The sequence below is a fragment of the Curtobacterium sp. MCBA15_004 genome (genome assembly GCF_001865055.2).
Taxonomy (GTDB): Bacteria; Actinomycetota; Actinomycetes; order Actinomycetales; family Microbacteriaceae; genus Curtobacterium.
The window spans coordinates 682,748-739,674 of record NZ_CP126266.1 but is presented as its reverse complement, the minus strand read 5'-3'; the positions used below and the strand labels follow the sequence as shown (position 1 = coordinate 739,674).

Sequence of the window (56,927 nt, the reverse complement as noted above, 5' to 3'; positions counted from 1 at the left end):
CTTGCCCGAGCCGGTCGGGCCCTCGAGCAGGAACACCCCGGACGCCGCGAGCGCGGCGAAGTCGATCGAGACCAGGTCGGGGTAGGGCCCGACGGCTCGCAGGTCGAGTCGGTGCAGGTACATCAGCGGGCCCCGTCGGCGTGCATCGCGAGCAGTGCGGCCTCGTACGCCTCGGTCAGGACGGCGCGGTCGTCCTCGCTCGGTGCCGCGCCGGTGGCGAAGGCGACGAAGTCGGCGGCGACCTCGACGGGGTCGGACGTCGCCGAGACCGCCGTGGCGACCGCACGCTCGGGCCGTTCCGCGGGCTCGTGGGTGATCGCCAGGGCGTGCGGGAAGTGGTCCTTCACGCGGGCGTACATCCGTTCGGGGTGGACGGTGTCGGTCACCGCGACGCGGACCCAGGCGTCGGCGTCGGACGCGTGCGCGCCGGATTCGACGTCGGAGATCGTGGCGCGGACGTCGACGAGCCGGCGCGGCACCGGGGTCGGGAGGAGCTCGACCGTCACCGAGCCGTCGGCGGCGAGGTCGACCACGGTCACGCTCTTGCGCTGGTGCCGCTCGCCGAACGAGAACGCGAGCGGGGAGCCCGCGTACCGGATCCGGTCGTCCGGCCCGACGCGCTGGGGGCCGTGCAGGTGGCCGAGTGCGACGTAGTCGACGCCGTCGAAGACCGAGGCGGACACCACGTCGACCCCGCCGACCCGGATGTCCTGCTCGCTGTCGCTCGGCGCGGCGCCGCCCACGAAGGCGTGTGCGACGACGACGCTCCTGGTGCCCGGCCGGGACGCGAGGTCGGCCCGGACGCGTTCGGTCGCCGCACCGAGGACGGCCTGGTGCGAGCGGGCGAGGGGCTCGTCGGCGACCGCGGCGAGGGCGTGGCGGGTGAGGTCGGGGTGGAGGTAGGGGATGCCGTACACCGCGACCGGTCCGGCGTCGTCGGACAGGAGCACGGGCGTCGCGATGCCCGCCGGCTCGGCGAGGATCCGGACGCGGTCGTGCATCACCCCGGCACCGAAGCCGAGCCGCGCCGCGGAGTCGTGGTTGCCCGGCGTCAGGACCACCGTGGCGGTCTCGGCGAGCCGCTCGAGCGCGCGCGACAGGATCCGGACGGCGTCGACCGGCGGGATCGCGCGGTCGTAGACGTCACCGGCGATGACGACGAGGTCGACCGCCCGCGCACGGACCGTCTCGACGAGGAAGTCGGTGAAGGCGGCCTGGTGCTCGAGCAGGTCCGCACCGAGCAGCGTGCGGCCGAGGTGCCAGTCGCCGGTGTGCAGGATGCGCATGCCGTCACGCTAGCGGGGGCGGACGACATCGACCGTCACCCGGTCGCGCCCTGTGGAACCGTCGTGGCCGACCCACAGGACGGGATGCCCAACGTCGTCGAGATCGTCCAGGCGTTGGTGCTCCCGCTCGTCCAAGCAGTGGTCGTGTCGGTGCTCGCCCGGACCGTCAGGGTCGACGACTTGCGGAGCGTCAGGAGGTCAGTCGGGACCGGTGCTGATCGCGTCACGCCGGTGGTGGGCCGTTGGACCTCCGCCACTACCCGACCATTCTGGTCGACGACCTCGAAGCGGTCGGGCTCCGGCGCCGATGACCCGTCGTACGTCCACCTGAGCTGGAGCGTGCCGAGGAGGGGCGAGGAGCACGCGGTCAGCGTCGGACGCGCGTAGGCGAGGGCGCTCAGGTTCGAGCGGGTCGCGGTGGACCGGGACCAGGGTGCTGCCTCGGCCCCTCCGTGCGGCACCGCGACGAGTCCGGCCGCCAGTACCACCGCCAGCGACATCCCTGCCGCCGCGGACCGACGGCCGTGCCGCCCGCGCGCCGCCCGCCGCCCGTGCACGCGCCCCGCGCCGGACCGGGCCGCGCCGGACCGGACCGACGGGGCGGACGCACCACGCGCCTCCCGGCCGGCCCGACGCAACCCGCCGTCCACCGCGCACAGCGCGAGCAGACCGGCGAGGACGGCCGCGGCACCGGCCACGGCTCCCCACCGCCCCTCGTGCGCCCACGCGACCGGGACGCCGACCCACGGCACCCGGAGGTAGCCGACCCCGTGCACGGCCGACCGGTCGAGCGGGGTGGAGTCGGCCGCCGGGTTCGCGTCGCCCTTCGTGACGAGGGTCCCGTCCTCACGCGCCTCGACGTAGCGGTGCAGGCGGAGGTGACCGGGCTGGTCGGGGTCGTCGGCGAGCAGGACACGCCCCGGGACGACGTCCGGCTCGGGCACGGGGCGCGAGACCACGACGTCGCCCGGCGTGAGCCTCGGGGCCATCGAGCCGGTGACGACCGTCGTGGGCTGCCACCCCAGGACCGCCGGTGCGGCGGCCCACAGCGCGAGCCCGACGACCGTCGCGACGATCGCGCGCGCGGCCGTCCCGACGACGACGCGCGTCCAGTCGAGGGCCTCGAGCACGGCGTCCGGACGGGCGTGGCGGTGCTGCCCGCCCACGCCGGTGCTGTCCATCACGGTGCCCGTCGCGGATCAGCTGTTCTGGGCCTCCCAGGTGAAGCCGATCGACGCGGTCTTCCCCTGCGCGGTGGTCGGGGTGTCCGAGGCGACCGTGTAGGTGAACTTGTACACACGGGTCTGGGACGTGGCACCGCCGGTCGTCGCCCAGGAACCGAGCCCGTTGCCGTAGTTCGTCGCGGTCGACCCGAACTGGGAGAGCAGCCCGGTGAACACGGGCTGGCCGGCGTCGGCGGTGAACCCCGTGCACGAGGACGTGCTGCCGCCGGAGCCCGCCTCGACGAGCAGGTTCGTGTGGGTCGCGAGTTCGCTCGTCGTCTGCGCGCCGGTGCCGTAGAGCTTCACGACGGCGGGCAGGGACCCGGTGGAGGTGACGGCGATGCACTTGGAGCCGGTGGACGAGGGCTTCAGGTTGGTCGCGGTGAAGAGCGCGGTGTCGTTGTCGTCGTCCGTCAGGGCGACGCTGCCCGCGGTCCAGTTGCTGGTCGGGTTCGTGGTGGTGGCCGAGAACGCCGAGTACGAGGCGGTCGAGACGACGACGCCGGACGCGACGATGGCGGCGGGGACGGCGATCCAGGCTGCGATGCGGGCAGCACGAGGCGAGACACGGGACATGGTGGTCCTCCGAGAAGGTGATCTGATCGGTTGCGGTCCCGGACCCGCGGTGGTTGGTCGCGCTGCAGAACCTGGTGGTTGCGCACCACCGTACGACGAACCTGAGGACTCCACAAGGTTTTTCCTGGTACCGGAGATGGGGGTTGCTTGATCGTTCACATTCTTGTTGAATGAGACAGTTCGTCCATCCGGGACGGCACCACCCGAGACGAGACCCGTGACGATCGCCGCCCCCGTCGTGCCCACCCCGACCGACGGCCTGTCGTCCGCCCTCCGAGCCTTCCGGACGCTGCAGACCCAGCACGCCCGCGTCCTCACGCAGGAGAGCGCGGCCCGCGGGCTGCACGCCACGGACCTCCGGTTCGTCCTGGTCGTCGCGGGCACCGAGGGGGCCGGCCTCACGCCCAAGCAGGCGGCCGACCACCTCGAGCTGACGACCGGCGCGATGACCTCGCTGATCGACCGGCTCGAGCGTCGGGGCCACCTCGAACGCCGCCCGAACCCCGGCGACCGGCGGAGCATCCTCGTGCAGCTGACCCCGACCGGGGCGCAGCTCGCCGACGAGGTCGTCGCCGTGTACCGCGAGGCCTTCCGCGACGGCGTCCCGGCGTCGGAGCTCGCCGCGCTCGCGGCGGCGTTCACGGGCGTCGGTGCCGCGCTCCGTCGCCACCGTCCCTGACGGTCGGGCCCCGGCCCGGCCGCGTACGGTCGGGCGCATGACCCCGTCCGAACTCCTCACCGAAGCGTTCTCCCGCATCCCCGAGACCGTCGACCGGTCCCTCGACGGCCTGTCCGCGGACCAGCTCGCGACCCGACCCGCCGCCGGTGCCAACACGCTCGCATGGCTCGCCTGGCACACCGCACGCGGCCAGGACGCGCAGGTCGCGGCCCTCGCCGGCAGCGAGCAGGTCTGGACCGCGGACGGCTGGGTGGAGCGCTTCGGGCTGCCCTTCCCCGCCCAGGCGCTCGGCTACGGCATGTCCCGCGACGACGTCGGTCGGGTGCGTGCGTCCGCCGAGCTGCTCAGCGGGTACCTGCACGCGGTGCACGAGCGCACCGTCGCCTACCTCGGCACGCTCGCGCCCGAGGACCTCGACGAGGTCGTCGACGAGGCGTGGGACCCGCCCGTCACGCGTGGGGCGCGTCTGGTGAGCATCCTCGACGACTGCACGCAGCACGCCGGTCAGGCGGGCTACGTGCGCGGCCTGCTCTTCTTCTCGCGCTGACCCGCGCACGTCGCGGTCCGCGCGGGGTGCGGCACGACGGAACGGGAGGCGCGGTGCCAGCCGGCACCGCGCCTCCCGTTCCGTCGTCCGGTCGCGACTAGCGCGCGGCGAGCTCCGCCACGATGCCGTCGCCGGGGCCCGCCTCGACGAGCTCCGCCTCGATCTCGGCGTTGTCGAGGATGCCCTCGATCTTGCGGCGGCGACCACGGGGGACGATCGTGACGACCGTGCCCTCCTTGCCGGCACGGCCGGTGCGGCCGGAGCGGTGCAGGTACGCCTTGTAGTCGTCCGGGGCGTCCGCCTGCACGACGAGCGAGACGTCGTCGACGTGGATGCCGCGGGCGGCGACGTCGGTCGCGACGAGCACGTTCACCCGGCCGCTCGTGAGCAGCTGCAGGTTGCGGGTCCGGCGGGACTGGTTGAGGTCGCCGTGCAGCGAGGTCGCGCGGATCCCGGCGTCCTCGAACTGGTCGGCGAGGCGCTCGGCGTAGGCACGGGTGCGGGCGAAGACGATGGTCTTGCCCTGGCCGGCCACGAGCTCCTCGAGCACCTGGTCCTTCTGGCGCTGCTCGACCACGAGCACGCGGTGGTCGATCGTCGAGGACGCCTGGTCCTCGCCGGCGACCTCGTGGACGCTCGGCTCGTGCAGGAACTCCGACACGAGCGACGCGACCTGCGCGTCCAGCGTGGCGCTGAACAGGAGCTTCTGGGCGCGGTTGCCCTGCGGGGTGACCTCGGCGGTCGCGGAGAGGATCTCGCGCACGGGCTCGAGGAACCCGAGGTCGCACATGTGGTCGGCCTCGTCGAGCACGGAGACGACGACCTCGCTGAGGTCGAGCTTCCCCTTGTTCATGAGGTCCTGCACGCGACCGGGGGTGCCGACGATGATGTCGACGCCGCGCTCGAGGGCGCCCTCCTGGCGGCCGTACGGGACGCCGCCGTAGATCTGCGTCGTGAACAGGCCGACGGAGCGGGCGATCGGCTGCACGGTGCGGTCGATCTGCAGCGCGAGCTCGCGGGTCGGGGCGAGGATGAGCGCACGCGGGGCGCGGCCCATCTTGCGCTTCGTCCCGCCGCCGTGCTCCATGAGCTTCTCGACGAGCGGGGCGCCGAACGCGATGGTCTTGCCCGAACCGGTGCGACCGCGGCCGAGGACGTCCTTGCCGGCGATCACGTCGGGGATCGTGGCGGCCTGGATCGGGAACGGGCTCGCGGCGCCCATCTCGGCGAGGGTGCGCACGATGTTGCCGCCGATGCCGAGGTCGCCGAAGGTCACGCCCTCGACGTCCGCGGCGACGGTGGACGCCGCCTGGAGCTTCTCGAGCTTGACGTCGTCGGCCGGCACGTACCCGCGGCCGGCGTCGTCGCGGCCGGTCGAGCGCGGGGCACGGTCGTCGCGGTCGGAGCGACGCGGGGCACGGTCGTCACGGTCGAACCGGCGGGGTGCACGGTCGTCCCGGTCGTCACGACGCAGCGCACGGTCGTCACGGTCGAACCGGCGGGGTGCACGGTCGTCCCGGTCGTCACGACGCGGAGCGCGATCGTCGCGGTCGAACCGGCGCGGAGCGCGGTCGTCACGGTCGAACCGGCGGGGTGCACGGTCGTCCCGATCGTCACGACGCGGCGCACGGTCGTCACGGTCGAAGCGGCGCGGCGCACGGTCGTCACGACGCGGGGCACGGTCGTCACGGTCGAACCGACGCGGGGCGTCCCGGTCGTCACGACGCGGGGCACGGTCGTCACGGTCGAACCGGCGCGGCGCACGGTCGTCGCGGTCGAACCGTCGGCCACCGCGCTCGTCGTCACGACGCGGCGCACGGTCGTCACGGTCGGACCCACGCGTCGGGCGTCCCGCGCCGCGGGGCTCCCACTTCGTGCGGGCGGGGTCGCGCGGCTCCCAGTTCGGACGCGCGGGGCGGTCGCCCTGGGCGGCGCGTCCACGACGCTCCTCGGCGTCCCAGCGCTGCTTCTGCCGCGGCGCGGCGGGATCGGCGGCACGGAAGCCGCGGTGCTTGGCCGAACGGGCGGCGGGGGTGCCGTTCGCGTGGCGGACTCGGTCGGAGGCGCGGGAGTTCGCGCCCTTGTCGTACGGGGCCATGACTGCTTTCCGGGGTGCGGACGTGCCACGCAGCCCGGCAGCGACATCGGCGGGGGCGGTACGTGGAGAGGGGGGTTCATCCCGTCGTCGGATCGACGTGATTCCAGCCCTCGAACTACACAACACCCAAAAACGTCCGCGGCGCGCAGCCGCGGTGTCGAAGGCCGACCGAGGGAGTCTACGCGACCCGGCGCCCGAAGGCCAGCCCCGTGGTCACCGGACCGGCGGGACGGAGGCGGGGCGCGCCTCCCGGCCGTCCCGCCGACTCAGGACGCAGCGAGCCGGCGACGCTGCTCGGCCACGTCGAAGTCGGCGGCCGGCCACGTGAGCTGCATGTCCTCGAGGGCGCGGAGCAACAGCTGCTGCACCGCCAGTCGTGCGTACCACTTGCGGTTCGCCGGGACCACGTACCAGGGGGCGCGCGCGGTCGACGTGCGGTCGAACACGACCTGGTACGCCTGCTGGTACTCGTCCCACCGCAGCCGCTCGTCGATGTCGGCCGGGTTGAACTTCCAGTGCTTGTCCGGACGGTCGAGCCGGTCACCGAGCCGTTCGCGCTGCTCGTCCGCCGAGATGTGCAGCATCACCTTGACGATCGTCGTGCCCTGCTCGGCCAGACGGTCCTCGAAGTCGACGATCGCGCCGTAGCGGCGTTCGATCTCCTCCGGGGGCGCCATCGCCCGGACGCGCTGGATGAGGACGTCCTCGTAGTGCGAGCGGTCGAAGACGCCGAGCTGCCCGGCGGACGGCAGCTCGCGCTCGATGCGCCAGAGGAAGTCGTGCGCGCGCTCCTCGGCGGTGGGTGCGCCGAAGCCCGCGTAGTGGACGCCGTTCGGGTCCACCGCACCGACGACGTGCGAGACGATGCCGCCCTTGCCCGCGGTGTCCATCGCCTGCAGGACGAGGAGCACGCGGCGTTCGTCTCCGGCGGTGCTCGCGGCGTGCAGGCGTTCCTGCAGGGCGGCCAGCCGACCGGCCCCGGCGGCGAGCGCCTCGAGCCCGTCGATCTTGCGCCCCGCGAAGCCGGGGGTGCCGTCGGGGTCGACGCGGTCGAGGCGGAACCCCTCCTCGACGCGCAGCAGGGGCTCGGGGTCGGCGTTCCAGGCCTTGCGACGGCTCACGGGGTCCTCCTGACGGGTCGGCCCCCATCCTGGCACCCGGACGGCGGGTGGGTGCTCGGGTGCGTGGCGTCTCCGCCGGACGGTGGGGTGGGGTCGTCCCGTGGGCGGACGTGCCGCGTCGTCGGCCGGGTTACCGTGGACGCGATGAGGTCCGGTCGCCGCACACCGCTCGCGCTCCTCGCCGCGGTCGTGGCGCTGGTGTCGCTCGTGTCGTGCTCTCCCGACCCGGCCGCCGACGGGGACACCACGGTCACCGCGGACCCGGTGATCTACCCGCTGTCGTTGCGCTACCCCGGCATCGACGTCGTCGAGGACGTGCCCTACGGGTCCGACGCCCTGCAACGGCTCGACGTGTGCCTGCCCGCGGACAGTGCGCCGGACACGACCGCGACCCCCACCCCGTCGGGCTCCCCGACGCCGGAGGGCCGCGGCGGACCGCGTGGCGGGTCATCCGGTCGGCCGGCGGTGGTGATGGTCCACGGCGGCAGCTGGTCGCACGGCGACAAGGCCACCGCGGCGTACCGGGCGGTGTGCCAGTACCTGGCGTCCGAGGGCTTCGTGACCGTGAACGTCGACTACCGGCTCGCCCCGACCGACCCGTTCCCGGCGGGCCTGGACGACGTGCGCCGCGCGCTCGACTGGGTGTTCCGACCGACGACCCTGTCGACGTACGACGTCGACCCCGACCGGGTCGGGCTGTTCGGCGGCAGCGCCGGGGGCAACCTCGTCGCGATGACCGCCGTCACGGACCACGAGTCCGCCGCGTACGCCGCGGGCGACCGGGTCCGGGCGGTCGTCGACCTCAGCGGGCCGACCGACCTCACCGAGCGGTCGACCCGCGCCGACGGGGTGTCCGCGTCGTTCCAGCGGAAGCAGCTGCTGTACCTGGGGTGCCGGACGTACACCGACTGCCCGGCGGCGGAGCGGGCATCGCCGGGGTTCCACGTGACGGAGGACACCCCGCCGTTCTTCGTCGGGCACTCGACCGACGAGTTCATCCCGCTGTGGGAGTCCCAGGAGTTCGTGGCGACGCTCCGGTCGCACGACGTGCCGGTGACCTTCGTGGCGGTCCAGGGGTCGGCGCACTCGATCGCGCAGCTCGACCGGGCGATGAGCGAGCGGGTCGTCGGGTTCCTGCGGCGGCAGCTGGACTGAGGGCGGCCGGGCGGTGTTGGCCGGGCTGCGCCTGCGCCGGCCGCCGGTCCCGGGCTGCGCCGGCCGTAGGTCCCGGGCCGCGTCGGCCGCCGGCCCCGGGCCGCGTCGGCCGCCGGTCCCGGGCCGGTTCGGCCGCGCGGTGTCCGTGTCCCCCGGACTCGGGCGTGGCGCTCCGGTCCCGACACGCCCAGACTGCCGGGGTGACCGACACGACGACCCGCCCCGCCCGCACCACCGCCGAGTGGCAGCACCGGGGACCGCTGCGCGTCGCGGTGGAGCTCCTGCTCGGCCTGTCGTTCGTCGCCGCGGTCGCCTTCGGCGGGTACGCGGCGTCGACCGGGCACCTGGCCGTGCTGGCCCAGCTCGCCGCGATGGTGTTCCTCGTGACGCTGACGTGCGTGCTCGTGTCCTGGTTCCGGACGGCCGAGCCCGGGACCGGCGACCGGGGCTGAGCCCGGGCGTCGCGGCCCCGGTCACGACCGGACCCGGCGCGCCCCGGTCACGACCGGATCCCGCGCCCCCGTCACGACCGGATCCCACGCGCCCTGGTCACGATCGGACCCGGCGCGCGCCCCGGTCAGACCGTCGGCGCCTCGGCCTCGCCGTGCGCCGCAGCCCCGGCTCCTGACCCAGACCCAGACCCAGCGCCGGGCTCCGCCCGACGCTCCGCCTCGGCCCGACGGTCGGCCCGCCGCTCGAAGAACCCCTCGACCAGGGCGTAGAGCGCCGGCAGCACCACGAGGGTGAGCAGCGTCGACGACACCAGGCCGCCGATCACCACGAGTGCGAGCGGCTGCGAGATGAACCCGGACTTCCCGGTGAGCCCGATCGCCATCGGCAGCAGCGCGAAGATCGTCGCGAGCGCGGTCATCAGGATCGGTCGGAGGCGTCGGGTGGCGCCCTCGACCAGGGCCTCGTGCACGCGCAGCCCGCGGCGTCGGTACTGGTTCACGAGGTCGATGAGCACGATCGCGTTCGTCACGACGATGCCGACGAGCATGAGCAGGCCGATGAGCGACGCGACGCCGAGCGGGATGCCGGTGACGATCTGCAGCAGGAGCGCCCCGGTGGCGGCGAACGGCACCGACGCCAGGAGCATCACGGGCTGCCGCAGGCTGCGGAAGGTCGCGACCATGATCACGTAGACGATGAGCACCGCGACGAGCACGGCCAGGAGCAGCTGGCTGAACGCGGACGACTGGCTCGACGCGACACCGCCGATCGACGCCGAGGCACCCTTCGGCAGGTCGATCCCGTCGACGGCGGCGGTGACGTTCTGCACCGCTGCCCCGAGGTTCGACGCGTCGGGTGTCACGGTGATCGTCGCCGTGCGCACGGCGTTCGACGTCGTGATCGAGGTCGGCCCCTCGGACTGCTCGACCGTGGCGAGGTCGGACAGCGGCACGGCGCCGGTCGCCGTCGGGATCGAGAGCGACCGCAGCGCGTCGATCGTCGTCGGCGGCGCGGGGTCGGCGATGTAGACGTCGAGCGTCGCGTCGTCGATCTCGACGGAGCCGGTGTCCCGGGGCGAGACGGCCACGGCGACGAGCCCGCCGACCTGCGTCTCGGTGAGACCCCGCTCGGCGGCGGCACGGCGGTCGACCTTCACCGCGAGGTACGGCTCGGCGGCGGCGAGGTTGCTCGTCGCGCTCGTGGTGCCGTCGACGCCGCGCATCTTCGCGAGCACCGTATTCGCGGCGGTCTGCAGCTCGGACTGGGTCGGCGCGGTGACGTCGACCTCGATGTCGCTCGACCCGCCGAACCCGCCGCCGGCCGACGACAGGCTGACCTCGCCGACGCCGTCGATGCGGTCGATCCGCTGCCGGGCGGTCGACTGGATGGTGGTCTGGTCGCGGGCCGAGTCGGTCGTGACGTTGTACTGCACCGAGGCCGACGCCCCGCCGCCGAACGCCGCCTGGATCGACTGCCCGCTCGTGCCGATGGTGGTCTGGACGGTCTCGACGCCGGGGACGTCCTGCAGCACCCGTTCGACCTTGCGCGCGGCGTCCGCCTGCACGTCGAGGCTCGTGCCGGCCGCGAGGTCCTGCGTCACCGTGAAGGTGTTCTGCCCGGAGTCGCCGAGGTAGTTCGTCTTGACGAACGGGACGGCGGCCGCGGTGCCGCCGAGGACGAGCAGCGCGAGCACGAGCACGAGTGCCGGTCGGCCGATCGCCCACCGGAGCACGGGCTGGTACCCGCGGCGCAGGCGGTCGGGGGCGCCGGCGTCGTGCAGGTCCGCGCCCGACGCGAGCGAGCCGGTCGAGCCGGTCGTGGCCGCCCGGCCCGCGGCGTGCGCGTGGCCCTTCGGCGCACGGAGGAACCAGTACGCGAGCACCGGCACGATGGTGAGCGACACGAGCAGGGACGCGATCAGGGCCATCGTGACCGTGAGCGCGAACGGCCGGAACAGCTCGCCGACGAGCTCGGCGACGAACGCCACCGGCAGGAACACCGCGACGGTGGTCAGGGTGGACGCGGTGACGGCGCCGGCGACCTCGCGGACGGCGTCGAGCACGGCCCGGCCGCGGTCGACGCCCGGTTGCAGGTGCCGCTTGATGTTCTCGATGACGACGATCGAGTCGTCGACCACGCGTCCGATCGCGATCGTGAGCGCGGCGAGCGTGATGATGTTCAGCGTGTAGCCGGCGGCCTGCATGCCGATCGCCGCGAGGAGCACCGACGTCGGGATGGAGATGGCGGTGACGATGGTCGAACGGACGGACAGCAGGAACACCAGGATGACGATCACGGCGAACCCGAGGCCGAGCAGCCCCTCCTCGGCCAGGGAGTCGATCGACTGCTGGATGTAGGGCGCCTGGTCGAACACGACGGTGAAGCGCGGGTCGCCGGTGACCTTGGCCTCGATGCCGGGCAGGGCGTCCTTCACGGTCTCGGACACGTCGACCGTGTTGGCCTCCTGCGTCTTCGTGATCGCGATCGTCAGCGCGGTCTTGCCGTCGACCCGGCTGATCGACGTCCGCGGGGACTCCTCGATCTGCACGGTCGCGACGTCCCCGAGCGAGGTCGCCGTGGAGGCCCGGCTCGCGCCCGTCCCGCCCGTCGCGCTGGTCCCGGTGCCGGTCCCACCCGCAGCCGATCCCCCGGCGGTCCCGTCACCGGACGCGGCTGCGCCGCCCGTGGCACCGCCGGTGCCGCCGGCACCGCCGGTGCCGCCGGCACCGCCGGTGCTCGCGGAGGACGACGTGGACGACCCGCCGGACGCCGCCGTCAGCGGCAGCGCCTCGATGTCGGCGATCGACGCGATCCGCTGCCCGGTCTGCACCGAGAGCGTCTTGCCGTCCTGCGTGATGGTGCCGCCCGGGATGAGCGTGCCGTTGTCGTCGAGCGCGTCGGAGATCGACTGCGAGGTGAGCCCCCGCGCCGCGAGCTCGTCCTCGTTCGGGGTGATCACGACGCGGCGCCCGGGGTTGCCGAAGACGTCGGCCTGGCGCACCCCGTCGAGCTTCTCGAGGTCGGGGATCGCCGTGGCGTTCAGCCGGTCGACGAGCTGCTCCTGGTTGCCGGAGGCCGTGACGGCGAGCTGCAGGACCGGCAGGTCGTCGAACGACCCGGTCACGATCTGGGTCTGCACGGTGTCGGGCAGCGAGAGCGCGTTGACCGCGGTCTGGATCTTGTCCTCGGCGCTGGCCAGGTTCGAGCCGTAGTCGAACGACGCGGAGACGACGCTCTGCCCGGTCGACGAGGTCGCGCTCGTCGACTCGAGGTTCGGGACCACCTGGATCGCCTGCTCGATCTTGGTCGAGACGTCGTTCGACACGACCTCCGGAGTCGCCCCGGGGTAGGCGCTGACGATGGCGACCTGGGGGAACTCGACGCTCGGGATGAGCTCCTGCTTGAGGTTCGTCAGTGCGACGCTGCCGAACACCGCGACGACGATCGTGACGAGGGCGATGAGCGCGCGGTTCCGGATGCTGAAGACCGAGAGGAAGTGCACCGTCCGATCCTCCCAGCACTCCCTGCGAGTCGGGACCGCCCGAGGCCGGGCAGCGCGGCCGGGCTGCACGTCCGGGCTGCGCGTCCGGCCGACCCGACCGGGCAACGCGGTGGGCCGGCTCCCGGGACGGCCCGCGGACGGTCAGCCGCCGAGCAGCAGGTACGCGGCCAGCACCCCGGCGGCCCCGACGACCCCGGTCACGAGCGCGACCGTCCGGGCGGTGGTGCTCGGCGCTGTCCACACGGCCACGCCGAGCACGACCATCCCGATGACGACCTGGGCGATCCAGCCCGGCAGCGTCTCGGCGGTCGCGACGCTGTGCAGTGCCCGCACCCCCTCGCCGACGAACACCGCCGCGACGACCCCGAGGGCACCCGCGCGCACCACGGGACCACCGACGCGCAGGGCGACGGCGACCCCACCGGCGAGGAGCCCGGCCGGGACCCCGACCACCACCCAGAAGCCGGTCGGCGACAGGACGTCGGGGTAGCCGCGCAGGTTCGTGGCCGCCCAGTACCCGACGTGCATGAGCTCGAGCAGCACCACGCCGAGCAGCATCGCGAGCGGCAGGGCGACGCGGCCGGTCCGGACCCGTGCGAGCAGGCACAGGAGCACCGCGACGCCGAACCAGGGCGCCGCGGAGTTGGCCGCGACGGCGAACGCCTGGACCGCCTGCCCGAACGAGGTGAGGACCCCGACGAGCAGCGCCGCCGCCAGGGCCATCGTGACGCGTGCAGCGGCGGGGACGGCCGGGACGACCGGAGCGGGGTCACGGTGTGCGGGCGAGATCGGGGTCACGGGGAGCAGCCTGACGGGCGACGGCAGCCCGCCGCGTCACCCTGCCGGGCGACACCGTGCCGGTGACCTCCACCTGTGGGATGACACAGCGGAGCACGCCGGGAGCCCGGACCACCGTCGCGGGCTCGCACCACCGCGACGGCCCCCGACCGCGGCGGCGGGCTCAGACCACCGCCGCGAGCGACCCGCGCGCCCCCGCACCGACCCCGCCGACCCGCGCCCACGCCCGCTCGAGCACGTCGACCATGCGCTCCCGGTCCCCCGCCGACCCGGTGTACGGCACCCGCAGGAACCGCTCGAAGCCGCCGTCGGGGCCGAACACCCCGCCGGAGGCGAGCACCACGCCCTCGGCCCGAGCGGCGAGCACGAGCGCGCTCGACACCGGCCGCCCGAGCCCGACCCACGTCGTCAACCCGCCCGCCGGCGACGGGACGTCCCACTCGGGGAGCCGCGCGCGCAACGCGGCCACGACGTCGTCGCGACCAGCGCGCAGGAAGGTGCGCCGCGCCTCCAGGACGGCCGCCGTGCGCGGGACGAGCTCCCGCACGACCAGCTGGTCGAGCACCGGGGTGCCGAGGTCGCCCGTCGGGCGGGCGAGGAGCAGCCGTTGCAGCAGGTCGGGAGCCGCGCGGACCCAGCCGATCCGGAGCCCGCCCCAGAAGACCTTGGCGGCCGAGCCGATCATCACGACCCGCTCGCCCGCGGGGTCGGCGACGGCCAGGGGCACCGCGGCGGGACCGTCGATCCGCAGCTCGCCCATCGTCTCGTCCGCGACGACCACGGTGCCGGTCGACGCGGCGACGGTCAGCAGGCGGTCCCGGGTCGCGGCGGACATGACCGCCCCGGTCGGGTTGTGCAGGTCGGGCATGACGTAGGCGACGGCGGGTGCGGTCCGACGCAGGGTCGTCTCGAGCGCGGTCTCGTCCCAACCGGCGTGCGCGTCGACCGGCACCCCGACGAGTCGGCCACCGGCCGCGCGGAAGGCCTCGTGCGCGTGCGGGTAGGTCGGCGACTCGACGAGCACGGCGTCGCCGCGGCGCACGAGCACGCGCGCCAGCAGGGCGATCGCGTGCTGCGCGCCGATCGTCACGACGACCTGGGCCGGGTCTGTGGGCAGGCCGCGCTCGGTGTACCGCGCGGCGATCGCGGCCCGCAGGCCCGGGTCGCCGACGGTGTCGTACCCGATCCCGGCGAGCGCCGCGGGCACGTGCCGGACCGCGCGTTCGACGGCCTCGGCGACCTCGGGAGCGGCGTGCAGCGCGGCCTTCCGCAGGTCGAGCAGATCGCCGGGCACGACGCCGCCGAGCTGCTCCGGGTCGGGACGGCCGACCAGGTCGCGCGGCAGGTGGACGACGCTGCCGGAGCCCCGGAGCGACACCAGGAACCCGTCGTCGCGCAGCCGGGCGTAGGCGTTCGCGACCGTCGTGCGCGAGACCCCGAGGGCGTCCGCGAGCCCGCGTTCGGCCGGCAGCCGGACGCCGACCGGGATCCGCCCGTCGATGACGAGCACGCGCAGGGCGTCGGCGAGCGCCTCGTACGCGGGGGCGTCGGAGCCGCCGCGCCAGTCGGTGAGCAGGAGCGCGGCGGCGCGGGCGCCGAGGGGCCGGGGACTGCGGAGGACCGGGGTCACGGGTCCACGGTAGCCGGATTGGCTCTCGACCACCATGCCAATCCCGCGCCACCATCGGCGCATGTCCCGCTCTCCCGCGCTCGTGCTCCGCTCCGTGCAACTGCTCGTCGGGCTGTTCCTCTACGGGGCCGCGACCGCCCTGCAGGTCCGCGCGGTCGTGGGGGTCAGCTCGTGGACGGTGCTCACACAGGGTCTCGAGCACGTCCTCCCGTGGTCCTTCGGCGTGGTCACGGTCGTGTCGAGCGTCGTCATCCTGCTGCTGTGGATCCCGCTCCGGCAGCGCCCGGGCATCGGCACGCTGTGCAACGTGCTCGCGATCGGCCCGTCCGCCGACCTCGTGCTCTGGCTCGTCCCGGAACCGGACGGCATCGTGGCCCGCGTCGCGCTGTTCGTCGCGGGGGTCGCCCTGCTCGCCGTCGCGACGGCCTGCTACATCGGTGCCGGACTCGGCACGGGCGCCCGCGACGGGCTCATGGTCGGCGTGCACGAGCGGTTCGGCTGGCCGCTCTGGCTCGCGCGCACGGTCATCGAGGTCACGGTCGTGGCGGTCGGCTGGCTACTCGGCGGCGACGTCGGCGTGGGCACGGTGGTCGCCGCGTTCGCGATCGGCCCGCTGGTGCAACCGCTCATGCCGCTGTTCCGTCGACTGCCCTGGTCGCCGCTGCAGGTGGTCGCCGACACCGGCCGGGAGGCACGCCCCACCCCCGCCGCGGCACCCGCGCCCGTCCCGTGACGGGGACCGTCCCCACCGGCTTGCTGGGGATGCGCTGAGGTCCGTCGACCACCCCGCACACGCGATGTATCGTGACGGCCAGAACGCGATACAACGCGAGTACCAGGAGGCACCATGGCCCAGGAGAAGTGGCTCGTCGACGAGCCGAAGGTGATCGACACCGGGATCGTCCGCGCCCTGCGCGTCGGACTGGCCGGTGGACAGGTCGACGTCGTCGCGCACGACGAGCCGACCGCCCGCATCGAGGTGCACGGCGTGTCCGGCAAGCAGCTCAAGATCGAGCTGGACGGCGACACGCTCACCATCGACCACCCGCAGATCGGGTGGGAGGACCCGCTCGGCTTCCTCAAGTCCTTCCGCGGTCGTGACTCGGCCGACGTGAGCGTGCTCGTGCCCCGCGACGCCCGCGTGACGATCGGCGTCGTGTCGGCGGGCGCGCTGCTCTCCGGCACGAACCGAGGCGCCTCGGTGAACACGGTCTCGGGCGACGTCGTCGTCGACGGTCTGGCCGGCGACCTCGCGGTCCACGCGGTGTCCGGCACCACGACGGTCCGCGGACTCGACGGCGCCCTCACGGTGCGCACCGTGTCCGGCAACGTCGTCGCGACCGGCGCGATCCCCCGGCTCACGGCCGACGGTGTGAACGCCGACGTGCTGCTCGACCTGCAGGGCACGCCCGACTCCGCGCGGGTGAACACCGTGTCGGGGTCGGTCGACGTCCGACTCGAGGACGGCGTCGCCTACCGCGCGACCGTCAGCACCGCGACCGGCACGCTGCAGTTCGACGACGCCCAGCTGCGCGGCGTGCGCGGCTCGCACGTGCAGCAGTCCGGGGAGCTCTCGGGCCAGTGGCTCGACCTCCGCGTCAACTCGGTGTCCGGTGGCGTCGCCGTCGTGCACGCCCCGCCCGTGACCGACGCCTGGGCGGGCACTCCGTCCACCGAGCCGACCACCGGCACCGACGACCAGCCGACGGAGGCGCCCGCATGAGCCCCGTCTTCGCCCACGGCCACCTGCGCCTGTACCTGCTCGTCCTGCTGGCCGACCGCCCCATGCACGGGTACGAGGTCATCCAGGCCCTCGGCGACCGCTTCGGCGGCACGTACGTGCCGAGCGCCGGCACCGTCTACCCGCGCCTGGCGAAGCTCGAGGCCGAGGGGCTCGTCACCGCGACGACCGACGGCCGCCGCACGGTCTACGCGATCACCGACGCCGGCCGGGCCGAGCTCGACGCCCGCGCCGACGACATCGCCGCGGTCGAGAACGGCGTCGCCGACTCGGTGAAGTCCCTCGCCGACGGCGTCCGCGCCTCGGTGGGCGAGGCGATGCGGTCCCTCCGCGCCGACCTCGCGGCGAGCGCGCAGGCACCGCGCACGAAGCCGACCGCGCCGTCGGCCGGGCAGCCGGAGGACGTCCCGTCCGCGGGCGCCCGGGCACTCCGCGACGTCGAGACGGCCATCGCGTCCTTCCGGCAGCAGGTGGGTGCCGACCTGCGGAGCCGCGCGACGCGCGGCACGCTCACCGACGACGCGGTGACGCGGCTGCGCGACGGACTCGAGGCCCTGCGCCGCTCGCTCTGACCGAGGCGGGCCGACGGACGGGAGGCGTGCCGCGCCTCCCGTCCGTCGCATCCACGGAACGCGGGCCGACGGACCGACGCGGGGCGCGCCTCACGGCGGGCACGGCGGACCGGGGCACCTGTCGATCCGCACAGTGTTGACTCGTCCGGTGAACTGAGTAGGTTTGCCGCTCGTGACGAACGAGGTGCGGTCGCTCAAGGCGCGACTGATCGGGGATCCCCTCCCCTCCGAGAAGCTCGAGGGACAGCTCCTCCCGAAGCACCTGGCACTGCCGATCTTCGCGAGCGACCCGCTGTCGTCCGTGGCGTACGCGCCCCAGGAACTCCTCATGATCCTGCTGCTCGGCGGCATGGCGTTCCTGACGCTCGCGCCGTGGGTCGCCGCGCTCGTGGTGCTGCTGCTCGTCGTGGTCGTCGCGTCCTACCGGCAGCTCATCAAGGCGTACCCGTCCGGCGGCGGCGACTACGAGGTCGCGCACCGCAACCTCGGCGAGAAGGCCGGACTCGTCGTGGCGAGCGCCCTGCTCGTCGACTACGCCATGACGGTCGCGGTGTCGGTCGCGTCGGGCGTCGACAACATCATCTCCGCGCTCCCCGGACTCGACCCGTTCCGCATCGAGGTCGCGGTCGCGTTCGTCGTGCTGCTCGCGGGGGTGAACCTCCGCGGCGTGCGCGAGTCGAGCAAGGCCTTCGCGGTGCCGACCTACCTGTTCGTCGGCTCCGTGTTCGTGATGATCGTCACCGGGCTCGTGCGGGCCGCGCTCGGGCACGCCCCCGTGGCCGAGTCCGCCGGGTGGACCGTGCAGAACGTCGAGCACACCACCCAGGCCGCGTTCGTCCTGCTGCTGCTCCGTGCCTTCGCGTCCGGCTGCTCGGCACTGACCGGCGTCGAGGCGATCGCGAACGGCGTGCAGGCCTTCCGCCGCCCGAAGATCGCGAACGCGCAGAAGACGCTCGTCGCGATGGGGTCGATCGCGATCGTGCTGTTCGTCGGCCTGGTCACGCTCGCCCTGGTCTCCCGCGTGCACTACGCCGAGCGGGCCTGCGACCTGCAGGGGTTCACGGCGTGCGCGACCGCGCCGCAGCGTTCCCTCATCGCGCAGATCGCCGCCGCGACGTTCGGCGACGGGAGCGTCCTGTTCTACGTGGTGCAGGCGACGACCGCTGCCGTGCTGCTCCTCGCCGCGAACACCGCGTTCAACGGCTTCCCGCTGCTCGGGTCGATCCTGGCGCGCGACTCGTACGCGCCGAAGGCCCTCTCCACCCGCGGCGACCGGCTCATCTACTCGAACGGCGTCATCGTCCTGGCGCTCGTCGCCGTCTCGCTGCTCGTCGTGTACCGGGCGAACGTCACGAGCCTGATCCAGCTCTACATCATCGGCGTCTTCGTGTCGTTCACGCTCGGACAGACCGGCATGGTGCGGCACTGGACCCGGCAGCTCCGCGAGGACCGGGACGGCACCCGGGCACTCGCCGGCGAGCCATCGCTCGACCGCGCACAGGTCCGGCGTTCCCTGACGATCAACGCGGTCGGCGCGACGTTCACCGCCGTGGTGCTGGTGATCGTCACGATCACGAAGTTCACGCACGGCGCCTGGCTCGTCTTCGTCATCATGCCGGTGCTGTTCGTCCTCATGCTCGGCGTGAACCGGTACTACCGCGACGTCTCGCACGAGATCGCGGTCGACGCCGAGACCCGGTTCGGTGCGAGCGGCGACCACGCGATCGTCCTCGTCAACAAGCTGCAGAAGCCCGTCCTCAAGGCCGTCGACTACGCCATCGCCGCGCAGCACGCCGGGCTCGAGGCCGTGCACGTCGCGATCGACGACGCCGAGGCCCAACGACTCCGCGAGCAGTGGGCGGAGCACGGCATCGAGGTCCCGCTGACGATCGTGCCGAGCCCGTACCGGGACATCTCGATGCCGCTCATCCACCACATCAAGGCGCGTCGGGCGGTGCACGGCTCCGAGGTCGTCACGGTCTACACGCCGGTGTTCGTCGTCGGCCACTGGTGGGAGTCGATGCTGCACAACCACCGCGGCCGGCGCATCCGCAGGAAGCTCCTGCTCGTGCACGGCGTCACCGTGGCGCTCGTGCCGTGGCTGCTCGACTCCTCCGAGCTGCTGTACGGCCGGCGGTCGCGGCCGCTGCCCGGCCAGGAGCGCCGGGGCGAACCGGTGCGGCCGGCGCTGCGGCGGGCGCCGCACGGGGGCGGGGCGGGGACCGGTGCCGGGACCGGTGCCGCCGCCGGTGCCGGTGCCGGCTTCGGGGGCGGTCCCTCGGGGACGCCGGCCGACCGTCTGCTGCGGTCCGACCGGCGCAACAGCCTGCGGCCGACCTCCGGCGACGACACGGGGCGGCCGACCGGCCCCGCGCGTCGCGCCACCCGCCCCGCCGGTCCCGCGGAGGGCCTCGACCAGTCCCTGTGCACCGGTGAGCTGCGGGTCCTCGTGCCGGTGGTGGCCGGACCTCCGAACGACGGCGGCGACCGGTCGTAGCATCGGTCCTCGACATGACGAACTCCGACCTGCGCACCTACGCGACCTTCGACGGCCACGGCGGCAAGGTGTCGCAGCGCGTCGAGGTGCTCGACCACACGCCGCCCGCCGCCGGCCCGTACGCGGGCCTGGTCCCGGTGCGCGGCGCACACCCGCTCGGAGCGGTCGACGAACGCCCCGCCGACGAGGACGCCGACCTCGCCCGCGGGGTCGCGAGCATCGGCTGGGTCGACCCCGCCACCCTGCGCGACTGGTACCGACCGGACCGCATCGTCGTCTCCCGCCTCGAAGCACGCCGTTCCGGGCTGGAGCCCGGCCGGTACGCCGACTCCCGTGGTCGCGGTCGCGTCCGCATCGACGGCCTGGAGGCGCACCTCGCCGCCGACGGTCGGCCCGCGTTCCGCGCACTGGCCGGCCCCGTCGACGCCCCGGTCGTCGACGTCCCGCTGCCCACCGACCAGGCGGTCCGCCTCGTCGCGGTGCGCGCGGTCGACGAGGGGCTCGAGGTCGTGACCACCCCGGTGTCGCCGTTCCTGGCGCCCGGGCAGCACGCCGTGTACGGGGCCGACGTCGTCGGGCTGCCACCGCGTCCGGCCACCGGGACGGTCGAGGTCCGGGCCGCCGTGCTGCTCGACGGGGACCTGCACGAGGTCGAGCGCATCGACGAGCGGGCGGCGACGATCTGGCTCCGTCGGGACGGGTCGGAGGAGCCGGTCCCGGTGGCGTCGAGCGCCGTGGGGCCGGACCTCGTGCGGTACACGGTCGTCGGGGGCTGAGGCTGACGGACGGGACCGGGGTCCCTGCGCTCCGTTGACCACCGTCCGGGGCCGTGCTGCCGGTCGCCGGCGGCCGTCCGTGGTGCGTTCCCCCCGTGGTCCGTTCCCCGTTGTCCGCTGTCCGGGGGACGCCGTGCTGCGGGTCACCCGCGGTCCCGCGCGTACCGTCACCGCCATGAGTGATGCAGACCGCGCCGAGCAGCAGACCCCCGACGCCGGCCACCAGGGCGAGACCCTCGGCGGCGCACGTCCCGACCCCTCCACCACCGCGAGCAAGGACCCGGAGCAGTGGGTCACCGGTGACGAGCCGATGACCGGCCCGCAGCGCAGCTACCTCGACACCCTCGCCCGCGAGGCCGGCGAGGAGCTCCCCGCCGACCTCACGAAGGCCGAGGCGTCGGAGCACATCGACCGCCTGCAGCAGCAGACCGGGCGCGGCGCCGACTCCTGACCGCGCGCGGACACCCCGTCCGGTCCGGTCCGGACCGTCCCGTGGCGGTCCGGGCGGGCGGGGTGTCCTGCGTTCGGCGGACCGCCGTGCCGCGGTGTCCTGCGTTCGGCGGACCGCCGTGCCGCGGTGTCCTGCGTTCGGCGGACCCCAGCCTGGGGGAACCCTGGTGAAGTCCGGGACGTCCGCCTGGACGGACGGGGTCGGTGACGCGTCACCGTCTACCGTCGGCGGCATGCGAACGACATCGACCTCCATCGGCCTGACCGCGCTCCGCATCGTCCTCGGCGTGGTGTTCATCGCCCACGGCGCCCAGAAGTTCGCGCAGGGCATCCCCGGCGTCGCACAGGCCTTCGCAGGCATGGGCGTCCCGTTCGCCGAGGTCGCGGCGCCCGTCGTCGCCGGCCTCGAGGTCGTCGGCGGCGTCTTCCTCGTCCTCGGCGTCGCCACCCGCGTCGTCGGGGTCCTGCTGGCCCTCGACATGGTGGTGGCCGGGCTGCTGGCCCACGCCGAGGCCGGGTTCTTCGCCCAGGACGGCGGCTTCGAGTACGTCCTCGTGCTCGCGGTGGCCTCGCTCGCGGTCGCCCTGACCAGCCCCGGACGGTTCTCGGTCGACGCGCTCGTGCTCCGATCCGCACGCCGGAAGCGCGGCGTCACCGAGCCGCTCCCTGCCTGAACGCGCCCGACCGCTCGGCGCGACCGAGTCGGAACGGCACAGATGGTAGAGTGGACGCCAGATTTCAAACCACGAATCGTTCGGTTCCCCGGGTCGCCTTCCGCACCCGCCAGGACCGGGCCAGAGCCGATCACGAGGGGGTCACGCATGGGGCGCGGCCGTCAGAAGGCGAAGCACACCAAGGTCGCCCGGGAGCTGAAGTACTTCAGCCCGCAGACGAACTACGGTGAGCTCGAGCGAGAGCTCTCCTCCGGGCACGACTCGGACGAGAACTCGTACATCGACCGATGGGCGGACCAGTACGGTCCGGACCAGTACGTCGAGGACGAGTCGGACGAGCTCGACACCCAGGACCAGAACAAGTCCGCCTGACCCTCGAGGTCTGACACGCCGTGCACCTCCGGGTGCACGGCGTCTCTGCGTGTCCGGCGTCGTCGTGTGCACGGCGTCTCCACGTGTGCGGCGCACCTGTGGCTCCGGCGTCGCTGCGTGTACGGCGTCTCCACGCGCACGACGTCTTCACGCTGCGGAGTCGCGCGCTGGCCCCGTCCGCGTGCACGCACTCGCGCAACGCGTCGAGCCCACCCGCCGAGGTCGCACGACTCGCCGCGCGGGAAGCGTCGAGGTGCCGATGACGGCCCGCTCGGAGCTCGGGGTGCCGAGATCGTGGAACCTCGGGCAGCGCAACGAGCCGCGCCGCGCCCCGCGCTCAGGCCCGGTAGGACCCCACCAGGCGGACGGCTCCCCCGTCGACGCCCTTCGCGCCCTGCTCGAACCCGGTCAGGTCGCGCTGCGCCGTCGACACCGCACCGACCGTCCACGCGGGCAGGCCCGCGGCACCGAGCGCCGCGACGACCGACTCCGCCGCCGACGCCGCGACGACCGCGAACATCCCGATGCCGAGGTTCCAGGTCGACTCGGTGTCCTCGATCGGCGTCCCGGCCATGTCCGTGAGCACCCGGAACACCGCGGGCGGGGTCCAGGTGGCGCGGTCGACCTCGACCGAGGTGCCGACCGGCAGGACGCGCGCCAGGTTCGCGGCGATGCCACCACCGGTGACGTGCGACAGGGAGTGCACGGCGCCCGGCTGCGACCCGAGCAGGTCGAGCAGCGGCGCGGTGTACAGGCGCGTGGGCTCGAGCAGGGCCTCGCCGACGGAGACGCCGGTGCCGAACTCCGGCAGCTGGTCGGCGTAGCCGACGCCCTTCGTCGACAGGATGTGCCGGACGAGCGAGTAGCCGTTCGAGTGCAGGCCGGAGGACTCGATCGCGACGACCACGTCGCCGTCCTCGACCAGGTGTGCACCGAGCTGGCGGTCGGCCTCGACCACCCCGGTCGCGGCGCCCGCGACGTCGTAGTCGTCCGGGCCGAGCAGCCCCGGGTGCTCCGCGGTCTCGCCGCCGACGAGCGCGGTGCCGGTGGCCGAGCAGCCGCGGGCGATCCCGGCGACGATGTCGGCGATGCGCTCCGGGACGACCCGGCCGCAGGCGATGTAGTCCGTCATGAACAGCGGCTTCGCCCCGACCACGACGATGTCGTCGACGACCATGCCGACGAGGTCCTGGCCGATGGTGTCGTGCTTGTCGATCGCCTGTGCGATGGCGACCTTGGTGCCGACGCCGTCGGTCGAGGTCGCGAGGAGCGGCCGCGCGTACTCCCTGAGGAACGACACGTCGTAGAGCCCGGCGAACCCGCCGACCCCTCCGAGCACCGATGCGTTGTGCGTCGCCGAGACGGCGGACTTCATGAGCTCGACGGCCAGGTCACCGGCAGCGGTGTCGACGCCGGCGGCTGCGTACGGGTTCGGCATGCGTTGTCCTCCGCGGGGCATGGCAGACTTGTTCGGTACCACCCGATCCTACGGTCTGGAGCACTCCGCGAATGTGCGGCATCGTCGGCCTCGTTGCGCAGGGGCCCGTCAACCAATCCATCTACGACGCCCTGTTGCTCCTGCAGCACCGGGGCCAGGACTCGACGGGCATCGCCACGGTCGAGGGTCGCGTGCACCACATGCACAAGACACGCGGCCACGTCCGCGAGGGCTTCCGCACCCGTGACATGCGGGCACTGCTCGGGACGATGGGCCTCGGCCACGTCCGGTACGCCACCAAGGGCGTCGCGAGCAACGAGGAAGAGGCCCAGCCCTTCTACGTGAACGCCCCGTACGGCATCGTCCTGGTGCACAACGGCAACCTCACGAACACGCGGGAGCTCACCCGCGAGCTGTTCGACATCGACCGTCGGCACCTCAACACCACGAGCGACACCGAGCTGCTCGTCAACGTCCTGGCGCACGAGCTCCAGGGCCAGGTCCGCGGCAGCGAGCTCGACGCCGGGCAGGTGTTCGACGCGGTCGAGCGCGTGCACGAGCGCGTCGAGGGCTCGTACGCCACGATCGCGACGATCGCGGGCCACGGTCTGCTCGCGTTCCGCGACCCGTACGGCATCCGGCCGCTCATCCTCGGGCACAAGTTCGACGAGGCCGGGCAGCCCGAGTGGGTCGTCGCCTCGGAGTCGCTCGTGCTCGAGTCCGGCGGCTACGACATCGTGCGCGACATCGCCCCCGGCGAGGCCGTCTTCATCGAGATGAACGGCCAGATGCACGCCCGCCAGTGCGCGAAGGACCCGCGTCTCGTGCCGTGCTCCTTCGAGTACGTCTACCTGGCCCGTCCCGACTCGGTCATGAACGGCATCTCGGTCTACGAGGCCCGTCTCCGCCTCGGCAACCGCCTGGCCGACACGATCGCGCAGTACGCCCCCACCGGCGACATCGACGTCGTGATGCCGATCCCCGACTCCTCGCGTCCCGCCGCCATGCAGGTCGCGCAGAAGCTCGGCATCGACTACCGCGAGGGCTTCTTCAAGAACCGCTACGTCGGCCGCACCTTCATCATGCCGGGACAGGCGGAGCGCAAGCGGTCCGTCCGGCAGAAGCTCAACGCGATGTCGTCCGAGTTCAAGGGCAAGAACGTCCTCATCGTCGACGACTCGATCGTGCGCGGCACGACGAGCCGCGAGATCGTCGAGATGGCCCGGGCCGCCGGCGCGAACGAGGTCACGTTCACGAGCGCCGCTCCCCCGGTGCGCTTCCCGCACGTCTACGGCATCAACATGCCGACGCGCATGGAGCTCATCGCGCACGACCGGAAGATCCCCGAGATCAACCGCGTCCTCGGCAGCGACCACCTCATCTACCAGGAGGTCGCGGACATGCGCGACGCGATCATCGAGGGGTCGGACGTCACCGACCTCGAGATGAGCTGCTTCACGGGCGAGTACGTGACCGGCTCGGTCACGCCCGAGTACCTCTCCTGGGTCGAGGCGAACCAGCTCAGCTAGGTCGCGTCACGACGCGACCCACCGGACGGGAGGCGCGGTGCCGGCCGGCACCGCGCCTCCCGTCCGTCGTGTGGTGGCGACCGTCGTGTGGTGGCGACCGTCAGCGGTCGGTGTCCGCCGACGGGTCCGTGTCGGCCCGCGGGGGCTGCGCCGGGGTGCCGTGGTCCTCGATCTCGCCGTCGACGGTGTCGGGGACCGGTTCGACCGCGACGCGCTCCGCGGTCAGGTTGGCGGCCCGACGGGCGAGCACCCGGTCGAGCACGACGGCGACGACCGCACCGACGGCCGCGCCGATGGTGACGCCCCAGAGCGAGAAGTAGCCGACGAGGGTGCCGAAGCTGGCGTCCTGCTGGTCGCCGCGGTCGATGTCCATCGTGACCGACACGACGACGAGCGTGGCGAGGAAGCCGAGCACCGCACCGCCGAGGATGAAGACCCCGAACTTGGGTGCGCGGCGGATGGTGACCTCGTCCGGCGAGGTGACGGCGTTCGGTGCCGGCGCCACGGACGGGCGCTCGTCGGGTCGGTCGGTGTCGCTCACCCGTCCATTGTCCCCCACTGTGGGACGTGCTCCGGCCTGGCGCCCCCGGCCCGTCCGGGAGAGGATGGTCGCTACCCGTCGGTATCCGCGGAACGCACCGGGTCGGGAGGGGACCGTGCCGTCGAGGACGATGTCCGACGGCCGGGTCGGTCCGGTGTCCCGGACACCGACGACGAGCGACACGACGAGCGACCACGAGGGGAGGCGACCGGTGCACGGACGGACCGCTGACGACGCCCGGCGCCCGGGGATCCCCGCGCGCGTGCCGTGGCCGATCGTGCAGCGCCGCGAGGAGGACCGTGCGGTGTCGGTCGTGGCGGAGCACCGCTGGAGCGTCGCACTGGTCGGCGCCCCCGGCCTCGGCAAGACCTCGACCGCCGCCCGGGTCACCGACCGGGTCGCCCGTCGCGACCCCTCCGGCCGCACCGTCGTCGTCCCGATCACCGCCGTCGCCTCGGGGCGCGCGATGCCCTTCGGTGCCGTCGCCGACCGCTTCGGGGAGCTCCCCGAGGCCCTCGCCGAGCTGGTGGACGACGCCGCGGCGGCACAGCGGCTCCGCGAGACGACCGACCTGGCGGACCGCGACGTCCTGCTCCGGGTCGACGACGCGGACCACCTCGACGCGATCTCCGCGCGCTACGTCGCGTGGCTCGTCCGCGACCAGGGTGCCCGGCTCGTCCTGACGTGCCGGGACTTCTCGGCACTGTCCGACCCGCTGCGCGCCCTGTGGCAGGACGACCTGCTCGAGCGCATCGACCTCGCGCCGCTCGACCTGCAGGAGACCGGCGACCTCGTGGCGAGCGCCCTCGGTGCCCAGCTCGAGACCGCGTCGACGGAACGCGTGCACCGCGCGACGGCCGGCAACCCGCTCTACCTGCGCGAGGTGGTCCGCGCCGCCCTCGCGTCGGGCGCCCTCGAGCAGACCGCGTCCGGGTGGTACTGGCGCGGCCGGGTCACGGCGTCGAGGAGCCTGGCGGACATGTACCGCACCGAGCTCGGCGCCCTGCCCGAGGACCTGCGCGACGTGGTCGACATCGTCGCGCTCGCCGACCCGATCCCGCTCGGACGCCTGCTCCGGCTCGTGTCCGGCGGCGACGTCGACCGGGTCGTGGGGCTCGGTCTCGTGACCATCGAGACCGGCGAGGACTGCACGCGGGTCGCGAGGCCCTCGCACCCGCTCGTCGGCGAGGTCGTCCGATCCCTGGTCCCGGTCGCCCGGCGCAGCGCCCTGTTCGCGCGCGCCAACGCCTTCCGCGCCGACCAGTCCGAGGGGGCACCGCCCGCCGCCCGGCTCCGCGCGGCACTGTGGGCCCTCGACTGCGGGATCCTGCCCCCGGTGGCGCAGCTGCTCGACGCGACAGAGATCGCCGTCCGCCTGCAGGAGCAGGAGAGCGCGACGGCGCTGGCGTCGGCCGCGCTCGGCACCGCCCTGACCGCCCGGGAGCGGGTCACCGCGCACGTGCTGCGCTCGATCGCGTTCTCGTACAGCACCGGGCGCGAGGCCGGGCGGGTGGACGCCGAGGCCGCGTGGCGGCTCGCCCGGACCCGACCGGCCGAGGTCGGCGACACGATGGTGGTCGAGGCCTGCGAGACGCTGGCGAACATCCGCCAGTTCCACGACGACGACGTGCTCGCCGCGGTCGCGCTGACCGAGACCGCGGCCGGGCTCGTCGGACCGGAGACCGCCGAGCGCCTGCGTCTGCTCCGCCTGGCACACCTCGGCTGGGGCGGCCGGTTCGAGGCCGTCCGCGACGAGGTCGAGCGCTCGGGCGTCCTCGAGCAGCCCACGGTCCCGGTCGCGTTCCTGTGCGTGGCCCCCTGCGCCGTGATGGCACTCGGCACCGCGGGGCGGCTCGACGACGCCCTCGCACTGGGCCGGCGCGCGCTGGCGACCGCGGTCGAGCACGTCGAGGAGGCGCCGTGGAGCGTCGGCGAGGTCGTGTCGGTCCTGCACCAGGTGCAGGTCTGGCGCGGTGACGTCGCGACGATGCTCACCGAGATCCCCGTCCGGCGTGCGAGCCCGTTCCTGAAGTACGACTTCACCCTCGAACTCATCGGCGTCGGCAACCAGGCGCTCGGCAGCCGGCGGTGGGACGACGCCGTGACCGCCTTCTCGGCCGCGTGCGAGCGGTACGACGTCGCCGACCACGGCGGGTTCGCGGCCTACCCGTGGGCACGCCTGGCGATGGCGCTCGCGTACGCCGGACGCACCGACGAGGCCGCCGTCGCGCTCGACCGTGCCCGGACGACGCCGCTCCGCGCGATGCGCATCACCGGGGAGCAGGTCGCGATGTCGATCGCCTGGACCGAGGCGGTGCTCGGGCTCCCGGCGGGACTGCAGCACGCGGACGACATCATCGAGCGCTCGGCGGCGACCGGCGCCTGGGTGCACGTGATGTACGGGCAGGCGTTGCACTACACGAACGACATGATGAACGGGCGCGACGTGACGGGGTCGCTCGCCCGGATGCGCGCCGCCGCCGCACGGGTGGACGGGCCGCTCGCCGCAGCGATCGTCGAGTACGCCGACGCCGTCCGGTCCCGCGACAAGGGTCGGCTCGTCGCCGCGCAGGCCACCCTCGCGACGCACGGCATGGCGGTCTCGGCGGGACGGTTCAAGCCGCCGCTGACGCACCGGGAGTACGAGGTCGCCCAGCTCGCGGCGCAGGGGCTGAGCAACCGGCGCATCGCGGAGTCGCTCGGCCTGTCGGTCCGGACGATCGACGCCCACGTGTCGCGGGTGTTCTCGAAGTGGGACCTGCACGGGCGGTCGGAGCTCGTCGAGATGCTCGGACCGCGCTGAACGGACATCCGGACGCCCACGAGCCCACGTCCGGGCGCTGCCGACACCTGTCGCAGAGCCAGGATCGTGACGCCTCGTCACGCAAACGGGCGCGCGGAACCTGCGGATCGGTTGCGGATTGCAGCACGACGCGCCGCCACGGTTGACAACACGTGTGACACGTCGCGTACCTTGGACCCTGTCGCCGGGTTCGGACCCGTTCGGGTCGGGTCCGAATCCCGGCGACTTCTCACGTTACGCAACCGGTTACGTGCGGCGCATCGGTAGGACCTACCTAAAGCCGTGAGGCAGGCGAACGACCTCGGCGGGCGAGCGGCCTCAGGCCGCGACGCGCACCGGCAGGAACGCCGCCAGGTCGGCCCGCGAGCCGGAGGCACTGACACGTGCCGTCCCGACCGCGTCGGCCCAGCGCAGGTCGCCGGTCGCCAGGGCGAGCCAGGTCGTCGCGTCCATCTCGACGACGTTCGGCGGCGTCCCGCGGGTGTGCCGGGGACCGGGGACCGCCTGCACGGCCGCGAACGGCGGGACCCGCACCTCGACGCTGTTGCCGGGGACGTCGTCGGCGAGCCGCTGCAACGTCCAGCGGACGGCGGTCGCGACGTCGCTCCGCACGGTCGAGCCCTGCTGCACGGCGGCGAGCGCCGCGCGCCCCTCGGCGTCCTCGATCCTCCGCGGTGGCATGTCCACAGGCTAGCCCCCGCTTCGCGGACGGCGTGTCGCCATCGGTAGGGTGATCGGGTGCGAATCCTCGTCCTCGGTTCCGGTGCCCGCGAGCACGCCATCACGACGGCCCTCCTCGCCGAGCAGGCCGGACACGTCATCACGGTGGCCCCCGGCAACGCCGGCATCGCCGCCGACGTCGAGACCGTGTCCCTCGACCCCACGAACGGCGCGCTCGTCGCCGAGTACGCGATCGAGAACGGCGTCGACCTCGTCGTCGTCGGGCCCGAGGCGCCGCTCATCGCGGGCGTCGCCGATCCCCTGCGCACCCGGGGCATCCCGGTGTTCGGCCCCGGCAAGGCCGCCGCGCAGCTCGAGGGCTCGAAGGCCTTCGCGAAGCGCATCATGGCCGAGGCCGGTGTGCCGACCGGGCGTCCGGTGTACGCCGGCACCGTCGACGAGGCCGTCGCGGCCATCGACGAGCTCGGCGCACCCTACGTCGTCAAGGCGGACGGCCTCGCCGCGGGCAAGGGCGTCCTCGTGACCGAGGACCGCCAGGCCGCCGTCGACCACGCGACCTACTGGTTGCAGCACGGCGGCGTCGTGGTCGAGGAGTTCCTCGACGGCGAAGAGGTCTCGTTGTTCTTCCTCAGCGACGGGCACGACGTCCGCGCGCTGAGCCCCGCGCAGGACCACAAGCGCCTGGGCGACGGCGACACCGGGCCGAACACGGGCGGCATGGGCGCGTACTCGCCGCTGCCGTGGCTGACCGAGCGGTGGGCCTCCGAGCGGGCGTTCGTCGACGAGGTCACCGACCTGGTCGCGCTGCCCACCGTCCGCCGGCTCGAGCACGAGGGCACGCCCTTCGTCGGCCTGCTGTACTGCGGCCTGATCGTCACCGAGCAGGGCGTCCGGGTGATCGAGTTCAACGCACGCTTCGGCGACCCCGAGACCCAGGTGGTCCTCCCCCGCCTCGTGACGCCGCTGAGCGAGCTCTTGTCCGCCGCGGCGACCGGGCAGCTCGCGAACGCCCCCGAGCCCGCGTTCCGCGACGACGTCGCCGTGACGGTCGTCCTCGCGAGCGAGGGCTACCCGGAGAACCCGGTGACCGGTCGCGTGATCACCGGTGTCGACGCCGCGAACGCGCGCGAGGGCGTCTCGGTCGCGCACGCCGCCACCGGGGTGCTCGACGACGAGCTCGTCGCGACCGGCGGGCGGGTGCTCAGCGTCGTCGCGACCGGGTCCTCGTTCGCCGAGGCCCGCGAGCGCGCCTACGCCGGGATCGGCGACATCGCGCTCGAGGGCGCGCAGTTCCGCACCGACATCGCCGCGAAGGTCGCCCGGTGACCGCCGCTGCCGGGCTGCCCGGTTGGCGGCACGTCTCCTCGGGCAAGGTCCGCGAGCTCTACGTCCCGGAGGGCACCGCGGACGTGGCGAGCGCCACCGAACTCCTGCTCGTGGCCTCGGACCGGGTGAGCGCCTACGACTTCGCGCTCGAACCCCCGATCCCGGGCAAGGGCGAACTGCTCACCCGGCTCGCGCGCCACTGGTTCGACCTGCTCGCCGACGTCCCGAACCACCTCGTCCCGGACGACGCCGGCGGCACACCCGTGCCCGCCGAGGTCGCCGCGCGGTCGATGCACGTGCTGCCGCTCGACATGTTCCCGGTCGAGTGCGTGGTCCGCGGGTACCTGGTCGGCAGCGGCTGGGCCGAGTACCGCGAGTCCGGCAGCGTCTGCGGCGTCGCACTCCCCCCGGGCCTGTCCGAGGGCGACCGCCTGCCGGAGCCGATCTACACGCCCGCGTACAAGGCGCCGCAGGGCGAGCACGACGAGAACATCTCGTACGAGCAGACCGTCGAGCTCGTCGGCGCCGAGGACGCGGCGACGCTCCGCGACCTGTCGCTGCGGGTCTACGCCGAGGCCGCGGCGATCGCGCTCGAGCACGACGTGGTCATCGCCGACACGAAGTTCGAGTTCGGCCGCGACGCCGACGGGGTCGTCCGGATCGCCGACGAGGTTCTCACGAGCGACTCGAGCCGCTACTGGGACGCCCGCTCCGGGAACCGCACCGACTCGTTCGACAAGCAGATCGTGCGCGACTGGCTCAGCGCGCACTGGGACCGGCAGGGCACCCCGCCGGTGCTGCCCGACGAGATCGTGACGCGGACGGCCCTGCGGTACCGGGAGCTCATCGAGCGCCTGGGCGCCTGACGCGGACCCCGCGCCGCAGGGCGCGGGTCGGGACGGACGGGAGGCCCGTGGCGGGCCCGCCACGGGCCTCCCGTCCGTCCCGGCGCAGCGCAGCGCAGCGTCCGCCGCGGCGCGCGTGGTGCGTGGTGCGCGTGGTGCGCGTGGTGCGCGTGGTGCGCGTGGTGCGCGTGGTGCGCATCAGTCGCGCGCCAGCACCACCACGGTCAGGTCGTCGCCCGGGTCGTGCTCGACGGCACGGGCCCGCACGCGGGCGAGGAACGCGTCGATGTCGGGCTCCTCGCGCCAGAGCGCACCGAGTCGCGACAGCGCGGCGAGCGTCGAGTCCCAGAGCTCGAGCGCGCCGTCGCTCACGACGACGAGCACGTCACCGGGCTCGAGCACGATCGACCCCGACGTCCGCTCGAAGCCGGACGGGTGCAGGCCGATCGGCAGGTCGCTCGACAGGAGGGTCCGCTCGGCACCGTCGGCGCGCATCTGCAGGACCAGCCCGTGGCCGGCGTCGACGAAGTCGAGCTGCCCGGTCGCGGGTGCCAGGCGGGCGTGGAACATCGTCGCGAACGAGCCCGCGCGACCGAGGTCCGGCGCGACCTGCTCGTCGAGGGCGGCGACCACGTGCTCCGGGTCGGCACCGGGCCGCGCGAGGAGGGCACCACGGATCGTCGCGGCGAGAAGTCCCGCGGACATGCCCTTCCCCATCACGTCGGCGACGGTGACGTGCAGGTCGTCCCCGCTCCGGCGCCAGTCGTGCAGGTCGCCGGAGACCACGCCGTGCGGGACGGACATGCCGCCGATGCGGTAGCCGGGCACGCTGATCGGCGTCGGCTGCAGGTTCGCCAGGACGTCGCGGAGCCGGTCCTCGTCGGCGCCCGCGGCGAGCTCGCGCTCCGCCCAGACCCCGAGCTCCTCGAGCAGGGCGAGGTCGTCGGGGTCGAGCGTGCGCGGTGCCGAGTCGACCAGGCAGAGCGTGCCGACCTTGACGGCCTCGTCGCCGACGCGGAGCGGGACACCGGCGTAGAACCGGACGTTGGGGTCGTCGACCACCATGGGCATGTCGGCGTAGCGCTCGTCGGCCCGGGCGTCGGGGACCACGACGGGGCCGGACTCGGACAGCGTGCGCCCGCAGAAGGTGTCGTGCAGCGGGATCGTCGGGCCGAAGAACTGGTCGCTCTGCTGCGAGTGGATCGTCAGGACGTCGGTGCCGGCGAGGTTGAGGAACGAGCCGGAGACGCCGAACGCCTCGCGGGCGATCCGGGTGATGCGGTCGAAGCGCTCCTCGGCGCCGCCCTCGACGACGTCGAGCGCGGCGACGAGGGCCGCGCGTCGCGCGGCCTCGGGCGTGACCGGCGTGGCAGACGCGGTCGGCGTGGCCGGCGCGGCTGGGCCGACCGGCGTGGCCGGCCCGGCTGATCTGTCGGGTTCGGCTGATCCGGCCGGTTCGGCCGATCCGGTTCGTTCGGCTGATCCGGTTCGTTCGGCTGATCCGGTTCGTTCGGCGGAGGTTGGTGAGGTCCCCTGGTGCATGCCGTCAACGGTATCGCGGCGCGGGCGGCGTGCTCGTCCCCAGTCCGGAGGACCCCGCGCTGGGTATCCGCCGAACGCGGGCTGGACCCGGGGAGGAGTCCGGGGTCGGAGTCGGGGCGGCACCGGGCGCGTCCGGGCCCGCACCCGGCCGTCGGGCTGCGCCCCGCGGCGTACGCTGGCCGGGTGTCCCGTGGCCCCTCGTTCCTCCGTCCCGTCCTCGCGGTGACGGTCGTCGCCCTCACCGGGCTGTCGCTCACGGGCTGCGGGGCACACGACTCGACCGGGCAGATCACGGTCACGGTGTCGGCGGACGCCGCGCAGCACCCCTACGAGGTGCAGGTCTACGCGGCGACCGGCAAGCTCTCCGAGCACCAGCGGGTGTTCCCGGGCGGGACCGCCGACTTCGCCGGGGTGCCGCTCGGCGCGGTCACGGTCCGTGCGCGCGACCTGTGCCCGGTCGAGACGACGGTGTCGAACGACGACGTCGCGACGGTCACGCTGGCGACGACGGGCTGCTGACGGCGCGCTGCTGACGCCGGGCCGTCGCGGCTCGCCCGGTCGGGGGCGGTCAGGACGCCGCGGGCTGGGCCGGCTCGAGTGACCACGCCGTCACGCTCACGGTCGTGCGCGCGACCACGTCGAGGTCGACCGGCCAGGACCCGCGACGGTCGCCCGGGAACGAGGCGGCCCACAGCGTGCGGGTGACGAGCGCGTCCGAGGTGCCCCCGGCACCCCAGCCGAGCGTCGTCACGGCGGACGCCCCGGCCGGCAGTTCGAACCGCGTGGGCCCGGGGTCGGCCGCGAGGTACGAGCCCCCGTGCTCCACCGTGACGTCGAGCTCGTGGCCGTTCTGGTCGGCGAACGCCACGTCGGGGTAGCCCTCGACGACGCACGGGGCATCGGTGGAGTTCGTCAGCCGGAGCGTCTGGCTGCGGTGCCCGAGTCCCGCGCCCGGATCGCCGAGCAGGAGCATCGCCTGGTCCTCGGTGCACCACGACGGGTCGCGCTCGGTGTCGGAGCCGGGCGCTGCGGTCGGGACGGGGGTGCCCTCCGCGTACGGGTCGGGCAGGGCGCCGTCCGCCGGGTCGGCGCCCTCGGCACGCGCGGCGTCCTGCACCGAGGCGACCCGTGCAGCCCGCAGCCCGGCCGTGCCCGAGCCCACCACAGCAGCCGCGGCCACGACCGCGACGAGGACGGTGCCGAGGCGCGCGGAGCGGCGACGCGGTCGCCCGGCACCCGCGGCACGGGACGACCGTGCTCCGGTGCCCGACTCGGCGGCGCCCGACCCCGCGGGTGCGACGGCGCGCCGGACGAGCAGCGCCGGCAGCCACCCCTGCACGAGGCCCCACCACGCCCCGGTCGCGGCCTGGGTGCCGAGTCCGTCGGCGACCATGCGGAGTCGGGGTGCCGGCAGGTTGCCGACGATCGTCGCGAGGTCGACGGTGAGGCCCGCGACCGCGGCGGCGACCACGACCGCGAACCAGGCGACGACGAACCGTGCGGTCCGGTCGGTCGAGCGGTCGGCCAGGGGCAGCACGAGCCGGACCACGACGGCCAGGACCAGCGCCGCCAGCACGGTCTCGGCGACGCCCCACCCGACCGGCTGGACCCACGGCGAGAACGGCAGGGTCGCCGGCAGGACCGCGGTGACGCTGCTCGGCAGGAGGCTGTGCCAGGTCAGTGCGACCCCGAGGGCGCCGCTCAGCGTCCACAGGACGGCTGCCGCCACGGGGACTGCGACGAGGGCCGTGCGACCGGAGGCGGTGCCCGGGCTGCGCCGACGTCCGGGGCGGCCGTCCCCCGGCGCGGTCTCGTCCCCCGGTGCTGCCTGGTCCCCCGGTGCTGTCCCGGCGTCGCCACCGTCGTTGCGTGCGTCCACGTGCGTCCCCTCCCGATCGCCGGACGATCCTCGCACAGGTGCGCCGGGTGCCCGTCCGCCGCAGCAGCAGCAGCGAGGGTGGCCGCCGGGCACGCCGTCAGCGCGTCAGCGGGTCAGCGCGTCAGCGGGTCAGCGGGTCAGCGCGTCAGCCGATCTGTGCGTCAGCAGATCAGTGCGTCAGCAGCACCTTCACCGCGCCGATCGCGAACGCGACCGCCGCGAGCACGATGCCGCCCCAGAGCCCGAGGAACGACGGCCGCCGACCGCTGAAGCGCTGCAGGAACACGCCGACGAGCCCGATGCGGACGACGAGGATCACGATCGCCGCGGTCTGCGCCCACTGCGCCGGCAGCCACCCCGCCCACGCGGCGGCGTAGAGGACGGCCGGGATGAGCCCCGAGGTCGCGATCGGGTTCGCGTCGCGCAGGATCGCCCCCACGGTCTCGCGGTGCTCCTCGTCGTCGCCGGTGTCCCCGATCGCGTGCGCGACGACGTGGGACAGCACGTGCGCCAGGTAGGTCAGCACCGCGGTCGCGAGGACCGTGAGCACCGCGGCGCCGTGCTCGATCTGCTCCGGCGAGGCCGCGATCGCGACGGCGAGCACCGTGATGTTGCCGTAGATGTAGGACGACATCCGGTCGCGCAGCCGCTCCACCGGGAACGTCGCGGGGTCCGGCCCTCGGCGACGAGCGGGGTCGGACGGGCGGCGGCTGGGTCGGGGCACGTCCCCATCCTGCCCGCCACGCGGCGCCGTGCGCCGTCGGGACGCCGGGTGCGGTGCCAGGCTGGGTGGGTCGGCGCACGGTCGCGCCGACCAGACGGGAGGCACGACACATGTCCCAGCGACCACTCGCCCTGGTGACCGGGGTCGGCCGTCGCGCCGGCATCGGCGCCGCGATCGCGACGCGACTCGCGTCCGACGGCTGGGACCTCGCCCTGTCCTGGTGGGGTCCGTACGACGCACGCGTGCACGGCGGGGCCGACCCCGACGGGGTGGACGCGGTCGTCGCGGAGGCCGAGCGTGCCGGGGCACGCGTGACGCGCCTCCCGGTCGACCTGGCCGACCCGGAACAGGCGGCCGCGCTCGTGGACCGCACCGAGGCGGAGGCGGGCGCACCCGTGACCGCCGTCGTCATGTCGCACTGCGAGTGCACGGAGTCCGACTACGCGTCGACCACGGTCGAGTCGTTCGACCGGCACCTGGCCGTGAACGTGCGGGCACCGTTCCTCATCGTGCAGGCGTACGCGCGCCGGTTGCGCGAGGGTGCCGACGCACCGGTCGACCGGCGGCGCGTGGTGGCGCTGACGAGCGACCACGTCGGCTACAACCTGCCGTACGGCACGAGCAAGGGCGCGCTCGACCGGCTGATGGTCGGTGCCGCGCAGGAGCTCGGTGACGTGCACGTCAGCGCGAACGCCGTGAACCCGGGGCCGAACGACACGGGGTGGATCACCGACGAGATCCGCGAGGCGGTGGTCGCGCAGACGCCGCTCGGACGTCCCTCGACGCCGGGCGACACGGCGGCGCTGATCAGCTTCCTGCTCGGGCCCGAGGGCGGCTGGGTGAACGGGCAGCTGCTCAAGACGGACGGCGGGTTCAGCGCGCGGTAGGTGCGGGGCCGCGGTGGTCGGGTCCGGACCGCGACAATTTGGTTGACGCGTCAACCAAATCGGCGCACACTGGGGTCATGCACACGCAGGACCTCCTCGCCGCGGACACCGGGATGGGCGCCGTGACGCTCCGGGTCGCCGACCTCGACACGATGGTCGCGTACTACCGCGACGGTGTCGGGCTGCGCGTCCTGACCGAGGACGGCGGCGTCGCGGTGCTCGGCCGCGGCACGACGCCGATCGTGGTCCTCGAGCACGCGCCGGCCATGCGCCACGCGGCCCCGCACGAGGCCGGCCTGTTCCACACCGCGATCCTGTTCGACACCCGGGCCGACCTCGCCGCCGCGCTGTACTCGGTCGCGACGAAGTACCCGCAGACCTTCACGGGCAGCGCCGACCACCTGGTGAGCAACGCCTTCTACTTCCAGGACCCCGAGGGCAACGGCGTCGAGCTGTACTGGGACCGGGACCGGACCGAGTGGTCGTGGACGCACGGCATGGTCGAGATGGACACGATCTACGTCGACCCGAACGCGTTCGTGCAGGAGCACCTGACCTCGGTTGCGCTCGAGTCCGCGGCCGCCCGCCCCGGTCGGGTCGGGCACGTGCACCTGTCCGTCGGGGACGTCGCCACCGCGAAGGCGTTCTACGTCGACCGGTTGGGCTTCGCGACGACCGCGGCGATGGGCGACCAGGCGCTGTTCGTCAGCGCGGGCGGCTACCACCACCACATGGCGATGAACACGTGGAACTCCCGCGGGGCCGGACGGCGACAGCAGGCACTCGGGCTCGGGCTCGTCCGGATCCAGGTGCCCGGGGCGGATGACCTCGGCGCCCTCGTGGCCCGGATGCACGAGGGCGGGGTGCAGACCGCGGACGACGGGCGGACCGTGGCGTTCGAGGACCCGTGGGCGAACCGCATCGAGGTGACCGCGCCCGGCCGGGGCTGAGCGGGCGGGGTTCGGGGGCCGGGGAGTCGGGCGGCCGGGTGTCGGGCGGGCGGGTGTCGGGCGGGCGGCTGTCGGGGGGGGCAGGTGTCGGGCGGGCAGGTGTCGGGCGGGCGGGTGTCGGGCGGACGGGTGTCGGGCGGGCGGGTGTCGGGCGGGCGGGTGTCCGGCGGACGGGTGTCGGGCGGGCGGCTGCCGGGCGTGCAGGTGTCGGGCGGGCGACTGTCATGCGAAAGCGACAGATCCCGCCGCCCAGCCCCCGAGGCTCCCGCAAAAGCGACAGATCCCGCCCGACTGTCGGCGGCGATCTGTCGCTTTCGCGAGGGGCCCACGCGGGAGACGACGGGGCCGGGAACCGCCGGGCAGAACGGGCTGTGGCCCCGGCGCCGCGCAGCCGCACCCGGCAGGATGGGCGCGTGACTGACGACATCCGGTGGGAGGTGGTCGAGGAGAGCGCACTGTCGCTCCCCGACCACGAGGCGATCGCGGCGATGCTGGGGCAGGCGTTCCCCGACTGGTCGCACTGGTACGTGGGCGGCCGGGACTACGCCGGCATGCAGCCCGAGCGACGGGTCGTCGGCCGGGACGCGGACGGGGTCGTGCTCGCCCACCTCGGGATCCGCCGCATGTTCGTCACGGTCGGCGGCGAGGACGTCCTGGTCGGCGACACCGGCATCGTCGCCGTCGCGCCCGGCCTGCAGGGAACCGGGGTCGGCCGCGAACTGCTCGACCGCGCGCACGCCGTGCTCGATGGCCTCCGGGTCCCGTTCGGGCTCCTCGGCGCCGGCGAGGACCGCATCCCCTTCTACGCGCACATGGGCTGGCACGAGGTCGAGGGTGCCGTCGGGACGTTCTCGGCCTTCACGGCCGACGGGGTGGGCGTCACCGAGACCGAGCAGGGCGGGTGGATGATCCGCCCCGTCGCCGCGCGGCTCGAGGACTGGCCGATCGGCGAGATCCTGCTGAACGGACAGCAGGTCTAGCTCGAGGACGGGGCCGACCCGCGTCGCTCTGGACCCGGCGGGACGACGGACGGGAGGCGCGGTGCCAGCCGGCACCGCGCCTCCCGTCCGTCGTGTGGCTGACTACGCCTCGACCGCGACCTGCTCCGGCTGCTCGTTCGAGCCCGGGGCGCTCGGCACCACGGCCGCGCGCACGCGCGCGCCGAGGTCCGGGTCCACGTTCGTCCAGTAGGCGAACACCCGCTCGCGCAGGTCGTCGCGCGTCACCTTCGAGACGTGCCCGGCGATGTTGCCGACCAGGCGCTCACGGGCGGCGTCGTCGAGGACCTCGCGGTAGAGCGTCCCCGCCTGGCCGAAGTCGTCGTCCTCGGGGTGGAGCGTCGCGGCGGAGCGCTGCAGCGCGCCGTCGGACTCCCAGCCCGGCGCCTCGTCCGAGGCACCCTCGGCAGCGTGCGCGCCACCGAGCGAGTTCGGTGCGTACACCGGGACCTCGGACTTCTGGAAGTCGAAGCGCATCGCACCGTCCTTCGAGTACGAGTGCACCTCGTTCTTCGGCGCGTTCACCGGCAGCTGCGCGTGGTTCGTGCCCACGCGGTAGCGGTGGGCGTCCGCGTAGCTGAAGATGCGCGCGAGGAGCATCTTGTCCGGGCTCGCCGCGATGCCGGGCACGAAGTTCGACGGGGCGAAGGTCGCCTGCTCGATCTGCGCGAAGTAGTTCTCCGGGTTGCGGTTGAGCTCCATCGTGCCGACCTCGATGAGCGGGTAGTCCGCGTGCGGCCACACCTTCGTCAGGTCGAACGGGTTGAAGCGGTAGCTCTCAGCGTCCGCGTACGGCATGACCTGCACCTTGAGGGTCCAGCGCGGGAAGTCCTGGCGTTCGATCGCGGCGTGGAGGTCGCGGATGTGGAAGTCGGCGTCCTCACCGGCGATGCGGTCGGCGTCCTCCTGCGTCAGGGTCTTGTGGCCCTGCTCCGTGAGGAAGTGGTACTTCACCCAGAAGCGCTCGCCCTCGGCGTTGATCCACTGGTAGGTGTGCGAGCCGAAGCCGTCCATCTCGCGCCAGCTCGCCGGCAGACCGCGGTCGCCCATGAGCCACGTCACCTGGTGCGCCGACTCCGGCGACAGGGTCCAGAAGTCCCACTGCATGTCGTGGTCGCGCAGGTGCGAACCCGGCAGGCGCTTCTGCGAGCGGATGAAGTCGGGGAACTTGATGCCGTCACGGATGAAGAACACCGGGGTGTTGTTGCCGACGAGGTCGTAGTTGCCCTCGCTCGTGTAGAACTTCAGCGCGAAGCCGCGGGGGTCGCGCCAGGTGTCCGGGGAGCCCTGCTCGCCGGCGACGGACGAGAAGCGGGCGAGCATCTCGGTGGTCTGGCCCGGCTGCAGGAACGCGGCACGGGTGTACTTGCTGACGTCCTGCGTGACGGTGAAGGTGCCGAAGGCACCGCCACCCTTGGCGTGGACGACGCGCTCCGGGACGCGCTCGCGGTTGAACTGCGCGAGCTTCTCGACCAGGTAGTGGTCGTGGAGGGCGAGGGGGCCGTCGGCCCCGACACCCATCGAGTGCTGGTCGCTCGAGACGGGAGCCCCGCTGTTGGTGGTGGTGGTGGGCGTGTTCTGGTCGGACACGGTTCCTCCTCGGAGGGTTGGTTCGGTCAGGGGTGCTCGGGTTGGTCTGTGGAGTACCGCACGCTGCCTCCGTGGGTAGCGGGTGCAGCGGGGTGCGGCCTGGGTACGCGCTGGTCGGTTCCTGCGGATCGGTGCAGCCGGGAGGCCCGGGTGCGGTCCGGCGGTCAGCCTGCGGCGGGCGCGGGGTCGGGTCGGGCGGCGGGGCCGCGGTCGGGGTGCTGGTGGTCGGCCGGGTGCGTCGGCCGCTGGTCGGCCGGGGCCGGCTGTTGCCGGCCGGTGTCGTCCTGGTCTGTGTCGTGCTCGTCGGTTCCGTCGCGCTCGGCGGCGGCGCAGGCCTCGCAGATGCCCCAGTAGGTGACCTCGGCCGTCGTCACGGCGAAGCCGTGCGTCTCGGAGGGCGTCAGGCACGGGGCGTGTCCCACGGCGCAGTCGACGTCCTGCACCGCACCGCACAGGGTGCAGACGACGTGGTGGTGGTTGTCGCCGGTGCGCCGTTCGAAGCGCGCGGGACTGCCCGCCGGTTCGATCCGTCGCACGAGCCCCGCGCCGGTCAGGGCGTTGAGGACCCCGTACACCGCCTGGTGGCTCGTCGTCGGGAGCTCGGCGGACACCGCGGTGAGGACGTCGTCCGCGGTGGCGTGCGGCATGGTCCCGACCGTGCGCAGGACCGCCAGGCGCGGTGCGGTCACACGGAGACCCACACCACGGAGGACGCCCGCGTCGTCGTGCTCGCTCATGACACCTCCGCTTTCCTTGCATCGATCAAGACAACCGTAACCCTAGCGGACCGAGGTCGGAGGGGAGCGAATCGACCCGCGTGTCGGCCGGTCGCCCGCGACCCGCTCCATTCGCTGGCGGACGCGCCACTCGGCGACGCATGCCGACACCGGCATGCGATGTGTAACGGTCCGGACGCGATCGCCTGGGACGGCGGTGGGAGTCGCCGATCGGCCGGTACCGTCCCCCTCATGTCCACGAAGCAGGGTCTGCCGGCACCGGCGACGAGCGCTCAGGACGTCCGGGGGATCATCGCGCAGCGGGACCTGGTCGTCGACCTCATCAGGACGGCCTGCGTCGTCCTCGTCGTCGTCGTGCACATCACGATGGTCGGCGTCGCCGTCGGGCCCGAGGGGGTCGCCGTGACGAGCCCCCTGCAGGAGGCGTCCTGGTACGTCGGGGCCACGTGGGTGGGCCAGGTCATGCCGCTGTTCTTCGTCGTCGGGGGCTTCGCGAGCATCACCGGGTGGCGCAGCACCGTCGCCCGTGGCGGTGGCGCCCGGGACTTCCTCGCCACACGGCTCGTGCGGCTCTACCGTCCCGCGGTCCCCCTGTTCGTCTTCCTCACGCTCGGGCTCGGCATCGCGACGCTGCTCGGCACACCGGGCGACCTGCTCGCCGAGGTCGCGTTCGGGATCGGTTCGCCGCTGTGGTTCCTCGCCGCGTACGGCATCACCCAGTGCTGCATCCCCGTCATGGTCCGCCTGCACGAGCGGGCGCCGTGGTGGACACTCGCCGGGCTCCTCGGGCTCGCCGTCGCGGTCGACGGGCTCCGCTTCGCGACCGGGGTCGCCGAGGTGGGACTCCTCAACCTCGGGCCGGTGTGGCTGTTCGCGCAGCAGCTCGGCTTCCTCTGGGCCGACGGCTGGTTCGCCCGGCGGTCGCGCGTCGGCCTCGCCGTGGTCGCGGTCGCCGGGTACGTCGCGCTCGTCCCGCTCACGTCGGTCGGGCTCTGGGCGCCGGACTTGCTGCAGGACCTCAACCCGCCGATGCTCCCGCTCGCCCTGCTCGCGATCGCGCAGGCGTGTCTCGTGCAGCTCGTGCACGCGCCGCTGACCCGGCTCATGCGGACCCGTGCGGCACAGGGGGCGGTCTTCGTGCTCGGTCGCGACGGCATGACGATCTACCTGTGGCACCTGCCGCTGTACATCGCACTGACCGGGATCGCCCTGCTCGTCGGGGTCCCCTTCCCCGACCCGGGCTCGGGCACCTGGTGGGCGACGCGGCCGATCGCCCTCGTCGTCGTGCTGGCCGCAGCGCTCGGCGTCGCGCGAGCCCTCCGCTGGTTCGACCGACCGCTGGCCCGACTGGCCCCGGGTGCGGACCGACCCGCGTGGCCCGTACTCGTGGTCGCGGCGCTCTGCACGATCGGCCCGGCGTTCGTGGTGATGCAGTTCCACCTGTCGCTCGCCGCAGCACTGCTCGGCGTCGTGGCGATCCCGGTCGGCGTCTGGCTGCTCGGGCGCACCGTGCCGGCGGTCGGCGTGCAGCGCATCTGAACCGATCCTCACCGGTGGGGACCCCGGCGCGGGTCACTCTGGGGCCTCCCGGGCGGAGGATGACGGGGCACCACCCGTCACGCCGCCAGGAGGCACCCCACGCCCGAGCCCACCGAGTTCTGGAGCACGTGGCAGCTCGACCCGCTGGCCCTCGTGCTGCTGCTCGTCGGTGCCGTCGCGTACGGGTCGTGGCTCGTCGGCGCCCGCCGCCGCGGTGCCCGGTGGTCCCCCTGGCGGACCCTGTCGTTCGTCCTGGCCCTCGCCCTGTTCGGCGTGCTGCAGTTCGGGATCGTGGGGCGGTACGACCAGGCCCTCCGCTGGGCGTTCACGCTCCGGCTGGCCCTGCTGTTCTTCGCCGTGCCGACCTTCGCCGCCCTGGCCGCGCCGGTGTCCCTGCTCCGGGTCGGCGGGCCCCCGCGACTCGCACGGGCTGCCGACCGGGTGATGCACTCCCGGCCGGTCCGTGTCGCGGGCAACGCGATCGTCGCGCCCGTCGTGGGACTCGTGCTCTTCGCCGTCCTGCTCACCCCGCTCGCCGCGACCATCCGCGAGTCGTCGGTGTGGGCCGTGGCGATCACCGTCCTCGTGCCCGTCCTGGGCTTCGGCCTGCTCGCGCCGCTGTCCGAGCCGGGTGTGCTGCGGAGCTCGACCTTCGTGACCGTGGAGTTCCTGCTCGCGTTCGTGGAGCTGCTGCTCGACGCCGTCCCGGGCATCGTGCTCCGCGTCTCGAACCACGTGCTGGACGGGTCCCTCGTGCAGGTCGTGGGGCAGCCCTGGTTCCCCACTCCCCTGCGCGACCAGCACCTGGCGGGTGACCTGCTCTGGTTCATCGCCGAGGTCGCCGACGTCCCCGTCCTGGTCATGCTCTTCATCCGGTGGCAGCGGACCGACCGCCGCGAGGCTCGTTCGGTCGACGCCCTGTCCGACGAGGAGATGGACGCCCTGACCCGCGAGCACCTGCAGCGCCGCGGGTAGGGGCCGCGGGGTTGCCGGGCGGGAGCAGGGTCGGGCGACCGCGTCCCGGCGGACGCCGAACGACATCGCGGTCGTCGAACGACAGCGGCGATGACGCATCTCTGCCCCGGGCCACGACTCCCGAGCCACCGACGCCATCCGCGCCGGCTCGAACGACATCGCGGTCGTCGAACGACAGCGGAGATGACGCTCGCGGCACCACCCGGCACCCGCTCAGCGCGCGGCCAGGCGCGTGCGACATCGCGGTCGTCGAACGACAGCGGAGATGACGCTCGCGGCACCACCCGGCACCCGCTCAGCGCGCGGCCAGGCGCGTGCGACATCGCGGTCGTCGAACGACAGCGGAGATGACGCCCGCGGCACCACCCGGCACCCGCTCAGCGCGCGGCCAGGCGCGTGCGACATCGCGGTCGTCGAACGACAGCGGAGATGGCGCGCACTCCCCCTGCGACATCGCTCCCGAGTCACCGTCGCCACCCCCGCCGACGCCGACGCCGCCGCCGAACGACATCGCGGTCGTCGAACGACATCGCGGTCGTCGAACGACAGCGGCGATGACGCTCGCGGCCCCCGGTACCACCCGCGCTCGGACCCCCCGCGAACGACACCGGCCCCGCACCGCCCCACGACGGGGACAGCACGGGGCCGGGGTCAGCAGGGTCGCGGGTCAGGCCTCCGAGTGCCGACCGTGGTGGTCGGTCGCTGCCAGCTCCTCGACCGGGGTCGACGGCGCCGGAGCCGCGGCGTGCGCACCAGCAGCGGCAGGAGCACCAGCAGGGGCACCATCGACAGCGCCGCCCCGCTCGCCCCCGGGCTGCGTCGCCACCGAGCCGGTCCCCTGCCACTGCGTGGTCTGCTTGGGCTTCGCCAGGAACAGCGCCGCGATGATCGCGACGACGAGCACCACGGCCGGCAGCACGAGCGACTGCCCCATCGCCGTGGCGAACGGCTGCTGCAGGAACGCGGGCAGTGCCCCGACCTGCTGCTCGGCCCCGCCACCGGCGCTCGAGCCGGCACCGGACGGGAACTCCGCCGTGATGCGCGCCTCGATCAGGGCCGCGATACCGGCCGAACCGAGCACGGCACCGATCTGCCGGGTGGTGTTGTACACGCCCGAACCGGCACCGGCCAGCGCCGGCGGCAGGTTGCGCGTCGCGGAGACCGAGAGCGGTCCCCACATGCAGGCGTTCGCGAGCCCGAGGAGCGCGCTCGGCAGGAGCGTCCAGCCCCAGCCGGCACCGGAGGTCAGCAGCCCGGCGAACCAGAACAGCCCGCCCGAGAAGCAGGCGAGGCCGAAGGCCCCGACCCACCGCGGGTTCCACTTGTTGAGGTTCTTGCCCACGAGCGGCGCGAGCGCGGCGGACAGCACGGCCTGCGGCACGAGCAGCAGCGCCGCCTGGGTCGGCGAGAAGCGGAGCACGTCCTGCGCCCAGAGCATGATCGGCAGCGCGAACGAGGAGATCGCGACGCCGACCGCGGTGATCGCGATGTTGGCGAGCGTGAAGTTGCGGTCCTTGAAGAGCCCGAGGGGCAGCAGCGGCTCGCCCTTCTGCACGCCCTGCCAGACCACGAAGGCGACGAGCACGACGAGCCCGGTGACGATCAGCGACCAGACCGAGATCGGGCCGGTGATGGTCCCCCAGTCGTAGGTCTCGCCCTCCTGGATGCCGAAGACGAGCAGGAACATGCCCACCGCCGACAGCACGATGCCCAGGTAGTCGAACCGGTGGCCGTGGCGCTCGAACGACGGGACGAAGCGCTGCGCCAGGACGAACGCGACGACACCGACCGGGACGTTGACGAAGAAGATCCACTCCCAGCCGAAGCCGTCGACGAGCAGACCGCCCACGATCGGCCCGACGAGCGAGGCGACACCGGCGACGGCGCCCCACAGGCCCATCGCGGCGCCGCGGTTCTGCGGCGGGAAGATGCGCGTGATGACCGCCATCGTCTGCGGGGTCATCATCGCGGCGCCGAGGCCCTGCACGACGCGGGCGACGATGAGCACCTCGATCGACCCGGCGAGCCCGCACCAGAGGCTGGCGAGCGTGAAGACGACGAGCCCGCCCTGGTACAGCACCTTCGGTCCGAAGCGGTCACCGAGGCGCCCGGTGATGAGCAGTGGCACGGCGTACGCGAGCAGGTAGGCGCTGGTCACCCAGATCACCGAGTTGATGTCGGCGTCGAGCGCCTGCGCGATCGTGGGCGTCGCGACCGAGACGATCGTCGAGTCGACGAGGATCATGAAGAAGCCGACGACGAGGGCCCAGAGCGCGGGCCAGGGCTTCTTCCCGTGCTGGAGGTCGGCTGAAGCTGTTGCGGTCATCGAGCGGGGTCCTGGTCCTTCTGGTGGTCGTGGTCGGGGACGGCGGGGCCGTCCCACGGGATGTCGCCGCCCGCGATGCGGTCGGCGGTGGCGGTCAGCCACTCGATCTGCGCGGTGAGCATGCCACGCACGTACGACACGTCGAGCCAGAAGCGCTCGGCGAGCTGCTTGGCCTGGAGGCCCGTGGCGGCTTCGTCGTACCCCGCGCGCTGGGCGCGCAGTGCGTCGGCGCGTGCCCGCAGGGCGGTCACCGCGTCCGTGGCGGTCAGGTTGTCGACGTGGGAGACCGCGAGCTGGAACTCGGGGTACTCGTCAGCCGGCTCCGCGATCATCCGCCGGAGGCCGGACTCGAGTTCCGCGCGGCCGTGGTCGGTGATCGCGTAGGTGGTGCGCTCGGGGCGGTTGCCCTCGCGCCCGGTGCCGAGGGCCTCGGCGAAGCCGAGGTCCACGAGCCGACCGATCTGGTGGTAGAGCGTGCTCGGCCGGACCTTGACGTTCTGGTCCTCGTGCCGGTGCAGCATCGTCTGGAACATCTCGTAGGGGTGCATGGGCGCCTCGGCGAGGAGGCCGAGCGCGGCGAACGCGAGCGGTGTGAGCGACGCCATCCGTGCCTCCTGTCCGGTGTTCCAACGCGACTATTCGACTTGGAACATACGCCTTGGACCATTTCTCCACAACTGTTCCGGCGCGGCGTGGGCGGACCCTAGACTGGAGCGGTCCCACCCAACCCACCCAAGCGCTGGAGTGAACACGTGCCAACCATCGTCGTCGAGGTCATGCCGAAGGCCGAGATCCTCGACCCCCAGGGCAAGGCGGTGGGCAACGCGCTCGCCCGTCTCGGCCACTCCGACCTGACCGCCGTCCGCATCGGCAAGCGCTTCGAGATCGCGGTCGACGGCCCCGTCGACGACGCCAAGCTCGACGAGGTCCGCGCGATCGCGGTGGACGTCTTCTCGAACGCCGTGATCGAGGACGTCGTCTCCGTGACGGTCGCGGACGCGTGACCCGGATGCGCATCGGCGTCGTCACGTTCCCCGGCTCACTCGACGACCGCGACGCCCAGCGCGCGGTCCGACTGGCCGGCGGCGAGCCCGTCGCCCTCTGGCACGGCGACCACGACCTGCAGGGCGTCGAGGCGATCATCCTCCCCGGCGGGTTCTCGTACGGCGACTACCTCCGCGCCGGTGCGATCGCGGCGAAGGCCCCGATCATGGCCGAGGTCATCGACGCCGCCGACAAGGGCATGCCCGTGCTCGGCATCTGCAACGGCTTCCAGATGCTGGCCGAGGCCCGACTGGTCCCGGGGGCGCACACGCGCAACGCGCACCAGCAGTTCATCCGTCGCGACCAGAAGCTCCGCGTCGAGAACGCCGGCACCGCGTGGACCTCCGGCTTCGACGCCGCGCAGGAGATCACGATCCCGCTCAAGAACGCCGACGGCCGCTTCGTCGCGGACGCCGACGAGATCAAGCGCATCGAGGACAACGGCCAGGTCGTGTTCCGCTACGTCGGCGTGAACCCGAACGGGTCGATCGACGACATCGCGGGCGTCTCGAACGAGCGCGGCAACGTCGTCGGCCTCATGCCGCACCCCGAGCACGCGACGGAAGCCGGGTTCGGACCCGACACCCGCGCGGCGATGGCCTCCGGCACGGACGGCCTCACCTTCTTCACCTCCGTGATCGAGTCGACGCTGGTCAAGTGACCGCGACGCCGACTCCAGTGACAGGGAACGACAACACCGTGACGACCCACGTTCGCCCGAAGCCCGACACCGTCCAGGACGCCGCCGCGACGCCCGACAAGGAACAGCCGTACGAGGCGCTCGGGCTCAAGGCCGACGAGTACGCGAAGATCCGCGAGATCCTCGGCCGCCGCCCCACCTCGGGCGAGCTCGCCATGTACTCGGTGATGTGGTCCGAGCACTGCTCGTACAAGTCGAGCAAGAACTACCTCCGGCAGTTCGGCAAGAAGGTCACGCCGGAGATGACGAAGAACCTCATGGTCGGCATGGGCGAGAACGCCGGTGTCGTCGACGTGGGCAACGGCTGGGCGGTGACCTTCAAGGTCGAGTCGCACAACCACCCCTCGTACGTCGAGCCGTACCAGGGCGCCGCGACCGGCGTCGGCGGCATCGTCCGCGACATCATCTCGATGGGCGCACGTCCGGTCGCCGTGATGGACCAGCTCCGCTTCGGCGCGATCGACCACGACGACACGCAGCGCGTCGTCCACGGCGTCGTCGGCGGCATCTCGTTCTACGGCAACTGCCTCGGCCTGCCGAACATCGGCGGCGAGACCTACTTCGACCCGGTGTACCAGGGCAACCCGCTCGTCAACGCCCTCGCCGTCGGCGTGCTCCGCCACGAGGACCTGCACCTCGCGAACGCCTCCGGCGCGGGCAACAAGGTCGTGCTCTTCGGTGCCCGCACGGGTGGCGACGGCATCGGCGGCGCGTCGATCCTCGCGTCGGACACCTTCACCGAGGGCGGCCCGACCAAGCGCCCGGCCGTCCAGGTGGGCGACCCCTTCGCCGAGAAGGTCCTCATCGAGTGCTGCCTCGAGCTGTTCCAGGACGACCTGGTCGAGGGCATCCAGGACCTCGGTGCGGCGGGCATCTCCTGCGCGACCTCGGAGCTCGCGAGCAACGGCGACGGCGGCATGCACATCTCGCTCGACGACGTCCTGCTCCGTGACCCCACGCTCACCGCCGAGGAGATCCTCATGTCGGAGAGCCAGGAGCGGATGATGGCCGTCGTCCGTCCCGACAAGCTCGACGCGTTCCTCGCGGTCGTCGACAAGTGGGAGGTCGAGACGAGCGTCCTGGGCGAGGTCACCGGCACCGGCCGACTCGTCATCGACTGGCAGGGCCAGGAGATCGTGAACGTCGACCCGCGCACGGTCGCCGTCGACGGCCCGGTGTACGACCGCCCGGTCGCGTACCCGACCTGGATCGATGCACTGCAGGCAGACACCGCCGCGTCGCTCGACCGCCCGGCCGACGGCCCCGCGCTCAAGGCGCAGTTCCTGCAGCTGCTCGGTTCCCCGAACCTGGCGTCGAAGAACTGGGTCACGAACCAGTACGACACCTACGTGCTCGGCAACACCGCGCTGTCCTTCCCCGACGACGGCGGCATGATCCGCGTCGACGAGGAGACCGGGCTCGGCGTCACGGTCGCGACCGACGCCAACGGCCGGTACTGCCAGCTCGACCCGAAGCAGGGCGCGCGCCTGGCCCTGGCCGAGGCCTACCGGAACGTCGCCGTCACCGGTGCCGTCCCCGCCGCGGTCACCGACTGCCTGAACTTCGGCTCCCCTGAGAACCCCGAGGTCATGTGGCAGTTCTCCGAGGCCGTCGAGGGCCTCGCGGACGGCTGCATGGAGCTCGGCATCCCGGTCACCGGCGGCAACGTGTCGTTCTACAACCAGACGGGCACGACCCCGATCCACCCGACGCCCGTCGTCGGCGTGCTCGGGATCATCGAGGACGTCGCCCTGCGCGTCCCGTCCGGGTGGCAGGACGACGGCCACAACATCTACCTGCTCGGCACGACGAGCCTCGAGCTCGACGGCTCCGCGTGGGCCGGCACCGTGCACGGGCACCTCGGCGGTCGTCCCCCGGCGGTCGACCTGCAGAACGAGAAGGCGCTGGCCGACCTCCTGCACGCGGCCTCGTCCGAGCAGCTGCTGACGAGCGCCCACGACCTGGCGGACGGCGGCCTCGGGCAGAGCCTCGCCGAGTCGGTGCTGCGGTTCGGCCTCGGCGCCCGCGTGGTCCTCGACGAGCTCGAGACGCGCGACGGCGTGGACACGGCGACCGCGCTGTTCTCCGAGTCGACGGGCCGGGTCATCGTGACGGTCCGCCGCGAGGACGACGTCCGCTTCCAGGGCCTCTGCGTCGGTCGGGGCTTCCCGGTCCTGCGCATCGGCGTGACGGACGCCGCCTCGGGTTCCCTCGAGGTGCAGGACGCGTTCGAGGTCACCCTCGACGAGCTCCGTGCGACGCACGGCGCGACGCTCCCCGCACGCTTCGGCGACGTCATCACCGAGGACGTCACCGAGGGCTACGTGGGTCGCGGACCGCTCGACTCCGACGGCGCCTTCTCGCCGCGGACCGACAGCTGACGTCAGCGCCCGTCAGCTGACGACCGCACCCGTCGGCTGACGACCACGCCCAGCGGCACGACCACGCCCGACAGCACGAGCGCACCGACGACGAACGGGAGCACCAGCACGTGACGACCGACGACCGCACGCCCTCCGACCAGCCCGACACGCAGGCCGGAGGGCGTGCGGTCGTCGTCACACTCCCCTTCGCCGAACTCGTCGACCGGTTCGGCCCCGTGCCGGACGGGGTCGAACTCGACGTGTGGGACGTCGAGTCGCCGTACGACCGACCGGAAGACGTCGCGGTCACGCTCCTGCCGTTCTACTTCGCCGGTCGGCACCGGTGGCAGTACGTCCACGACCTGCCGAACCTCCGGCTGCTGCAGCTGCCGAGCGCCGGGTACGAGCACGCGGTGCCCCACGTGCCGGGTCACGCCGCCCTGGCGAACGGCCGCGGCATCCACGACGACGAGACCGCCGAGCTCGCGGTCGGGCTCGCGCTGACGTCCCTCCGGGAGATCGCTGCGTTCCAGGCCGACCGTGCGGCCGGGGTGTGGGACGCACGAGAGACCCGTTCCCTCGCCGACCGCCGCGTGACGGTCGTCGGCTACGGCGCGATCGGCTCGGCGATCGCGACCCGGTTCGAGGCGATGCGCTGCCCCGTCACCGTCGTCGCCCGCACCGCGCGGGAGCAGGACGGCCGGCAGGTCCGCGCGTTCACCGACCTGCCCGCCATCGCGCGGGACACGGACGTGCTCGTCCTCATCACCCCGCTCACCGACGAGACCGACCGGCTCGTCGACGCGGGCGTCCTCGGGGCGCTGCCCGACGGCGCGCTCGTGGTGAACGTCGCCCGTGGCCGGGTCGTCGACACCGATGCGCTCGTCGCGGAACTCATGAGCGGTCGGCTGTCGGCGGCGCTCGACGTCACCGATCCCGAGCCGCTCCCGGCCGGGCACCCGCTGTGGACGACGCCGAACACGGTGCTGACGCCGCACGTGGGCGGCAACACGGACCTCAGCATGCCGCGGACCCTCGAGCTGATGCGCCGCCAGGTGGCCGCGCTGGCCGAGGGCCGCCCGTTCGACAACCTCGTCGAGGGCTGACCACCCGCGTCACCGCACCCCGCGCCACCGCGCCGCTCACTCCGGCGGCAGCGCCATCCCGAGGCTCGGCGCGACGTCCTCGAACCCGAGCGACCGGTACAGCCGCTGCCCGGGTGGATCCCCGACGAGGGTGATGTACGCACCCTGCGGTGCCCGCGCCCGGACGTCGGCCACGAGCCACTCGACGACCGCCCGCCCGAGGCCCTGCCGCTGGTGCGCGGGATCGGTCGCGATGTCGGCGATGTGGAAGTACCACCCGCCGTCGCCGATCGTCCGGCCCATCGCCACCGACGTCCCGTCCGCGTCCACCACGTGGCAGGCGGACCAGCTGCCGGCGATCGCTCCCGCGCCCTGCTCCGGCTGCTTCGGCGACAGCCCGGAATCCCGACGCAGGCGCAGGTAGTCATCGAGCGGCGGAGCGCCGACCACGAGCTTGTACGGTGCGGCGACGGACACGGTCAGGACCCCATCGGGACGATGCAGGCGGGGCTGCCGACGGCGATCTGCGCGACCGCCTCGCCGGGCACCCCGTCCTCACCGACGGGCAGGACCGCGATCGCGTCGGACATCTGGTTGGCCACGAGCACGTAGCCGGGCACCTGGGCGAAGTGTCGCGGCCAGACCCCACCCGACGAGGCACTCCCGACGACCGACAGTCCGTCGTCGGCGGTGTCGAGCACGACGAGCAGGTCCCGACCGCGGACGGCCACCAGGACCCGACCGGCCGCGTCGGCCTCGACGTGGCTGAGCAGTGAGTCGCCGACCGGGCCCTCGAACGCTGCGACCGAGGCGACCGGCACGAACGCGCCGCCCTCGTCCCGACGCAACCGGTACACGCGACCGTCGAGCTCCCCCGCGACGATCAGGTCGACACCGCCACCGGCAGCAGCGGCCGCACCGGCAGCAGCACCAGCACCAGCACCAGCACCAGGGCGACCGGCACCGGCGGGCAGCCACGCCATGTGCCGCGGCCCGACCCCGGGTCCGAGGTGGTGCACCCGGACGAGCTCGATCGCCGGCTCCGCGGTCACCCGGAACTCGTGCAGCGCGTCGCCGCCGAGGTCGGCCACGAGCACCGTGCCCTCCGGCGTCGCGATCGACTGGTGGGCGTGCGGCCCCTCCTGGCGGTCCTCGACCGGACCCTCGACGTCGGGCAGGATCCCGGTGACGACGGCGGACTCGGGTACGACGACCCGGTCCCCGCTGCCGTGGACAGCAGCGGACGGAGCAGCGGCGGCGCCAGCACCGACGCCACCGGCCATCCCAGCACCAGCGCCAGCACCGGCCCCGCCAGCACCGACAGTGCCGGCTCCGCCGACCCCGCCCGCGCCACCGGACACAGCCGCCTCCGCCGCCTCGAGACCGATCGCCGTGACGGTCCCGGACACGTAGTTCGTGACGACGAGCGCTCCGGACGGGTCGACCCGCACGTGGCACGGCGCATCCCCACCCGCCGAGGCGTCCCACCGGTGCTCGAGCGCACCGTCGGCGTACCGGAATGCGGACACCGTGCCGTCGGCGGTCTCGGCCACGGCGTACACCCGGTCCTCCGACACCGCGAGGAACGACGGGTCGTCCATCACCGCGGCCGTCACGGCCTCGGTGCCGTGCACGACCGAGATGCCCGTCCCGGTGCCGCCGCCCGTGGCCGTGTAGGACCCGACGAGCAGGTGCAGGTCGTCGAGCACCGGCACCGGCACCGGCACCGGCACCGGCACCGGATCATCGACCCCGCGGCCGTCGCTCACTGGGCGCCGCCCGCGATGCGCTCGTGGTGGTGGATGACCTCGGCGACGATGAAGTTCAGGAACTTCTCCGCGAACGCCGGGTCGAGGTGCGCGTCCGCCGCGAGCTGTCGCAACCGCGCCACCTGGACCCGCTCACGCCCCGGGTCCGCCGCCGGCATGCCCGCCTCGGCCTTGAGGTACCCGACACGCTGCGTGTACTTGAAGCGCTCCGCGAGCATGTGGATGACGGCGGCATCGATGTTGTCGATGCTCTGGCGGATGCCCGCGAGCTCCTCGGCAGCGGCGGGATCGACAGCGGGCGTGGACTCGTCGGCGCTCATGCTCCGAGCCTAACGGCGACCCCACCGCCGTCGGCAGCCCCCCGCACCCGACGACCCACCGCCGTCGGCATTCCCCCGCGCCCGGCCCCGCAGCGTGAGCACTCCTCCGGCGGTGGGAGGATGGAGGCCATGTCGGTCCTGCTCGTGATCTCGAGCGTGTGTGCGGTCCTCGCGGGCCTCGTCCACGTGTACGTCTTCGTCCTCGAGTCCGTCGCGTGGAGCAGTCCTCGCGTCCGCCGGGTCTTCGGCATCGCGAACGAGACCGAGGCGCAGGCCACCCGCGCCCTCGCCTTCAACCAGGGCTTCTACAACCTGTTCCTCGCGATCGGCGCGGTCCTCGGTGTCGTGCTCGTCGTCGCGGGCAACGGCGCCACCGGGTGGACCCTCGTGGTGTTCTCGACCGCGAGCATGCTCGGCGCCGCGGTCGTCCTCGCCGGCACCGGGCGTCGGTACCTCAACTCGGCCTTCGTGCAGGGCGCCCTGCCCCTGATCACCCTGCTCTTCGCGTTCCTCGGCTCCACCTTCCCCGCGTCCTAGCCCGCCCCCCGCGCTCGGGCGTCGGTCACGGGCTGCCGTCCGCCACCTGGTCCCGCCCGGCCCTGTGGATTGAGCAGAAGACGTCGAGTCGAACACCCCGACCCGACGTCTTCTGCTCAATCCCGGGAGGGCGGGACCTCCGGGGCGGCGGGACCCCCAAAGACGGCCGTACCCAGTCCGACGCACCCCCGGGACGGACGGGAGGCGCGGTGCCAGCCCGCACCGCGCCTCCCGTCCGGCAGCCGGTCACGCCCGGCCCCCTGGAATGAGCAGAAGACGTCGAGTCGCACACCGCGACCCGACGTCTTCTGCTCAATCCCGGGACGGCCGGCCCCCCGGCCGGACCGGCTCAGCCGACCTTCTTCGCCATCTCGTCCGGCAGGCGGTCGAGCGCCCACTCGATCGCCGCGGTCGTGCCGAGCGAGAACGCCGACGAGACGTCCGCGTCGCTCACCACGATGTCGTGCCCGGCCTGCACCGACGGCACCTTCTGGAAGAGCGGGTCCGCCTCGGCCTTCGACGCGTCGACGTAGATCGGCAGGATCATCGTCAGGTCGGCGTCGAGCAGGTCGAGGTTCTCCTCGGAGAGCTTCACCGAGAACGCGTCACCGGCCTGCTGGTCGATCGCCTTCGGGATGGTGAAGCCGAGGTTCCGCACGAACGTGGAGCGGGAGTCGTTCGACGCGTAGGCGCTGAACCCCTCGGACGTGTACGCGCCGACGACGGCGGTCTTGCCCTGGAACTCCGGGTGGGCCTTCTTCGCCGCCGCGAACGAGTCGTCGAGGTCGGCGAGCAGCTGCTTGCCCTGGGACTGCTTGCCGAGCGCCTTCGCGACGAGGTCGACCTGCTGCTCGGTGGTCGTCAGGTAGTTCTCGCCGCCCTTCGGGATCGCGACCGTCGGCGCGATCGCGGACAGCTTGCTGTAGCGGTCCTTGTCCCCGGAGCCCTTGGTGTCGAGGATCAGGTCCGGCTTGAGCTTGAGGATCTGCTCGTAGCTCGGCTCGAGCGTCTGGATGATCGTCGGCTTCTTCGTGTACTTCCCCTTGAGCCACGGGCCGACGCCGTCGCCACCGAACGCGAGCCAGTCGCTCGCGCCGACCGGCTGCACGCCGAGCTCGAGCGCCGTCTCGGCGTCACCCCAGCCGAGGGCGACGACGCGCTTCGGCTGCGACGGGATCTCGGTCGTGCCGAGTGCGGTCGTGATGGAGACGGGGAACGCGCCGGACGAACCGGTGGCGTCGTCCGAGGCGGAGCCCGTCGACGAGCCGGAGCTGCAGCCGGCGAGGACGAGGGACGCGGCGACGACGGCGCCGGCTGCGGCGAGCACGCGCCGGAAGCGGCGCGACGAGGGGGAGGTACGGGTCACGCAGGTGAGGCTACCCTAAGAAACCGTCGCTGGCCCGGTCGTCCGGTCGACCCGGATAGGCTCCGGACCGTGGAGTACGCAGACCCCGACCGCACCCGGCTGGCCGTCCTCGGCTCCCCCGTCGCGCACTCGCTCTCGCCCACGCTGCACGCAGCGGCCTACGCCGTGCTCGGGGTCCCCTTCACGTACGGGAGGCACGAGGTCGCGTCCGGCGGGCTCGACGCGTTCGTCGCGGGGCTGGGTCCGGACTGGCGCGGGCTCAGCCTGACGATGCCGCTCAAGCGGGACGTGGTCCCGATGCTCGACCGCGCGAGCGCGCTCGTCGACCAGCTCGGCGTCGCGAACACGGTCGCGTTCCGCCAGGAGGGCGACCGGGTCGTCCTCGCCGGCGTGAACACAGACGTCGAGGGCATCGTCCGACCGGTCGAGGCCCTCGGACACCTGCCCGGCGAGGCCACGATCCTCGGCGGCGGCGCGACCGCGACGAGCGCCCTCACCGCGGCGGTCCGGCTCGGCGCGGTCGCCGTTCGGCTGTTCCTGCGCGACCCCGCCAAGGCCACGCCCCTGGTCGAGCTGGCGGTCCGGCTCGGCGTGACACTCGACGTCCTGTCGATCGCCGACCTGCCGGGCACCCGGCACGGGTTCGTCGTGTCGACGCTGCCCGGTGGTGCGGCGGACTCCCTCGAGCTGGTGCCCGCGGGGCCGGACGCGGTGCTGTTCGACGTCGCCTACGAGCCGTGGCCGACCGTGGCCGCGCAGCGCTGGGCCGACGCGGGCGGTCGCGTGCTCAGCGGTCTCGACATGCTCACCGAGCAGGCGATCGGGCAGATCCGGTTCTTCCTGACCGGCGACCCGGACCAGCTGCTGCCCGACGAGGCGGCCGTGCGACGAGCGATGCGTGTCGCGGTCGGGCTGCCGGAGACGATCGGCGCCTGAGCCTGCGGACGACCGGACGTCAGCCGACGACGCCGTCGAGGTAGAACCAGCGGCCCTGCTCGCGGACGAACTCGCTCGTCTCCTCGAGCGTGCCGCGCTCGTCGTCGGAACGCCACCACGCGCGGAACGCGACCGTGCCCCGGGAGTCGAACGGGCCTCCTGACCGGGTGGCGACGACGTCCAACCGCGTCCACCGCTGCGCCGGGTCGAGCTTCAGCTCGTCCGGGCGGGTGCTCGGGTGCCAGCTCAGCAGCAGGTACTCCGGAAGGCCGAGGGCGAACGCGCTGAACCGGGAGCGCATGAGCCGCTCGGCGGTCGGGGCGACGGCACCTGCGTGCAGGGGGCCGCAGCACTCGCCGTAGGGGTTGCCGCTCAGGCAGGGGCAGCGCGTCTCGTCCGTGACCACGACGGCACGGTAGCAGCGGAGCCGTCCTGCACGGCACGGCAGCAGCGCGGCGAACCGGCACGGCTGTCGGTCCCGGCGGGCACACTGGGCGCATGTGTGGAAGGTTCGTCGTCACCGACACCACGGCCGATCTGCTGCCCGAGCTCGTCGGTGAGCTCGCCGCGCGCACCGAGCACGTCGACCAGGCCACGGGCGAGGTGCACACCGGCCTCGCTCCGAGCTGGAACGTCGCTCCGACCGACCCGGTGTACGCCGTCCGGCAGCGCCACGGGGAGCGCGAGCTGCCGCAGATCAGCTGGGGCTTCGTGCCGAGCTGGGCGAAGGACTTCCAGAAGCAGCGACCGAAGCCGATCAATGCCCGGATCGAGACCGTCGCGACGAGCGGCATGTTCAAGCGGGCGTTCGCGACGAACCGGTGCATCGTGCCGGCGCTCGGCTACTACGAGTGGGTGGTCCGAGAGGACGGCAAGGAGCCGCACTTCGTGCACGAGCCCGGCGGCGCCCTGGCGATGGCCGGGGTGGTCAGCGCCTGGCCCGACCCGACCAAGCCCGAGGACGACCCGGACAAGTGGCGGCTGTCCCTGGCGATCATCACCCGCGACGCGCACGTGGCCCCGGGCGAGGTGCACGACCGGATGCCGGCGTTCCTGACCCCTGACGGCTACGACGACTGGCTCGACGGCGGGCTGGCCCCGGACGACCTGCTCGCCCTGCTCGACCACGAGTCGCTCGAGGTCGCCGCGGGCCTGGAGCAGTACGAGGTCGCCCGCACGGTGAACAGCGTCCGGAACGACGGGCCGCACCTGATCGAGCCCGTGGACAGCGGCCCACGGGACGCGACGGCCCCCCGCTCTGGGCACACCTCGGTCCCCCTCTTTGGGGACAGCTCGCACCCCTCCTGAGCCCCAGCTGGACGGTCCTGTCCCCCTATCGTGATGAAC

The 56,927-nt window shown here is 73.4% G+C and carries 52 protein-coding genes and 1 pseudogene (1 of these 53 cut by a window edge); 29 read left to right on the top strand and 24 right to left on the bottom strand.

Annotated elements, in window-relative coordinates:
* The 4 genes in view from QOL16_RS03500 to QOL16_RS03485 are tightly spaced (at most 35 nt apart) and all read right to left on the bottom strand, a layout consistent with a single transcriptional unit that may run on beyond the window.
* On the bottom strand, nt 1-123 hold the beginning of the coding sequence (locus tag QOL16_RS03500; protein WP_071284839.1) for an AAA family ATPase. It extends 2,943 nt beyond the left edge of the window; the window shows 123 of its 3,066 coding nt (coding positions 1-123); its start codon is at nt 121-123; its stop codon lies off the left edge, out of view.
* Complete coding sequence (locus QOL16_RS03495) at nt 123-1,286, bottom strand: exonuclease SbcCD subunit D (RefSeq protein WP_071284838.1); 1,164 nt, start codon at nt 1,284-1,286, stop codon at nt 123-125. Before QOL16_RS03495 ends, QOL16_RS03500 begins: the two co-directional genes overlap by 1 nt.
* 35 nt (nt 1,287-1,321) lie before the next feature.
* Nucleotides 1,322-2,467 carry a S24/S26 family peptidase gene (locus tag QOL16_RS03490; protein ID WP_071284837.1) on the bottom strand — a complete coding sequence of 382 codons (1,146 nt, stop codon included), beginning with the start codon at nt 2,465-2,467 and terminating at the stop codon, nt 1,322-1,324.
* Between the two features lie 18 nt (nt 2,468-2,485).
* Nucleotides 2,486-3,085, bottom strand: coding sequence for a hypothetical protein (locus QOL16_RS03485; protein WP_065963058.1), 600 nt, complete (start codon nt 3,083-3,085; stop codon nt 2,486-2,488).
* Nucleotides 3,086-3,302: 217 nt separating this feature from the next.
* On the opposite strand from QOL16_RS03485, the gene QOL16_RS03480 reads away from it, so the two are divergent.
* Together QOL16_RS03480 and QOL16_RS03475 are read left to right on the top strand one after the other, a co-directional pair.
* The gene (locus QOL16_RS03480) at nt 3,303-3,764 is read left to right on the top strand and encodes a MarR family winged helix-turn-helix transcriptional regulator (protein ID WP_065963060.1); all 462 of its coding nucleotides are present in this window, start codon (nt 3,303-3,305) and stop codon (nt 3,762-3,764) included.
* Nucleotides 3,765-3,801: 37 nt separating this feature from the next.
* Nucleotides 3,802-4,311 carry a DUF664 domain-containing protein gene (locus tag QOL16_RS03475; RefSeq protein WP_071284836.1) on the top strand — a complete coding sequence of 170 codons (510 nt, stop codon included), beginning with the start codon at nt 3,802-3,804 and terminating at the stop codon, nt 4,309-4,311.
* Between the two features lie 97 nt (nt 4,312-4,408).
* Here QOL16_RS03475 and QOL16_RS03470 read toward each other — a convergent pair whose 3' ends face one another.
* Together QOL16_RS03470 and QOL16_RS03465 are read right to left on the bottom strand one after the other, a co-directional pair.
* Nucleotides 4,409-6,409 carry a DEAD/DEAH box helicase gene (locus QOL16_RS03470; RefSeq protein ID WP_305411350.1) on the bottom strand — a complete coding sequence of 667 codons (2,001 nt, stop codon included), beginning with the start codon at nt 6,407-6,409 and terminating at the stop codon, nt 4,409-4,411.
* A 266-nt stretch (nt 6,410-6,675) separates the two neighbouring features.
* On the bottom strand, nt 6,676-7,530 hold the full coding sequence (locus tag QOL16_RS03465) for a PPK2 family polyphosphate kinase (protein ID WP_065963067.1): 855 nt from the start codon (nt 7,528-7,530) through the stop codon (nt 6,676-6,678).
* Between the two features lie 144 nt (nt 7,531-7,674).
* On the opposite strand from QOL16_RS03465, the gene QOL16_RS03460 reads away from it, so the two are divergent.
* Nucleotides 7,675-8,685: an alpha/beta hydrolase gene (locus QOL16_RS03460; protein WP_071284835.1), complete on the top strand. Its 1,011-nt coding sequence runs from the start codon at nt 7,675-7,677 to the stop codon at nt 8,683-8,685.
* A gap of 200 nt (nt 8,686-8,885) precedes the next feature.
* Entirely contained in the window at nt 8,886-9,137 is a 252-nt protein-coding gene (locus QOL16_RS03455) for a hypothetical protein (protein ID WP_065963070.1), read from the top strand.
* Between the two features lie 125 nt (nt 9,138-9,262).
* Here the strand turns inward: QOL16_RS03455 and QOL16_RS03450 are convergent, their stop codons facing one another.
* From QOL16_RS03450 to QOL16_RS03440, 3 genes are all read right to left on the bottom strand, one after another.
* Nucleotides 9,263-12,640, bottom strand: a complete 3,378-nt coding sequence (locus QOL16_RS03450) for an efflux RND transporter permease subunit (RefSeq protein ID WP_083395052.1) — start codon at nt 12,638-12,640, stop codon at nt 9,263-9,265.
* A 141-nt stretch (nt 12,641-12,781) separates the two neighbouring features.
* Nucleotides 12,782-13,438 (bottom strand): DUF6518 family protein, encoded by a 657-nt coding sequence (locus tag QOL16_RS03445; RefSeq protein ID WP_065963072.1) that lies wholly within the window; start codon nt 13,436-13,438, stop codon nt 12,782-12,784.
* A gap of 163 nt (nt 13,439-13,601) precedes the next feature.
* The gene (locus QOL16_RS03440; RefSeq protein WP_071284834.1) at nt 13,602-15,068 is read right to left on the bottom strand and encodes a PLP-dependent aminotransferase family protein; all 1,467 of its coding nucleotides are present in this window, start codon (nt 15,066-15,068) and stop codon (nt 13,602-13,604) included.
* A gap of 61 nt (nt 15,069-15,129) precedes the next feature.
* Here QOL16_RS03440 and QOL16_RS03435 point away from each other — a divergent pair, with 61 nt between their 5' ends.
* The 8 genes from QOL16_RS03435 to QOL16_RS03400 all read left to right on the top strand — a co-directional run bounded on the left by QOL16_RS03435 (nt 15,130) and on the right by QOL16_RS03400 (nt 22,150).
* Complete coding sequence (locus tag QOL16_RS03435; protein ID WP_071284833.1) at nt 15,130-15,801, top strand: YitT family protein; 672 nt, start codon at nt 15,130-15,132, stop codon at nt 15,799-15,801.
* 114 nt (nt 15,802-15,915) lie between these two features.
* Nucleotides 15,916-16,791, top strand: a complete 876-nt coding sequence (locus QOL16_RS03430; RefSeq protein WP_065963694.1) for a DUF4097 family beta strand repeat-containing protein — start codon at nt 15,916-15,918, stop codon at nt 16,789-16,791.
* The gene (locus tag QOL16_RS03425; protein WP_071284832.1) at nt 16,788-17,381 is read left to right on the top strand and encodes a PadR family transcriptional regulator; all 594 of its coding nucleotides are present in this window, start codon (nt 16,788-16,790) and stop codon (nt 17,379-17,381) included. The genes QOL16_RS03430 and QOL16_RS03425 overlap by 4 nt, the downstream gene beginning before the upstream one ends.
* Before the next feature lie 163 nt (nt 17,382-17,544).
* The gene (locus QOL16_RS03420) at nt 17,545-19,878 is read left to right on the top strand and encodes an APC family permease (RefSeq protein ID WP_071284831.1); all 2,334 of its coding nucleotides are present in this window, start codon (nt 17,545-17,547) and stop codon (nt 19,876-19,878) included.
* Nucleotides 19,879-19,892: 14 nt separating this feature from the next.
* Nucleotides 19,893-20,654, top strand: coding sequence for a hypothetical protein (locus QOL16_RS03415; RefSeq protein ID WP_071284830.1), 762 nt, complete (start codon nt 19,893-19,895; stop codon nt 20,652-20,654).
* 175 nt (nt 20,655-20,829) lie between these two features.
* The gene (locus QOL16_RS03410; protein ID WP_071284865.1) at nt 20,830-21,105 is read left to right on the top strand and encodes a DUF3072 domain-containing protein; all 276 of its coding nucleotides are present in this window, start codon (nt 20,830-20,832) and stop codon (nt 21,103-21,105) included.
* Nucleotides 21,106-21,337: 232 nt separating this feature from the next.
* Entirely contained in the window at nt 21,338-21,778 is a 441-nt protein-coding gene (locus QOL16_RS03405) for a DoxX family protein (RefSeq protein ID WP_071284829.1), read from the top strand.
* Between the two features lie 147 nt (nt 21,779-21,925).
* A complete protein-coding gene (locus QOL16_RS03400; protein WP_065963704.1) occupies nt 21,926-22,150 on the top strand; it encodes a DUF3073 domain-containing protein in 225 nt (74 codons plus the stop codon).
* 337 nt (nt 22,151-22,487) lie between these two features.
* Here the strand turns inward: QOL16_RS03400 and purM are convergent, their stop codons facing one another.
* Entirely contained in the window at nt 22,488-23,588 is a 1,101-nt protein-coding gene (gene purM, locus QOL16_RS03395; protein ID WP_083395050.1) for a phosphoribosylformylglycinamidine cyclo-ligase, read from the bottom strand.
* Nucleotides 23,589-23,659: 71 nt separating this feature from the next.
* Between purM and purF the strand changes: the two genes are divergently transcribed.
* Nucleotides 23,660-25,117, top strand: coding sequence for an amidophosphoribosyltransferase (gene purF, locus QOL16_RS03390; RefSeq protein WP_065963708.1), 1,458 nt, complete (start codon nt 23,660-23,662; stop codon nt 25,115-25,117).
* A gap of 100 nt (nt 25,118-25,217) precedes the next feature.
* Here purF and QOL16_RS03385 read toward each other — a convergent pair whose 3' ends face one another.
* Nucleotides 25,218-25,658, bottom strand: coding sequence for a hypothetical protein (locus QOL16_RS03385; RefSeq protein ID WP_071284827.1), 441 nt, complete (start codon nt 25,656-25,658; stop codon nt 25,218-25,220).
* Nucleotides 25,659-25,788: 130 nt separating this feature from the next.
* Between QOL16_RS03385 and QOL16_RS03380 the strand changes: the two genes are divergently transcribed.
* Nucleotides 25,789-28,461: a LuxR family transcriptional regulator gene (locus tag QOL16_RS03380; protein ID WP_071284826.1), complete on the top strand. Its 2,673-nt coding sequence runs from the start codon at nt 25,789-25,791 to the stop codon at nt 28,459-28,461.
* A 318-nt stretch (nt 28,462-28,779) separates the two neighbouring features.
* On the opposite strand, the gene QOL16_RS03375 is transcribed toward QOL16_RS03380, so the two are convergent.
* Complete coding sequence (locus QOL16_RS03375; protein ID WP_065963736.1) at nt 28,780-29,142, bottom strand: sterol carrier family protein; 363 nt, start codon at nt 29,140-29,142, stop codon at nt 28,780-28,782.
* 57 nt (nt 29,143-29,199) lie between these two features.
* Here QOL16_RS03375 and purD point away from each other — a divergent pair, with 57 nt between their 5' ends.
* Nucleotides 29,200-30,468, top strand: a complete 1,269-nt coding sequence (gene purD / locus QOL16_RS03370) for a phosphoribosylamine--glycine ligase (RefSeq protein ID WP_065963715.1) — start codon at nt 29,200-29,202, stop codon at nt 30,466-30,468.
* Complete coding sequence (locus tag QOL16_RS03365) at nt 30,465-31,334, top strand: phosphoribosylaminoimidazolesuccinocarboxamide synthase (protein ID WP_065963718.1); 870 nt, start codon at nt 30,465-30,467, stop codon at nt 31,332-31,334. Before purD ends, QOL16_RS03365 begins: the two co-directional genes overlap by 4 nt.
* Nucleotides 31,335-31,511: 177 nt before the next feature.
* Here the strand turns inward: QOL16_RS03365 and QOL16_RS03360 are convergent, their stop codons facing one another.
* On the bottom strand, nt 31,512-32,855 hold the full coding sequence (locus QOL16_RS03360; RefSeq protein WP_071284825.1) for a PP2C family protein-serine/threonine phosphatase: 1,344 nt from the start codon (nt 32,853-32,855) through the stop codon (nt 31,512-31,514).
* A gap of 183 nt (nt 32,856-33,038) precedes the next feature.
* On the opposite strand from QOL16_RS03360, the gene QOL16_RS03355 reads away from it, so the two are divergent.
* Nucleotides 33,039-33,374: a hypothetical protein gene (locus QOL16_RS03355; protein ID WP_065963723.1), complete on the top strand. Its 336-nt coding sequence runs from the start codon at nt 33,039-33,041 to the stop codon at nt 33,372-33,374.
* 49 nt (nt 33,375-33,423) lie between these two features.
* On the opposite strand, the gene QOL16_RS03350 is transcribed toward QOL16_RS03355, so the two are convergent.
* Entirely contained in the window at nt 33,424-34,734 is a 1,311-nt protein-coding gene (locus tag QOL16_RS03350) for a DUF4232 domain-containing protein (RefSeq protein WP_071284824.1), read from the bottom strand.
* A 169-nt stretch (nt 34,735-34,903) separates the two neighbouring features.
* Complete coding sequence (locus tag QOL16_RS03345) at nt 34,904-35,458, bottom strand: hypothetical protein (RefSeq protein ID WP_139197548.1); 555 nt, start codon at nt 35,456-35,458, stop codon at nt 34,904-34,906.
* Between the two features lie 110 nt (nt 35,459-35,568).
* On the opposite strand from QOL16_RS03345, the gene QOL16_RS03340 reads away from it, so the two are divergent.
* From QOL16_RS03340 to QOL16_RS03330, 3 genes are all read left to right on the top strand, one after another.
* The gene (locus QOL16_RS03340; RefSeq protein WP_071284823.1) at nt 35,569-36,345 is read left to right on the top strand and encodes an SDR family oxidoreductase; all 777 of its coding nucleotides are present in this window, start codon (nt 35,569-35,571) and stop codon (nt 36,343-36,345) included.
* Between the two features lie 77 nt (nt 36,346-36,422).
* A complete protein-coding gene (locus QOL16_RS03335; RefSeq protein WP_071284822.1) occupies nt 36,423-37,295 on the top strand; it encodes a VOC family protein in 873 nt (290 codons plus the stop codon).
* 413 nt (nt 37,296-37,708) lie between these two features.
* Complete coding sequence (locus QOL16_RS03330; RefSeq protein ID WP_305411338.1) at nt 37,709-38,275, top strand: GNAT family N-acetyltransferase; 567 nt, start codon at nt 37,709-37,711, stop codon at nt 38,273-38,275.
* 102 nt (nt 38,276-38,377) lie between these two features.
* Here the strand turns inward: QOL16_RS03330 and QOL16_RS03325 are convergent, their stop codons facing one another.
* Both QOL16_RS03325 and QOL16_RS03320 read right to left on the bottom strand, forming a co-directional pair.
* Entirely contained in the window at nt 38,378-39,883 is a 1,506-nt protein-coding gene (locus QOL16_RS03325) for a catalase (RefSeq protein WP_071285165.1), read from the bottom strand.
* A gap of 311 nt (nt 39,884-40,194) precedes the next feature.
* Nucleotides 40,195-40,620: pseudogene (locus QOL16_RS03320) on the bottom strand (Fur family transcriptional regulator); the annotation flags it as partial.
* Nucleotides 40,621-40,851: 231 nt separating this feature from the next.
* Here QOL16_RS03320 and QOL16_RS03315 point away from each other — a divergent pair.
* Both QOL16_RS03315 and QOL16_RS03310 read left to right on the top strand, forming a co-directional pair.
* The gene (locus QOL16_RS03315; protein ID WP_071248632.1) at nt 40,852-42,159 is read left to right on the top strand and encodes an acyltransferase; all 1,308 of its coding nucleotides are present in this window, start codon (nt 40,852-40,854) and stop codon (nt 42,157-42,159) included.
* Between the two features lie 153 nt (nt 42,160-42,312).
* The gene (locus QOL16_RS03310; protein WP_254780310.1) at nt 42,313-43,134 is read left to right on the top strand and encodes a cytochrome c oxidase assembly protein; all 822 of its coding nucleotides are present in this window, start codon (nt 42,313-42,315) and stop codon (nt 43,132-43,134) included.
* A gap of 667 nt (nt 43,135-43,801) precedes the next feature.
* Here the strand turns inward: QOL16_RS03310 and QOL16_RS03305 are convergent.
* The gene (locus tag QOL16_RS03305; RefSeq protein WP_254780311.1) at nt 43,802-45,460 is read right to left on the bottom strand and encodes a DHA2 family efflux MFS transporter permease subunit; all 1,659 of its coding nucleotides are present in this window, start codon (nt 45,458-45,460) and stop codon (nt 43,802-43,804) included.
* On the bottom strand, nt 45,457-46,065 hold the full coding sequence (locus QOL16_RS03300) for a PadR family transcriptional regulator (RefSeq protein ID WP_065961391.1): 609 nt from the start codon (nt 46,063-46,065) through the stop codon (nt 45,457-45,459). The genes QOL16_RS03305 and QOL16_RS03300 overlap by 4 nt, the downstream gene beginning before the upstream one ends.
* A 147-nt stretch (nt 46,066-46,212) precedes the next feature.
* On the opposite strand from QOL16_RS03300, the gene purS reads away from it, so the two are divergent.
* The 4 genes from purS (at nt 46,213) to QOL16_RS03280 (ending at nt 50,673) form a co-directional block, all read left to right on the top strand.
* Complete coding sequence (gene purS / locus QOL16_RS03295) at nt 46,213-46,464, top strand: phosphoribosylformylglycinamidine synthase subunit PurS (protein WP_065961388.1); 252 nt, start codon at nt 46,213-46,215, stop codon at nt 46,462-46,464.
* A gap of 5 nt (nt 46,465-46,469) precedes the next feature.
* The gene (gene purQ / locus QOL16_RS03290; RefSeq protein ID WP_071285230.1) at nt 46,470-47,165 is read left to right on the top strand and encodes a phosphoribosylformylglycinamidine synthase subunit PurQ; all 696 of its coding nucleotides are present in this window, start codon (nt 46,470-46,472) and stop codon (nt 47,163-47,165) included.
* Between the two features lie 38 nt (nt 47,166-47,203).
* Nucleotides 47,204-49,585 carry a phosphoribosylformylglycinamidine synthase subunit PurL gene (gene purL / locus QOL16_RS03285; protein WP_253181593.1) on the top strand — a complete coding sequence of 794 codons (2,382 nt, stop codon included), beginning with the start codon at nt 47,204-47,206 and terminating at the stop codon, nt 49,583-49,585.
* A gap of 110 nt (nt 49,586-49,695) precedes the next feature.
* The gene (locus QOL16_RS03280) at nt 49,696-50,673 is read left to right on the top strand and encodes a 2-hydroxyacid dehydrogenase (RefSeq protein WP_071285175.1); all 978 of its coding nucleotides are present in this window, start codon (nt 49,696-49,698) and stop codon (nt 50,671-50,673) included.
* 36 nt (nt 50,674-50,709) lie between these two features.
* On the opposite strand, the gene QOL16_RS03275 is transcribed toward QOL16_RS03280, so the two are convergent.
* Genes QOL16_RS03275 through QOL16_RS03265 form a run of 3 tightly spaced genes read right to left on the bottom strand, consistent with a single transcriptional unit; the run spans nt 50,710 to nt 52,741 of the window.
* Nucleotides 50,710-51,129, bottom strand: a complete 420-nt coding sequence (locus QOL16_RS03275) for a GNAT family N-acetyltransferase (RefSeq protein WP_071285176.1) — start codon at nt 51,127-51,129, stop codon at nt 50,710-50,712.
* Between the two features lie 2 nt (nt 51,130-51,131).
* Nucleotides 51,132-52,421: a beta-propeller fold lactonase family protein gene (locus QOL16_RS03270; RefSeq protein ID WP_071285177.1), complete on the bottom strand. Its 1,290-nt coding sequence runs from the start codon at nt 52,419-52,421 to the stop codon at nt 51,132-51,134.
* Nucleotides 52,418-52,741: a chorismate mutase gene (locus QOL16_RS03265; RefSeq protein WP_065961377.1), complete on the bottom strand. Its 324-nt coding sequence runs from the start codon at nt 52,739-52,741 to the stop codon at nt 52,418-52,420. The genes QOL16_RS03270 and QOL16_RS03265 overlap by 4 nt, the downstream gene beginning before the upstream one ends.
* A gap of 129 nt (nt 52,742-52,870) precedes the next feature.
* On the opposite strand from QOL16_RS03265, the gene QOL16_RS03260 reads away from it, so the two are divergent.
* Nucleotides 52,871-53,278: a DUF1304 domain-containing protein gene (locus QOL16_RS03260; protein ID WP_083230137.1), complete on the top strand. Its 408-nt coding sequence runs from the start codon at nt 52,871-52,873 to the stop codon at nt 53,276-53,278.
* Between the two features lie 349 nt (nt 53,279-53,627).
* On the opposite strand, the gene QOL16_RS03255 is transcribed toward QOL16_RS03260, so the two are convergent.
* Nucleotides 53,628-54,644, bottom strand: coding sequence for an iron-siderophore ABC transporter substrate-binding protein (locus QOL16_RS03255; protein ID WP_071285178.1), 1,017 nt, complete (start codon nt 54,642-54,644; stop codon nt 53,628-53,630).
* A 69-nt stretch (nt 54,645-54,713) separates the two neighbouring features.
* Here QOL16_RS03255 and QOL16_RS03250 point away from each other — a divergent pair, with 69 nt between their 5' ends.
* Nucleotides 54,714-55,580 (top strand): shikimate dehydrogenase, encoded by an 867-nt coding sequence (locus tag QOL16_RS03250; RefSeq protein WP_065961373.1) that lies wholly within the window; start codon nt 54,714-54,716, stop codon nt 55,578-55,580.
* A gap of 19 nt (nt 55,581-55,599) precedes the next feature.
* Here the strand turns inward: QOL16_RS03250 and QOL16_RS03245 are convergent, their stop codons facing one another.
* Nucleotides 55,600-55,986 carry a YchJ family protein gene (locus QOL16_RS03245; protein WP_071285179.1) on the bottom strand — a complete coding sequence of 129 codons (387 nt, stop codon included), beginning with the start codon at nt 55,984-55,986 and terminating at the stop codon, nt 55,600-55,602.
* Between the two features lie 92 nt (nt 55,987-56,078).
* On the opposite strand from QOL16_RS03245, the gene QOL16_RS03240 reads away from it, so the two are divergent.
* Entirely contained in the window at nt 56,079-56,888 is an 810-nt protein-coding gene (locus QOL16_RS03240) for an SOS response-associated peptidase (RefSeq protein WP_071248657.1), read from the top strand.
* Nucleotides 56,889-56,927 lie beyond the last annotated feature (39 nt).

Coding starts and splice junctions, on each gene's coding strand:
- QOL16_RS03495 (WP_071284838.1), bottom strand. CDS start 1,286: ATGCGCATCCTGCACACCGGCGACTGGCACCTCGGCCGCACGCTGCTC.
- QOL16_RS03490 (WP_071284837.1), bottom strand. CDS start 2,467: ATGGACAGCACCGGCGTGGGCGGGCAGCACCGCCACGCCCGTCCGGAC.
- QOL16_RS03485 (WP_065963058.1), bottom strand. CDS start 3,085: ATGTCCCGTGTCTCGCCTCGTGCTGCCCGCATCGCAGCCTGGATCGCC.
- QOL16_RS03475 (WP_071284836.1), top strand. CDS start 3,802: ATGACCCCGTCCGAACTCCTCACCGAAGCGTTCTCCCGCATCCCCGAG.
- QOL16_RS03470 (WP_305411350.1), bottom strand. CDS start 6,409: ATGGCCCCGTACGACAAGGGCGCGAACTCCCGCGCCTCCGACCGAGTC.
- QOL16_RS03460 (WP_071284835.1), top strand. CDS start 7,675: ATGAGGTCCGGTCGCCGCACACCGCTCGCGCTCCTCGCCGCGGTCGTG.
- QOL16_RS03435 (WP_071284833.1), top strand. CDS start 15,130: ATGTCCCGCTCTCCCGCGCTCGTGCTCCGCTCCGTGCAACTGCTCGTC.
- QOL16_RS03430 (WP_065963694.1), top strand. CDS start 15,916: ATGGCCCAGGAGAAGTGGCTCGTCGACGAGCCGAAGGTGATCGACACC.
- QOL16_RS03425 (WP_071284832.1), top strand. CDS start 16,788: ATGAGCCCCGTCTTCGCCCACGGCCACCTGCGCCTGTACCTGCTCGTC.
- QOL16_RS03415 (WP_071284830.1), top strand. CDS start 19,893: ATGACGAACTCCGACCTGCGCACCTACGCGACCTTCGACGGCCACGGC.
- QOL16_RS03410 (WP_071284865.1), top strand. CDS start 20,830: ATGAGTGATGCAGACCGCGCCGAGCAGCAGACCCCCGACGCCGGCCAC.
- QOL16_RS03405 (WP_071284829.1), top strand. CDS start 21,338: ATGCGAACGACATCGACCTCCATCGGCCTGACCGCGCTCCGCATCGTC.
- QOL16_RS03400 (WP_065963704.1), top strand. CDS start 21,926: ATGGGGCGCGGCCGTCAGAAGGCGAAGCACACCAAGGTCGCCCGGGAG.
- purM (WP_083395050.1), bottom strand. CDS start 23,588: ATGCCGAACCCGTACGCAGCCGCCGGCGTCGACACCGCTGCCGGTGAC.
- purF (WP_065963708.1), top strand. CDS start 23,660: ATGTGCGGCATCGTCGGCCTCGTTGCGCAGGGGCCCGTCAACCAATCC.
- QOL16_RS03380 (WP_071284826.1), top strand. CDS start 25,789: ATGTCCGACGGCCGGGTCGGTCCGGTGTCCCGGACACCGACGACGAGC.
- QOL16_RS03375 (WP_065963736.1), bottom strand. CDS start 29,142: ATGCCACCGCGGAGGATCGAGGACGCCGAGGGGCGCGCGGCGCTCGCC.
- QOL16_RS03360 (WP_071284825.1), bottom strand. CDS start 32,855: ATGCACCAGGGGACCTCACCAACCTCCGCCGAACGAACCGGATCAGCC.
- QOL16_RS03340 (WP_071284823.1), top strand. CDS start 35,569: ATGTCCCAGCGACCACTCGCCCTGGTGACCGGGGTCGGCCGTCGCGCC.
- QOL16_RS03335 (WP_071284822.1), top strand. CDS start 36,423: ATGCACACGCAGGACCTCCTCGCCGCGGACACCGGGATGGGCGCCGTG.
- QOL16_RS03315 (WP_071248632.1), top strand. CDS start 40,852: ATGTCCACGAAGCAGGGTCTGCCGGCACCGGCGACGAGCGCTCAGGAC.
- QOL16_RS03305 (WP_254780311.1), bottom strand. CDS start 45,460: ATGACCGCAACAGCTTCAGCCGACCTCCAGCACGGGAAGAAGCCCTGG.
- QOL16_RS03300 (WP_065961391.1), bottom strand. CDS start 46,065: ATGGCGTCGCTCACACCGCTCGCGTTCGCCGCGCTCGGCCTCCTCGCC.
- purQ (WP_071285230.1), top strand. CDS start 46,470: ATGCGCATCGGCGTCGTCACGTTCCCCGGCTCACTCGACGACCGCGAC.
- QOL16_RS03265 (WP_065961377.1), bottom strand. CDS start 52,741: ATGAGCGCCGACGAGTCCACGCCCGCTGTCGATCCCGCCGCTGCCGAG.
- QOL16_RS03260 (WP_083230137.1), top strand. CDS start 52,871: ATGTCGGTCCTGCTCGTGATCTCGAGCGTGTGTGCGGTCCTCGCGGGC.
- QOL16_RS03240 (WP_071248657.1), top strand. CDS start 56,079: ATGTGTGGAAGGTTCGTCGTCACCGACACCACGGCCGATCTGCTGCCC.